45 protein-coding genes and 2 pseudogenes are annotated in these 57,671 nt (G+C 71.4%); 14 read left to right on the forward strand and 33 right to left on the reverse strand.

The features are described from left to right. On the forward strand, nt 1-301 hold a 301-nt coding region (locus tag ACFWXC_RS46360), incomplete at its 5' end, for a hypothetical protein (protein WP_384489141.1). 138 nt (nt 302-439) lie between these two features. On the opposite strand, the gene ACFWXC_RS46365 is transcribed toward ACFWXC_RS46360, so the two are convergent. After that, complete coding sequence (locus ACFWXC_RS46365; RefSeq protein ID WP_384489143.1) at nt 440-1,447, reverse strand: stage II sporulation protein M; 1,008 nt, start codon at nt 1,445-1,447, stop codon at nt 440-442. A 130-nt stretch (nt 1,448-1,577) separates the two neighbouring features. On the opposite strand from ACFWXC_RS46365, the gene ACFWXC_RS46370 reads away from it, so the two are divergent. Beyond that, complete coding sequence (locus ACFWXC_RS46370) at nt 1,578-2,684, forward strand: RDD family protein (protein ID WP_384489145.1); 1,107 nt, start codon at nt 1,578-1,580, stop codon at nt 2,682-2,684. Between the two features lie 19 nt (nt 2,685-2,703). On the opposite strand, the gene ACFWXC_RS46375 is transcribed toward ACFWXC_RS46370, so the two are convergent. Then, nucleotides 2,704-3,321 (reverse strand): hypothetical protein, encoded by a 618-nt coding sequence (locus ACFWXC_RS46375; protein WP_384489147.1) that lies wholly within the window; start codon nt 3,319-3,321, stop codon nt 2,704-2,706. Between the two features lie 233 nt (nt 3,322-3,554). Continuing rightward, nucleotides 3,555-5,012, reverse strand: coding sequence for an adenosylhomocysteinase (gene ahcY, locus ACFWXC_RS46380; RefSeq protein WP_384489149.1), 1,458 nt, complete (start codon nt 5,010-5,012; stop codon nt 3,555-3,557). 468 nt (nt 5,013-5,480) lie between these two features. Here ahcY and ACFWXC_RS46385 point away from each other — a divergent pair, with 468 nt between their 5' ends. Beyond that, entirely contained in the window at nt 5,481-7,640 is a 2,160-nt protein-coding gene (locus tag ACFWXC_RS46385) for a fructose-specific PTS transporter subunit EIIC (protein ID WP_384489151.1), read from the forward strand. A gap of 71 nt (nt 7,641-7,711) precedes the next feature. Here the strand turns inward: ACFWXC_RS46385 and ACFWXC_RS46390 are convergent. Continuing rightward, a pseudogene (locus ACFWXC_RS46390) lies at nt 7,712-8,248 on the reverse strand (cation diffusion facilitator family transporter); the annotation flags it as partial. Between ACFWXC_RS46390 and ACFWXC_RS46395 the strand changes: the two are divergent. After that, a complete protein-coding gene (locus ACFWXC_RS46395; RefSeq protein WP_384489153.1) occupies nt 8,248-9,129 on the forward strand; it encodes an ABC transporter ATP-binding protein in 882 nt (293 codons plus the stop codon). The pseudogene ACFWXC_RS46390 and the gene ACFWXC_RS46395 overlap by 1 nt on opposite strands. Nucleotides 9,130-9,180: 51 nt before the next feature. Here ACFWXC_RS46395 and ACFWXC_RS46400 read toward each other — a convergent pair whose 3' ends face one another. Both ACFWXC_RS46400 and ACFWXC_RS46405 read right to left on the reverse strand, forming a co-directional pair. Continuing rightward, the gene (locus tag ACFWXC_RS46400) at nt 9,181-12,012 is read right to left on the reverse strand and encodes a hypothetical protein (protein WP_384489155.1); all 2,832 of its coding nucleotides are present in this window, start codon (nt 12,010-12,012) and stop codon (nt 9,181-9,183) included. A gap of 77 nt (nt 12,013-12,089) precedes the next feature. After that, nucleotides 12,090-15,329 (reverse strand): FtsX-like permease family protein, encoded by a 3,240-nt coding sequence (locus ACFWXC_RS46405; protein WP_384489157.1) that lies wholly within the window; start codon nt 15,327-15,329, stop codon nt 12,090-12,092. Nucleotides 15,330-15,734: 405 nt separating this feature from the next. On the opposite strand from ACFWXC_RS46405, the gene ACFWXC_RS46410 reads away from it, so the two are divergent. Beyond that, entirely contained in the window at nt 15,735-16,568 is an 834-nt protein-coding gene (locus tag ACFWXC_RS46410) for a PIG-L family deacetylase (RefSeq protein ID WP_384489159.1), read from the forward strand. An 89-nt stretch (nt 16,569-16,657) separates the two neighbouring features. On the opposite strand, the gene ACFWXC_RS46415 is transcribed toward ACFWXC_RS46410, so the two are convergent. Further along, nucleotides 16,658-20,011, reverse strand: a complete 3,354-nt coding sequence (locus tag ACFWXC_RS46415) for a CHAT domain-containing protein (RefSeq protein ID WP_384489161.1) — start codon at nt 20,009-20,011, stop codon at nt 16,658-16,660. A gap of 266 nt (nt 20,012-20,277) precedes the next feature. Beyond that, the gene (locus ACFWXC_RS46420; protein ID WP_384489163.1) at nt 20,278-24,450 is read right to left on the reverse strand and encodes a CHAT domain-containing protein; all 4,173 of its coding nucleotides are present in this window, start codon (nt 24,448-24,450) and stop codon (nt 20,278-20,280) included. 141 nt (nt 24,451-24,591) lie between these two features. Between ACFWXC_RS46420 and ACFWXC_RS46425 the strand changes: the two genes are divergently transcribed. The 4 genes from ACFWXC_RS46425 (at nt 24,592) to ACFWXC_RS46440 (ending at nt 28,601) form a co-directional block, all read left to right on the forward strand. Continuing rightward, nucleotides 24,592-24,969: a CATRA system-associated protein gene (locus ACFWXC_RS46425; RefSeq protein WP_384489165.1), complete on the forward strand. Its 378-nt coding sequence runs from the start codon at nt 24,592-24,594 to the stop codon at nt 24,967-24,969. Then, complete coding sequence (locus ACFWXC_RS46430) at nt 24,938-26,713, forward strand: CATRA conflict system CASPASE/TPR repeat-associated protein (protein WP_384489167.1); 1,776 nt, start codon at nt 24,938-24,940, stop codon at nt 26,711-26,713. Before ACFWXC_RS46425 ends, ACFWXC_RS46430 begins: the two co-directional genes overlap by 32 nt. Before the next feature lie 121 nt (nt 26,714-26,834). Next, nucleotides 26,835-27,332, forward strand: a complete 498-nt coding sequence (locus ACFWXC_RS46435) for a Pycsar system effector family protein (RefSeq protein ID WP_384489169.1) — start codon at nt 26,835-26,837, stop codon at nt 27,330-27,332. Between the two features lie 198 nt (nt 27,333-27,530). Then, the gene (locus tag ACFWXC_RS46440; protein ID WP_384489171.1) at nt 27,531-28,601 is read left to right on the forward strand and encodes a fatty acid desaturase family protein; all 1,071 of its coding nucleotides are present in this window, start codon (nt 27,531-27,533) and stop codon (nt 28,599-28,601) included. Between the two features lie 47 nt (nt 28,602-28,648). Here ACFWXC_RS46440 and catC read toward each other — a convergent pair whose 3' ends face one another. The 25 genes from catC to ACFWXC_RS46565 all read right to left on the reverse strand — a co-directional run bounded on the left by catC (nt 28,649) and on the right by ACFWXC_RS46565 (nt 53,653). After that, a complete protein-coding gene (gene catC, locus ACFWXC_RS46445) occupies nt 28,649-28,927 on the reverse strand; it encodes a muconolactone Delta-isomerase (protein ID WP_384489173.1) in 279 nt (92 codons plus the stop codon). Between the two features lie 44 nt (nt 28,928-28,971). Then, a complete protein-coding gene (catA, locus tag ACFWXC_RS46450; protein WP_384489175.1) occupies nt 28,972-29,826 on the reverse strand; it encodes a catechol 1,2-dioxygenase in 855 nt (284 codons plus the stop codon). A 29-nt stretch (nt 29,827-29,855) separates the two neighbouring features. Next, nucleotides 29,856-30,959, reverse strand: coding sequence for a mandelate racemase/muconate lactonizing enzyme family protein (locus tag ACFWXC_RS46455; protein ID WP_384489177.1), 1,104 nt, complete (start codon nt 30,957-30,959; stop codon nt 29,856-29,858). Further along, nucleotides 30,956-32,140, reverse strand: a complete 1,185-nt coding sequence (locus ACFWXC_RS46460) for an amidase (protein ID WP_384489179.1) — start codon at nt 32,138-32,140, stop codon at nt 30,956-30,958. Before ACFWXC_RS46460 ends, ACFWXC_RS46455 begins: the two co-directional genes overlap by 4 nt. Next, the gene (locus tag ACFWXC_RS46465) at nt 32,137-32,652 is read right to left on the reverse strand and encodes a flavin reductase (protein ID WP_384489181.1); all 516 of its coding nucleotides are present in this window, start codon (nt 32,650-32,652) and stop codon (nt 32,137-32,139) included. The genes ACFWXC_RS46460 and ACFWXC_RS46465 overlap by 4 nt, the downstream gene beginning before the upstream one ends. An 86-nt stretch (nt 32,653-32,738) precedes the next feature. Further along, nucleotides 32,739-33,686: a PDR/VanB family oxidoreductase gene (locus tag ACFWXC_RS46470; RefSeq protein WP_384489183.1), complete on the reverse strand. Its 948-nt coding sequence runs from the start codon at nt 33,684-33,686 to the stop codon at nt 32,739-32,741. Between the two features lie 41 nt (nt 33,687-33,727). Next, nucleotides 33,728-34,489, reverse strand: a complete 762-nt coding sequence (locus ACFWXC_RS46475; RefSeq protein ID WP_384489185.1) for an SDR family NAD(P)-dependent oxidoreductase — start codon at nt 34,487-34,489, stop codon at nt 33,728-33,730. Next, nucleotides 34,486-35,001 (reverse strand): aromatic-ring-hydroxylating dioxygenase subunit beta, encoded by a 516-nt coding sequence (locus ACFWXC_RS46480; RefSeq protein ID WP_384489187.1) that lies wholly within the window; start codon nt 34,999-35,001, stop codon nt 34,486-34,488. The genes ACFWXC_RS46475 and ACFWXC_RS46480 overlap by 4 nt, the downstream gene beginning before the upstream one ends. After that, a complete protein-coding gene (locus ACFWXC_RS46485; RefSeq protein ID WP_384489189.1) occupies nt 34,991-36,244 on the reverse strand; it encodes a Rieske 2Fe-2S domain-containing protein in 1,254 nt (417 codons plus the stop codon). The genes ACFWXC_RS46480 and ACFWXC_RS46485 overlap by 11 nt, the downstream gene beginning before the upstream one ends. Then, a complete protein-coding gene (locus tag ACFWXC_RS46490; RefSeq protein ID WP_384489191.1) occupies nt 36,241-36,600 on the reverse strand; it encodes a hypothetical protein in 360 nt (119 codons plus the stop codon). The genes ACFWXC_RS46485 and ACFWXC_RS46490 overlap by 4 nt, the downstream gene beginning before the upstream one ends. Before the next feature lie 15 nt (nt 36,601-36,615). Continuing rightward, entirely contained in the window at nt 36,616-37,725 is a 1,110-nt protein-coding gene (locus ACFWXC_RS46495; RefSeq protein WP_384489193.1) for an acyl-CoA dehydrogenase family protein, read from the reverse strand. A gap of 114 nt (nt 37,726-37,839) precedes the next feature. Continuing rightward, the gene (locus tag ACFWXC_RS46500) at nt 37,840-39,066 is read right to left on the reverse strand and encodes an amidohydrolase family protein (RefSeq protein ID WP_384489195.1); all 1,227 of its coding nucleotides are present in this window, start codon (nt 39,064-39,066) and stop codon (nt 37,840-37,842) included. Next, a complete protein-coding gene (locus ACFWXC_RS46505) occupies nt 39,063-41,621 on the reverse strand; it encodes a family 78 glycoside hydrolase catalytic domain (protein ID WP_384489197.1) in 2,559 nt (852 codons plus the stop codon). The genes ACFWXC_RS46500 and ACFWXC_RS46505 overlap by 4 nt, the downstream gene beginning before the upstream one ends. After that, nucleotides 41,618-43,072: an ATP-binding protein gene (locus tag ACFWXC_RS46510; RefSeq protein ID WP_384489198.1), complete on the reverse strand. Its 1,455-nt coding sequence runs from the start codon at nt 43,070-43,072 to the stop codon at nt 41,618-41,620. Before ACFWXC_RS46510 ends, ACFWXC_RS46505 begins: the two co-directional genes overlap by 4 nt. Nucleotides 43,073-43,080: 8 nt before the next feature. Then, on the reverse strand, nt 43,081-43,683 hold the full coding sequence (locus tag ACFWXC_RS46515; protein ID WP_384489200.1) for a response regulator transcription factor: 603 nt from the start codon (nt 43,681-43,683) through the stop codon (nt 43,081-43,083). A gap of 1 nt (nt 43,684) precedes the next feature. Next, nucleotides 43,685-43,945, reverse strand: a complete 261-nt coding sequence (locus ACFWXC_RS46520; RefSeq protein ID WP_384489202.1) for a hypothetical protein — start codon at nt 43,943-43,945, stop codon at nt 43,685-43,687. Next, a complete protein-coding gene (locus ACFWXC_RS46525; protein WP_384489204.1) occupies nt 43,945-44,373 on the reverse strand; it encodes a nuclear transport factor 2 family protein in 429 nt (142 codons plus the stop codon). The genes ACFWXC_RS46520 and ACFWXC_RS46525 overlap by 1 nt, the downstream gene beginning before the upstream one ends. Further along, nucleotides 44,370-45,197 (reverse strand): ATP-binding cassette domain-containing protein, encoded by an 828-nt coding sequence (locus ACFWXC_RS46530; RefSeq protein ID WP_384489206.1) that lies wholly within the window; start codon nt 45,195-45,197, stop codon nt 44,370-44,372. The genes ACFWXC_RS46525 and ACFWXC_RS46530 overlap by 4 nt, the downstream gene beginning before the upstream one ends. Next, nucleotides 45,194-46,942 (reverse strand): ATP-binding cassette domain-containing protein, encoded by a 1,749-nt coding sequence (locus tag ACFWXC_RS46535; protein ID WP_384489208.1) that lies wholly within the window; start codon nt 46,940-46,942, stop codon nt 45,194-45,196. The genes ACFWXC_RS46530 and ACFWXC_RS46535 overlap by 4 nt, the downstream gene beginning before the upstream one ends. After that, nucleotides 46,939-47,880, reverse strand: coding sequence for an ABC transporter permease (locus ACFWXC_RS46540; protein ID WP_384489210.1), 942 nt, complete (start codon nt 47,878-47,880; stop codon nt 46,939-46,941). Before ACFWXC_RS46540 ends, ACFWXC_RS46535 begins: the two co-directional genes overlap by 4 nt. Nucleotides 47,881-47,919: 39 nt before the next feature. Then, nucleotides 47,920-49,425 carry an ABC transporter substrate-binding protein gene (locus tag ACFWXC_RS46545; protein WP_384489212.1) on the reverse strand — a complete coding sequence of 502 codons (1,506 nt, stop codon included), beginning with the start codon at nt 49,423-49,425 and terminating at the stop codon, nt 47,920-47,922. Nucleotides 49,426-49,533: 108 nt separating this feature from the next. After that, a complete protein-coding gene (locus tag ACFWXC_RS46550; protein ID WP_384489214.1) occupies nt 49,534-50,421 on the reverse strand; it encodes a sugar phosphate isomerase/epimerase family protein in 888 nt (295 codons plus the stop codon). Then, nucleotides 50,418-51,545, reverse strand: coding sequence for a Gfo/Idh/MocA family protein (locus ACFWXC_RS46555; RefSeq protein ID WP_384489216.1), 1,128 nt, complete (start codon nt 51,543-51,545; stop codon nt 50,418-50,420). Before ACFWXC_RS46555 ends, ACFWXC_RS46550 begins: the two co-directional genes overlap by 4 nt. A 39-nt stretch (nt 51,546-51,584) precedes the next feature. Further along, a complete protein-coding gene (locus tag ACFWXC_RS46560) occupies nt 51,585-52,505 on the reverse strand; it encodes a sugar phosphate isomerase/epimerase family protein (protein ID WP_384489218.1) in 921 nt (306 codons plus the stop codon). After that, nucleotides 52,502-53,653, reverse strand: coding sequence for a Gfo/Idh/MocA family protein (locus ACFWXC_RS46565; protein WP_384489220.1), 1,152 nt, complete (start codon nt 53,651-53,653; stop codon nt 52,502-52,504). The genes ACFWXC_RS46560 and ACFWXC_RS46565 overlap by 4 nt, the downstream gene beginning before the upstream one ends. A gap of 222 nt (nt 53,654-53,875) precedes the next feature. Here ACFWXC_RS46565 and ACFWXC_RS46570 point away from each other — a divergent pair, with 222 nt between their 5' ends. From ACFWXC_RS46570 to ACFWXC_RS46590, 5 genes and pseudogenes are all read left to right on the forward strand, one after another. Then, nucleotides 53,876-55,099 carry an ROK family protein gene (locus tag ACFWXC_RS46570; protein ID WP_384489222.1) on the forward strand — a complete coding sequence of 408 codons (1,224 nt, stop codon included), beginning with the start codon at nt 53,876-53,878 and terminating at the stop codon, nt 55,097-55,099. A 124-nt stretch (nt 55,100-55,223) separates the two neighbouring features. Then, nucleotides 55,224-55,328: pseudogene (locus tag ACFWXC_RS46575) on the forward strand (oxidoreductase); the annotation flags it as partial. Nucleotides 55,329-55,428: 100 nt separating this feature from the next. After that, complete coding sequence (locus tag ACFWXC_RS46580) at nt 55,429-55,830, forward strand: PPOX class F420-dependent oxidoreductase (protein WP_384489224.1); 402 nt, start codon at nt 55,429-55,431, stop codon at nt 55,828-55,830. A 384-nt stretch (nt 55,831-56,214) separates the two neighbouring features. Beyond that, nucleotides 56,215-56,973 (forward strand): hypothetical protein, encoded by a 759-nt coding sequence (locus ACFWXC_RS46585; RefSeq protein WP_384489228.1) that lies wholly within the window; start codon nt 56,215-56,217, stop codon nt 56,971-56,973. A 398-nt stretch (nt 56,974-57,371) separates the two neighbouring features. After that, nucleotides 57,372-57,635: an SH3 domain-containing protein gene (locus ACFWXC_RS46590; RefSeq protein ID WP_384489226.1), complete on the forward strand. Its 264-nt coding sequence runs from the start codon at nt 57,372-57,374 to the stop codon at nt 57,633-57,635. Nucleotides 57,636-57,671: the final 36 nt, after the last annotated feature.

The following is a 57,671-nucleotide window of genomic DNA, read 5'->3' on the forward strand; positions in this document are numbered from 1 at the left end:
GTTGACTTTTGGCACGCTGTTGAGTTCTCAAGGAACGGTCGCTTCCTTTGTACTCACCCTCTCGGGCTTTCCTCCGGGCTTCCCTTCGGTGTTTCCAACCTTACCAGATCCGTTTTCCGTTCCGTTCCCGGTCGGAATTCATTTCCAGTGGCCGTTGGAGGGCCTTTGCCTATTCGATTGCCTTCCGGCTCTCTTTCGGCGTTTCCAACTTTATCAGAAGTTCTTGGCCGGTCTGACCGGCCACTCATTTCTGAGTAAATCGGAGGTGGCTTCGATGTTCGGAGAGAAGTCTCCGTTATGAAGCAGATCGATTCTAACGATCAGCCCTGAACCTGTCCAGTTCTAGGCAACTGTTTGAATCTACCTCCCCGCCGGACCTGTGTCAACGGGTCTTCCGGGGCGAAGAGGAGACTAGCAGCTCACGAGGGGTCTCCGCACATCAGGCGGCCGTCGGGACGAAGGCGCTGCGCTCGGTCTCCTCAAGATCGCCCGTCTCGCCGGCGCGGGCGGCACGGCCGCCGAGGACGAAGACGTACGCGAGAAAGGCCAGCTCAGCGACGACTCCGATACCGATGCGGGCCCAGGTGGGCAGGCCGGACGGGGTGACGAAGCCTTCGATGGCGCCGGAGACGAAGAGGACCAGAGCCAACCCGATCGCCATACCCACGGCGGCGCGTCCCTCTTCTGCCAGGGCGATATGGCGACTGCGCGGGCCCGGGTCTATGAGGGTCCACCCGAGGCGGAGCCCGGTACCCGCGGCGACGAAGACCGCGGTGAGTTCGAGCAGCCCGTGCGGGAGGACCAGGCCCAGGAAGGCGTCTAGGCGGCCGGCCGAGGACATCAGTCCGAAGCCGACGCCCAGGTTGAGCATGTTCTCGAAGAGGATGTAGAGGACCGGGAGGCCGAGAAAGACCCCCAGGACCAGACACATCGCGGCGGCCTCCGCGTTGTTCGTCCACACCTGGGCGGCGAACGAGGCCGCGGGATGGCTGGAGTAGTAGGTCTCGTACTCGCCACCGGGACGGGTCAGCTCGCGGAGCTGGCTGGGGGCGGCGATGGTCGACTGCACGTCCGGGTGAGTGCCGATCCACCAGCCCAGAAGGATCGCGATGGCGGTGGATATGAGCGCGGTGGGGACCCACCAGTGACGGGACCGGTAGACGGCGGCCGGAAATCCCTGCCCCAGGAAACGGGCGGCATCGCGCCAGGAGGCACGGCGGGCCCCTGTCACAGCACTGCGCGCGCGTGCCACGAGTTGGCTGAGGCGTCCGACGAGCTGTGGGTCGGGTGCGCTGGACTGGATCAGGGAGAGGTGTGTGGCGGTGCGCTGGTAGAGGGCGACGAGTTCGTCGGCTTCGGCTCCGTTGAGGCGCCGCTGGCGGCGGAGGAGCGCGTCCAGGCGGTCCCACTCGGCTCGGTGTGCGGAGACGAAGACGTCGAGGTCCATCGGGTCTGCCTGCTCCTCGGCTGGTCGTCGACTGCCTGTCGTAGCTGTCAGCTTGTCGTACTGCGGCGCGATGCGCTCTCAGCTTGGCAGACTTGCGCTGTACGGGGCAGACCAGGGGAAGGTGGCAGGCGTGAGTGAGCTGGTGACAGGTGAGGCGGTGGCGCTCGAACTGCGTCCCGCGAGGCTGCCCAGCAGGGCGCTGGCCATACTGCTGGACCTGGTCGTGGCCATGACCGTGTACATCGGCGTGTCCATAGGCCTGGTCGCGGCCACGGCCTCGCTGGACGAGGCCGCACAGGTCGCACTGTCGATCGCGGCCTTCCTGTTGCTGCTGGTGGGCGGGCCGATCGCGGTGGAGACGCTGAGCCATGGGCGCTCTCTGGGGAAGATGGCGTGCGGACTGCGTGTGGTGCGCGATGACGGTGGGCCCATCCGGTTCCGGCATGCGTTGGTGCGGGGTGCTCTCGGCGTGATCGAGATTCTGATGACGTTCGGGGTCGTCGCCTGTATCGCTTCGTTGGTCTCGGCGCGCGGCCGGCGGCTGGGGGATGTGTTCGCGGGGACTCTGGTCGTACGTGAACGGGTGCCCGTCGGGCAGACCCGGTTCATTCCGCCGCCTCCGCCCTGGCTGGCGGGACGTTTCGCCGAGCTGGATCTGTCGGCGGTTCCGGACGGGCTGTGGCTTGCCGTCCGGCAGTACCTGACGCGGATGCAGCAGCTCGATCCGCAGGTCTCCTGGGCGATGGCCGAGCAGCTCGCGGCCGACCTCGCGGCCCGGACGGGCACTCCGGCGCCGCAGGGCATTCCGCCGGCGGCGTATCTGGCGGCGGTGGCACAGGAGCGGCAGGCGCGGGAGGCCCGGCGGGCCTTCGCCGGCCGGGCCCCCTCGGAGTCCGGTGCGCCGAACGCGTACGGCCCGCAGACACCGGGTGCTCCCTACGGGCCTGGCGCTCCCTATGGGTACGGCATCCCCCCGGCGCCGAGTGCGCCCCACGGATACGCCCCCTTGGCGCCCGGTGCGCCCGGCTACGCCCCTCCGGTGCCGAGTGCGCCGAACAGCTATGCCCCGCCGGTGCCTCAGGGACCCGCGCCTCTGTCGGCTCCGTACCGGCCCGGGCCGGCGGCGCCGGACGGTGCGTATCCGCCGCCCCCGCCGGTGGAACAGCCCCCGGCTGCCGCACCCGCCGCTTCCCCGGCGGCCGAACGGCCCTCCACCGGGTTCGTACCGCCGGCCTAGGCCCGGACCCGAAGCCCGGTCAGTCGGCGAAGACGGACGGCGGCGACCGCAGATCCTCCAGCTCGATTCCGGGTGCCGCCAGGACCACGTCGCCGGCGAGGTGCACGGCGTGCTGCTCTCCCGTGTCCAGGGCTGTGACCTGGTATTCGTCCACGGTCAGAGGGCCGTTGTCAGTGGCGTGTGCTTCGCTTTTCACCAAGGCCCAGGACTGGTCCACGGTGCGCGGGGCGAGGACCGGGTCCGTGAAGGCCACGAGGCGTACACGGGTCGCGGCGGCGGAAGGGGTGAGGCGCAGGAGACGGGCGGTGGCGACCAGAAACGCGGGGGACGTGCCGGTGAAGGCGTGGGCGCGCACATGGCCTTCGATGGCGTGAGCGCCGGTGGGATCCGTGCGGACCCAGGTGACGCCGTCGAGGGCGGCGCCGCGCACCCGCCAGCTCCCGGCGTGGAGTTCGAGGCGGATGGGACGTCCGAGGTCGTCGAGAGCGAGATCGACCGAGCCGACGTGGTCACCGGAGGGGGTGGTCACCTGGGAGACATAACGCCAGCCGGAGGGGCCGGGGGCGCACTGGAAGTGTTCTTCGCCGAGGGGGGTGTGATCGTGCGGATCGTGGAGCGAATAACGGCCGCGGGGCATGGGGGTCCTGGGTCTTAGCGGGCTGCCGGTCCGGTGCTCGGTACTGCGGTACGGCCGCCGGGTGGGCCGACGTGCCAAAGGGGCAGGCCCCCGACACGGGGGTGCGGGGGCCTGCCTCGATGGACCGGAGCGTCTGCCTCCGGGGGAGCGCGTCAGTGCACTGGCGTGCTCTCCCGGAGGGCGGGCCGCGGACTCAGCCGAGGTACCTCAAGCAGCACCTCGGCAGCGGTACCTCAGTAGCGGTAGTGGTCCGACTTGTACGGGCCCTCGACCTCGACACCGATGTACGAGGCCTGCTCGGGGCGCAGCGTCGTGAGCTTCACGCCGAGCGCGTCCAGGTGCAGGCGGGCGACCTTCTCGTCGAGGTGCTTGGGCAGCGTGTAGACGCCGACCGGGTACTCGTCGGGCTTGGTGAACAGCTCGATCTGGGCCAGGGTCTGGTCCGCGAAGGAGTTGGACATCACGAAGGACGGGTGGCCGGTGGCGTTGCCCAGGTTCAGCAGGCGGCCCTCGGAGAGGACGATGATCACCTTGCCGTCGGCGAACTTCCAGGTGTGGACCTGCGGCTTGACCTCGTCCTTGACGATGCCGGGGATCTTGGCGAGGCCGGCCATGTCGATCTCGTTGTCGAAGTGGCCGATGTTGCCGACGATGGCCTGGTGCTTCATCTTGGCCATGTCCGAGGCCATGATGATGTCCTTGTTGCCGGTCGTGGTGACGAAGATGTCGGCCTTGTCGACGACCTCGTCGAGGGTCGTGACCTGGAAGCCGTCCATCGCCGCCTGCAGCGCGCAGATCGGGTCGATCTCGGTGACGATCACGCGGGCGCCCTGCCCGCGCAGGGACTCCGCGCAGCCCTTGCCCACGTCGCCGTAGCCGAAGACGACCGCGGTCTTGCCGCCGATGAGGACGTCGGTGGCGCGGTTGATGCCGTCGATCAGGGAGTGGCGGCAGCCGTACTTGTTGTCGAACTTCGACTTGGTGACGGCGTCGTTGACGTTGATCGCCGGGAACAGGAGCTCGCCGTCACGCTGCATCTCGTACAGGCGGTGGACGCCGGTCGTGGTCTCCTCGGTGACGCCGCGGATCTCGGACGCCAGCTGGGTCCACTTCTGCGAGCCGTCCGTGATGGTGCGGTGCAGGAGATCGAGGATGACGCGGTGTTCGTCGGACTCGGCGGTGTCGACGGACGGCACCTTGCCGTCCTTCTCGTACTCGACACCCTTGTGGACGAGGAGGGTGGCGTCACCACCGTCGTCCAGGATCATGTTCGGGCCGCCGGTGGGGGTGTTCGGCCAGGTCAGCGCCTGCTCCGTGCACCACCAGTACTCCTCCAGCGTCTCGCCCTTCCAGGCGAAGACGGGAACGCCCTGCGGGTTGTCGGGCGTGCCGTTCGGGCCGACGGCGATAGCGGCGGCCGCGTGGTCCTGGGTGGAGAAGATGTTGCAGGACGCCCAGCGGACCTCGGCGCCGAGGGCGGCCAGGGTCTCGATGAGGACGGCGGTCTGCACGGTCATGTGCAGGGAGCCGGTGACGCGGGCGCCTGCCAGCGGCTGCGCGTCGGCGTACTCCTTGCGGATCGACATCAGGCCGGGCATCTCGTGCTCGGCGAGGGTGATCTCCTTGCGGCCGAACTCGGCCAGGGAGAGGTCGGCGACCTTGAAGTCCTGTCGGTTGTCGACAGTCGTCATTGCGGGCTGCTCCTCGGTATCGGGTCGAGGGTGGGTACGGCTGGTCTGCGCGGCGGCGGACACAGGGGTGCCCGACAAGAGGACACAGGCATGCCCGCGTACGCGCAGCGCAGTCCGTCGGAGGCCCTCTCTCCCTCGGCCGGCCCGCAGGGACCGCCCGACCGCCATCAGCAGCGACGTCTGGCTTCGTCCCAAGCTACACCGGTGGGGCGGGGCGTCCCCAGTCCGCCTCCGAACAGTTCACGCCGTTCGAGGGGGCGAGCGCGGTCGGCGGGGTGGGATGTGAAGAGGTGATGAGGGTCTCCGCGAGGGGGTGCACAGGAGCGAGCAGAAGCGGATCAACCAGGACTTTCGCGCCTTTGAGCCGGGGTGGGGGTGTTGCAGGATGCAGGGAGATCGGGAGTTCCGATCGAGCGCGCGGAGCGTCCGGGACGGCGTTTCGTGTGACGAAGGCGTTAGGAGATCGACGTGACCAGTCCGGCCGGCCCTCCCCCCACGGGCAGCCACGGTGACGAGCCGAAGACGTGGAAGCTGCTGGCGGTGACCGCGTGCCCGACGGGTATCGCGCACACCTACATGGCGGCCGAGAAGCTCGCACAGGCCGCTCAGAGCCGCGGTGTCGACATGAAGGTGGAGACGCAGGGTTCCATCGGGGCCGAGAATGTCATTGATGACAACGATGTCAGAACCGCGGACGGTGTCATCGTGGCCGCCGACAAGGACGTGGATCTGAGCCGCTTCGTCGGCAAGCGGGTGCTCAAGGTCGGGGTGGCCGAGGGCATCCGCCATCCCGAGCAGTTGATCGAACGGGTTCGGTCGGCCCCCGTGCACCAGCCCGGGGGCGCGGCCGCGGACTCAGCCGCGGACTCGGCAGCGAGCAGTGGCAAGGAGCGGAGCGTCGCGTACAAGGCGCTGATGAACGGCGTCAGTTACATGATCCCGTTCGTCGTGGTCGGCGGGTTGCTGATCGCGATCTCGCTCTCGCTGGGCGGGAATCCGGACCCCTCGGGCGGACTCGTCATCCCGAAGGACTCCTTCTGGATGGACGTGAACAACATCGGTGTCATCGGCTTCACGCTGATGGTGCCGATCCTCTCCGGGTACATCGCGTACGCCATCGGTGACCGGCCCGCGCTGGTGCCGGGCATGATCGGCGGCTGGATCGCCAACACCGGGTCGCTGTACGACTCGAAGGCGGGCGCGGGGTTCATCGGAGCGATCGTGACCGGGTTCCTGGCCGGATATCTGGTGCTGTGGATCAAGAAGGTGAAGGTCCCCAAGCTCGTCCAGCCGATCATGCCGATCATCGTGATCCCGATCGTGGCGACGACGGCGCTCGGGCTGTTCTTCATCTACGTGATCGGGAAGCCGATCGCCTGGGTCTTCGAGCATCTGACCAGCTGGCTGAGCGGGATGACGGGCACGAGCGCGATCCTGCTGGGCGCGATCCTGGGCCTGATGATCGCGTTCGACATGGGCGGACCGGTCAACAAGACGGCGTTCCTCTTCGGTGCCGGGCTGATCGCGACCGGCAACCAGACGGTGATGGGCATGTGCGCCGCCGCGATCCCGGTCATGCCGCTGGGCCAGGGGCTGGCCACGCTGATCCGGAAGCGGTGGTACGACGAGCAGGAGCGGGAGACCGGGCTGGCCTCCCTGTTCATGGGCTGCTTCGGTATCTCGGAGGGCGCGATCCCGTTCGCCGCGGCGCGGCCCGCGCAGGTCATCCCGGCCAACATGCTGGGCGGCGCGGTCGCCGGTGCGATCGCCGGGCTGGCCGGGGTGAAGGACGCGGTGCCGCACGGCGGACCGATCGTGGCGGTGCTGGGCGCGGTGAGCGGCGTACCGATGTTCTTCGTGGCCGTGGTGATCGGGGCGGTGGTGACGGCGGTGACGACCGTGGCGCTGATCGACCTGAGCATGCGGAAGAGGGGCGGCGAGCCGGCGGAGGGTGCAGGCGCGGGCGTACCGGTTGAGATGCCCGGGTCCGTGCTGGTCGGGGCGGTGGCCGGTGGGGGCGCGGTTCCGGTGGCAGTCGGTACCGGCGGTGCGATGGAAACGGGCGGTGCGCCCGATCGGACGGCGAGGACAGCTGGCACGGTGACGGAGACGGCAGAGACGGCGGAGACGGCGGCAGCAGGTGCGGCGGATGCACATGAACGCGGCGCGGCCGAGGTCCTCTCCGGGTATCTGACCGAGCAGACCGTCAAGGTCCGGCTGGACTCGGACGGCAAGGAGGAGGCGATCCGGGAGATGGCCGGGTTGCTGGCGGGCAGTGGCCGGGTCGCGGATGCCGAGGAACTGGTGGCCACCGCGCTGCGGCGCGAGGAGCAGGGGACGACCGGGCTCGGTGAGGAGATCGCGATCCCGCATGCCAAGACGGATGCGGTGACCGCGCCGGTCGTCGGGTTCGCGCGGTCGGCGGAGGGCGTCGAGTGGGGCTCGCTGGACGGTACGAAGGCACGGCTGGTCTTCATGATCGCCGTACCGGAGGCGGCCGCCGGTGACGAGCATCTGCGGATCCTCGCGCTGCTGTCCCGGAAGTTGATGGACGCCGGGTTCCGGGAGCGGCTGCTGGCGGCACCGGACGAGCGGGCGGTGCTGGGCGTGCTGAGCGAGGTCGGGTGACCGGATGACAGCGGGCCCGCTTCCCCGTCAGGCGGGGGAGGCGGGCCCGTCGCTGTGTCGGTCCGGGGAGGTCAGTGGCCGGCGGGGTGGGGTGTCGGGCCGCCCGGGGTGGCTTCGGGGTCGGGGCCCTTGGCGGCCTCGGCCTCGCTGTAGATGTCGGGTTCGAGGTAGATCACGCGGGCGATGGGGACCGCGGTGCGGATGCGGGCCTCGGCGGCGTTGATGGCCTTGGCGACCTCGGCGGCCGTGTCGTCGTGCTTGACGGCGATCTTGGCGGCGACGAGCAGTTCCTCGGGGCCGAGGTGGAGCGTGCGCATGTGGATGATGCCGGTGACCGTGTCGCCGTCGACGGTCGCGGCCTCGATCTTCTTGACCTCTTCGACGCCCGCGGCCTCGCCGAGGAGGAGGGACTTGGTCTCGGCGGCGAGGACGAGGGCGATGAGGACGAGCAGGACGCCGATGCAGACCGTGCCGATGCCGTCCCAGACGCCGTCGCCGGTGAGCAGGGCGATGCCGACGCCGCAGAGGGCGAGGACCAGGCCGATGAGGGCGCCGAAGTCCTCGAGGAGGACGACCGGCAGCTCGGGCGCCTTGGCACGGCGGATGAATGATCGCGGTGATCGGGGCCTCCGGTTCCGGCAAGTCCACCCTGCTGGGCATCCTCTCCGGCCAGGACGTGCCCACCGCGGGTGCCGCCGAGGTCGCCGGACACGACCTGCTGGCGATGAAGCGCCGCGAGCGGCTGGAGTACCGGCGTACCACCGTGGGCTTCGTCTGGCAGCAGACCTCCCGCAACCTGCTGCCCTACCTCTCGGCGGCCGAGAACGTGATGCTTCCGATGACGTACACCGGGGTCAAGCGCGCCCGGCGCCGGGCCCGGGCCGAGGAACTGCTCGACCTGCTGTCCGTCGGCCACTGCCGGGACCGCATGCCCGACACGCTCTCCGGCGGTGAGCAGCAGCGGGTCGCCGTCGCCGTGGCCAACGCCAACGAGCCCCGGGTGCTGTTCGCCGACGAACCCACCGGCGAACTCGACACCGCCACCAGCGACGAGGTCTTCGCCGCGCTGCGCCGGGCCAACGAGGAGCTGGGCGTCACCGTGATCGTGGTCACCCACGACGCGTTGGTGTCCGAGCAGGTCCAGCGCACCGTACGGATCCGCAACGGCCGCACCTCGACCGAGGTGCTGCGCCGGGTCGCCACCGGCGAGGACGGCATCGATGTGCTCACCGCCGAGGAGTACGCGGTACTGGACGCCAGCGGTCGGCTGCAGTTGCCGGGTGAGTTCACCGAGCGCCTGCACATGCGCAAGCGGGTGCGGCTGGCCCTGGAGAGCGACCACATCGGCGTATGGCCCGACGAGGCCGCGCGGCGGGCGAAGTCCGACGCGGAGAACGCCGACAACGGCGACAACGGCGAGAAGGCGGAGAACGCGGCGGGCGGCGGCCCGAACCCCGCAAGCGCCGAGAGCACCGAGAGCACGCGGTAGGCGGTTCGCCCGGTGGCCGCCAAGGGCAGCCGCCTTGGGCGCGGCGGCCGTTCACGTGAGGCGCAGGACGGCCCCCAGGCGGCGCCGGCGGGCGAGGACGGTCTCGGTGGCCGCGGCGGCCAGGATCAGCGCGGTCACGCCGACGACGAGGGCGATGGTCAGCGAGTAGTCGGTCCGCAGTGCCGGTTGGGCCGGGCCGCCGGTGAACTGCCGCAGGTCCAGTGTCGGCGCCATGAGACGCGGTTCGAGCAGCCCGAGCAGTGTGCCGCCCACCGCCGAGGCCACCGCCAGCGGCAGCAGTTGCAGGAAGTGCAGCGCTCCGGCTTCCTTGCCGCCGAGTCCGAGTGTGCGCAGGAACGAGGCGGTACGGCTGCGCTCGTGGGAGGTGAGGGTCAGCTCCAGGGCGAGCGCGAGCAGGCCGGACAGCGCGGCCAGGATCGAGGTGGTGGTGTAGATCGTGCCGAGTCCCCGCGTCAGGCCGTCCGCGCGCAGGGTGCCGAGCGTCTCGGAGCGGACGCGGATCCGGGCCAGCGGCCCGAGCGCCTTGGCCGCCGCCGCCCGCAGGGCCGCGGGCTCGGCGGTGGCGGGCCCCTGGGAAGCACCGCCCTTGAGGAGCAGGACGGTGCTTCCCGAGGACTGCTGGGGCATCAGATGTTCGGCGCCGGCGGTGGTGATCAGCATGGGCGTCCCGGTGGCGATCTGCGCTGTGACCGGCCCGAGGAGGGGGTCGCGCAGTTCCGCGGCGGTGAGGGTGCCGACCGGCTTGAGGTTCAGGTCCACCGGGGGCTGCCCCTGGGTCACCACCGTGGCGGTGAAGCCGCCGGTGCGCTCGCTCGCCCGCAGGTCGGGCGAGAGGAAGGACGGCAGCGGGGCACTCGCGCCGGCCCGGGTTCCGGGCGGGGTGGCCAGCCCGGACAGCAGGGCGCCGGCCAGCGGCGACTTCGGGGCGACGGCGGCCAGTTGCCGGGGGTCCACGGTGATCACGGCGACCCGGGGGATCACCGCGCCGTCGGCCTGTCCCACCAGGTCGAGGGTGTGCAGCCGCTGGAGGGCGGTCCGTATCCCGGTGTCTGCCGTGGGCGCGGAGGCTACGGTCCCGGCCACGGTCGCGCTCGCGTCGGCGCCGGCGGTCCAGGCCGCCCCCGTGGCCAGGCCGTCGCCGATCGTCCGTTGCACGAGCCCGCCGAACACGGCCGTGCCCAAGGTCAGGACCAGGACGAACAGGGCCAGTCCGGTCGCCGGGGCGTCGTGGGCGGCCCGGGCCGCCCCGATGAAGCCCACCGCTCCCCGGCCGCGCCGGGCCCGCCGCAGCACCACGCGCAGCACGAGCGGATAGATCCGCAGCAGGATCAGTACGACGGCCAGCGCCACCAGCACCGGCACCGCGCCGAGAATCCCGTCGGGGCCCTGCGAGCGCAGCGCGACCACGCCCGCGGCCGCCGCGAGCAGCACCGTCAGCTCCAGGACCACGCGCCGGCCGACGGCGGTCTTCCGGCGCGAGCGCCGCAGCCGGCCGGGCCTGCGCGGCTCGCGGACCGCGAGCCAGGTCATCAACGGCACCGTCAGCACCACCACCGCGGCGGCGAGGGCGGCGGGCACCGGTTGCGGTGATCCGGACGTGCCGGAGGGAGCGAGGGCCCGTCCGGCCGCCCAGCCGAGCGGGGCGGCGATCAACACCACCGGCCAGGCCACGGCGCAGCGCAGCAGCACCAGCCGCGCGGTGGACGCGCCCCGCGCGCGCTGCAACCGCAGGTGCGCCTGCCTTCGGCGCAGCAGCAGCCGGACCGCGACGGTGACGGTGGCCAGCGCGACCGCGGCCAGCGCGTCGACGGCGAACGTCGCGAGCGCCCTGGCCTGCTGGTCCTGAGCGGTGAACGCGGCGAGCAACGGTGTCAGGAAGTCGGTCACCAGCAGGGGCCCGGTGGCCTGGCTGCCGACCTGGCAGCTGATGTCGCCGGTGATCGGGTCGAGCCCCTGGCACAGGGTGGCGCTCAGGTCCGCGCTGTAGTGGGACAGCGGTCCGGTCAGTGCGCGGGCCCGGTCGAGTGCCGCCCCGGACAGGTCGGCGCGCAGCTGCCAGGTCACCCGCGGGCCGCCCACCCCGGCGCCGGCCAGCAGGTCGGCGGCGTCGAGACCGACGAGGCCGCGGACGGCGAGCACCGTGCCGGCGGAGCGCTCCGCCGGGTAGCGCGACGGCTGGTCCAGTGTCTCCCGGCCGGTCCAGAAGTCGTCGGCCGCGGCCGTGGTGCGGTAGACCCCGCTCACCAGCAGCCCCGCGCGGGGCGGTGCGTTCTGCACTCCGAGCGTCTTGGTGAAGTCAAGGGTGAGCCGGCTGCCGGCCCGGACGCCCAGCGCCTGCGCGGTGGCCTGCGACAACCCGATCTGGGGTGTGGTGCCGAGCGGCGTGTGGTCGGCCGGCGCACGGCCGCTGACGTAGTGCAGATGGGCCCGCGCGGACGGCAGATAACTGACCGTCAGCCGGGTGCTGGTGTTCGCCGGCCCCGGCGGCCGTGGGGAGATCAGGGTCGCCTGGTTGTAGTCGTAGCTGCCGCCGCCGGCGAAGGTCAGATGCCGTGCGGCGGAGCCGTCGAGGTGGTCGGTGAGGGTGCGGGCGGCGCCGAGCAGGGTGGCCATGTTCACGGCGGGCGGCGAGGTGTTGAAGACCTCCGGTGTGGTGCTCAGGCTGATCAGGGGCGCCTGAACCTGCGCGGCGTCGACGCGCTGCCGCAGTGCCCGGTCCTCCTGGCGGCCCGCGAAGGCGGGCGCCCAGGCGCACAGTGCCGTCAGCACCAGGAGCAGCACCGCCAGGCAGGCCAGCAGCGGCAGATCGCCGCGGGTCTCCTTGCGTATCAGGCGCCAGGTCACCGCCGCGCCCGTGCCCATGGGTCGGGGCACCGCCGCGCCCGTGCCCACGGGCCGCGTGCCCGTCCGCCCTTTCCGGTCGTGCCCGGCCGCCCGGCTCAACGGTCTTCCCCCGCTCGCAGTACACGTACCAGGTCCACCCGGGCCAGCAGCCGGGCCAGCGCCAGCACGACCGCGCTGATGGCCAGGGCGGTCGCCACCGCGGTCAGCGCCACGGTGCCCCAGGGTATGACCTGCGGCAGCGGCGGATAGGGGGCCTGTCCGCTGTCGTCCACGGTGACCAGCGGCAGTACCGCCGCTGCCAGGGCCATGCCCATCAGTGCCCCCGGGACCACCGCGAACAGCGCGAGACTCAGTTGCTCGGTACCCAGCAGCGCGGACAGGCTCTGGGAACGGACGCCGATCGCCCGCAGCAGGGCGAACTCCTTGCGGCGCTGCCGGGTGGAGACCACCGCGTGCACGGTGAAGGCGATGACGGCGAAACCGGGGGCCAGATACCGGACCAGTTCCAGCACCCGGCGCAGCCCGCTGCGGAACGGGTCGGCCTGCAGGGACGCGGTGGTGCGCGCCGTGGTGGTGACGCGGCCCAGGGCGGGCTGTGCCTCGGCGGCGGCGGCCGTACGCGCGCTGTCGGTGCTGCCGATCCACCAGAACGCGGGATCCTCCTGGTCGGCACCGGCCAGCGTCAGCGCGGTGGCGAGCCGGCGCTGGTCGGCGATCAGATGTCCCTGTCCGCGGCCCAGTCCGGGCAGCGCGTCGGCCCGGCCCACGATCGTGGCGGTGACCCGGCCGCCGCCCAGGTCCAGTGTGGTGGTGCTGCCCACGCTCAGGCGCGCGTCGCGCAGCGCCGTGGCGTCGGCGCGCACCGGCAGCGGCGCCGGATCGCCGGCCGGGCCGGCCAGGAGCCGCACCTGGGTGCCGGGCCGGGTGTCGTAGTCGCTGTCGGCCAGGCCGCCGAAGGCGTCGCTGATGGCCCGGGAGGGCCGGCTGCCGGTGCTGATGGTGGTGCGGAGCACCTCGGAGCCGCCGGGAAGGATCGAGCACACCCCGGGGGTGCCGGGGTCGTAGCGGCCGGCCAGTTTTCCTTCACAGGCCCCCGCGGTGGAGTCGGCGGCGTGGTCCGTGCCGTCGGCCCAGACCTGCCCGCCGGGCAGCCGGGGGACCCAGGTGTCCGCGGTGCCGCGCGCGCCCACCCGGAGCAGTTCCAGGTCCAGCCGCGCGGGCCGCATGTTCGGCTGCGGCAGGACGTCGACGGCGGTCACCGTCAGCGGATAGGTCCGCGGGTGGCCGCCGCTCAGCGCCACGTCGAGCGGGACCACGACGGTGTGCCTGGCCCCGTCGGCGGCGGGCAGGTGGGTCGCCACGGTGCTGACGAGGCCGGACGCGTCCTGCACGGTCAGTTCCAGGCTCGGTGCCGCGCGGCTGCCGTCGCTGCGCAGCCGCTCGTCCAGCAGCAGCGCGGTCGGACGCCCGGGGAGCGGTATCCCGAAGACGGCCGGTGACGGGGTGCGGGGAGCGGGTCCGCCGATCGTGCCGACCAGGCTTTCGGTGGCGCCGCCGGGCAGGTTCACCGTCGACTGGGTCACCGGGGTCACGGCGGTCACCGCCGGCAGCGCGCGATAGGCGGCGCCCAGTACGGAGGAGGGGTAGCCGTCGTCCGCGGACGGCGAGATCCGCACGTCCGCGCCGACGGTGAACGCGGCCTGCTCGGACGCCAGGCCGCCCAGGCAGGCCAGCGCGGTGGTGGCGAAGGCGCTCACCGACATGGCCAGGCACATCAGCACCACCGGGCCGGCGTTGCGCGCGGCCCGCCGGCTCAACTGCCAGCCGGCCAGGGCGAGGACCAGGCCCCGGCTACGACGGCCGAACGCGTCCAGCAGCAGGGAGGTCAGCGGCAGCAGCCGCAGCAGCAGGAGCGCGGCGGCGCCGGCCACCAGGGTCGGCACCAGGACCAGCACGGGGTCGGCGGACGCGCCGCCGGTGCCCACGTCGGCGATCAGCGAGTGGTGCCGCCGCAGCTCCAGATACCCCAGGGCCGCGACGGCGAGCAACGCCATGTCGGCGCCGAGCCGCTGCGCGGCGGCGGCCCGTGCACCGCGGGCCGGCCGCGACCGCGCCGTCGGCAGCACGGGCAGCAGCACCGCCGCGGCGTGCACCAGCAGGGTCAGACCCACCGCCGCCCACGCGCCGGTGCCCCGGCTGCCGGGGTGCAGCAGCCCGGCCAGGAAGGGCGCGACGACGGCGGCCGGGACGCCGGTGAGCGCCCACTCGGCCGCCGCGCCGCGCAGCAACCGCAGGGTGCCGGCGCCTCTGGCCTGCTGGAGGGCCAGCTCACCGCGCCGGCGCACGGTCAACTGGCGGGCGGCCAGCAGCAGGGTGGCCAGGGCGAGGACCGCCAGCAGCACGCTCGGCAGGTACAGCGAGGACCGGGCCGCCACCATCGGCACCGTCAGGTCGTCGATCGCGCCCGGCAGACCGGATACCACCGTCAGGTCCTCCAGCGACGGCTGCCGCCCGCCGAACACCGACACCCGGCTCTGGCTGCCGGAGAAGGCACGCAGCCGGTCGTGCAGCCCGGCGAGGCTGCCCGCGTCGAGACGGGAGAAGTCGGGCTGCACACTCCAGTGGACCGTCAGATGCCCGTTCAGGACGGCGCTGCCGTTGAGCGCCGACGCCGAGACCACCAGCAGGTCCTGGTCGGCGGTCTCTCCCTGGGTCAGCACGCCGGCCATCGCGGGCCAGAACCCGACGGCACCGGTCGCCCGGAAGACACCGGTGATCCGCAGGGTCATGGTGCGGTCGAAGGCGTCCTGCACCTGGAGGCCGGAACCGGGCTTGACGCCCAGGCGTCTGGCCAGCGCGTCGGGCACCGCCGCGTCGACCGGGGCGGCGGACCCGGTGGCGGCCCGGACCTCGGGCAGCGAGGTGAACGCGCCGGCCGGGGCGGCGGCCGTGCCGGCCGGCCATCGCCCGGCGACCAACTGCCCGAACCTGCCGCCGTCCTGCACCGCGACCGGGTGCAGCCCGCTGCCCCCGGGACCGCGCGGCGGGCCCGCGACCCCGTCGATCCCCGTCACCGAGACCGGCGACGTGCCCAGCAGCCCCACATAGGTCCGGTGCGGCACCCCGGCGAACACCCGGTCGCCGGCGGCCCGCACCTCTCGATCGGCGGCGGCCATTCCCCCGGCCCGGAAGGAGGCGTTGACGCTCACCTGCGCGTCGAGGTCGGCGGCCAGCCGCCGCACGGCCCCGGCCTGCACCGAACTCCCCGCCAGCGCCGCGAGCGCGGCCAGCGCCGTCGCGCACAGCAGCACGGTCACCGCGACAGCGGTCAGCACCAGTCCGTGCTGCGTGGCCCGCCTGGCGACGGCGGGAAGCCGCCGGGCCGGGCGCGGAGCACCCGGGCGTCGCCGCGGCGAAGTCGTGAAGGCCGTGGCGACCACATGAACCCCCGCGAAATCGAACATGTGACGGTGACGGCGCGCCACAGTCCTACCAGGGCATCCCCCAACGACGCAACAATCACTGATGTGTTGCGGCCCGGGGCACCGGAGCGGCCGAAGCGACCACCGCACTCCGCGTGGTCCACCAGCCCCTGCGCGCGGGGCGACGACGCCGGCGGGGTCCGGCGTGATCCGGTGCCCCGGGGTCCGCCGTACACCCGGTCATCTGCTATTGAGGGGTACCTGGCCACGTGCGCCCCGGACGCGGACCAGGCCCTTTTCACACAGGAGGACTCTTTTATGAACGACCGGCCCTTGACGCTCATGGCGGTACACGCCCACCCCGACGACGAGGCCACAGGAACGGGCGGCGTCCTCGCCCGGTACGCGGCGGAGGGCATTCGCACGGTGCTCGTGACGTGCACCGACGGCGGTTGCGGTGACGGACCGGGAGGTGTCAAACCGGGTGATCCCGGACACGATCCGGCGGCCGTCGCCTTGATCCGGCGCCAGGAACTCGAGGCGAGCTGCGAGATCCTGAAGATCAGCCACCTGGAGATGCTGGACTACGCCGACTCCGGAATGATGGGCTGGCCGACCAACGACGCCCCCGGATCCTTCTGGCACACACCCGTGGCGGAGGGCGCCGCCAAACTCGCGGAACTCCTGCGGCGCTACCGACCCGATGTGGTCGTCACCTATGACGAGAACGGCTTCTACGGCCACCCCGACCACATCCAGGCCAACCGCATCACGATGGCGGCGCTGGCGATGACCACGCCGGTACCGAAGGTGTACTGGACGACGGCGCCCCGCTCGATGATGCAGCGGTTCGGGGAGACCATGCGCGAGTTCGGTGCGGACGTACCGGAGCCGGATCCCGCCGAGGCCGCCGCGCTGGCGGAGATCGGACTGCCCGACGAGGAGATCACCACCTGGGTGGACACCACCGCGTTCGGCGGCCAGAAGTTCGACGCGCTGGCCGCGCACGCCAGCCAGGGCGAGAACATCTTCTTCCTCAGGATGGGCCGGGAGAGGTTCACCGAGTTGATGGGCGTCGAGACCTTCGTACGGGTCCAGGACACCACCGGCGCGGCCGTACCCGAGACGGACCTCTTCGCCGGCCTGCGCTGATCCAGCGGAGCAGTCGGAGAGACACCGGAGCGAGAGATGCCTTCGAACCCGCGCCGCAGGATCGACCAGAACCATGCCTTGTCGCCTGGTCAGGCCCCGGCGTGTACGAAGGCTGCCCACAGGAAGGGGACCCGCGGTGTCCGGTCGCGCAGCTTGCGCACCGCCCGGTGCAGGGCGAACGCGGCCCGGTCGCTGTCGAAGACCCCTTCTTCGTTCCGCATCTCCGTGTAGAAGCGGTCCGCGATCTGCACGGCTCTGGCGTCGCTGATCTCCCACTGGGTGCCGACGACATGCGGAAATCCAGCCAGCTGGAACGCGGACACCAGGTGGATCGCCTCGTCGGCGAGATCCAAGGAGCCGCCGAAAGCGGTCCGGCACGCCGACAGATAGGCCAGCTGAGCCCGATCGAGGCGTACGGGCGCGAGTCCGGCGACAGTGAACGGCGCCGTCTCGTGATCCAGGAGGAACAGCCGGCTGCTGGACGGGTCGTCGGCGCGGGCCTCGCCGTGGCAGGAGAAGTGCGCCACTGTGCAGCCGGGCAGGTGCGCCATCACGTTGTCCCTGGTCGGGAGACGGTCTCCGGCTCCGTTTCCGTTCCCCTTCGCGTCCGGGGAGAGCACGACCGGTCGCGGCAGATGGCTGCTGACCTTCTCGACCTCCTGGCGGACCTTGTGCAGCGGTGGTGCGCCCGGCGTGACCGGCATGGCGACGATCAGCGACCGATCGTCCTCCGCGGCCGTTCCCGCCCCGGCCGCCCTGACGGCCGTCGCCGATGCCTGTGCCCGCTGCGTCTCCCGCCGGCGCCGCGCGTGGCTCAGGGCCCGGATGGTAGGCGTGTGGGAGGAGACCACGCGGTCCATGACCGTGCGCCGTCCCCTGCCCGAGGCCCCGCCCGGCGAGTCGCCGTGATGACCGGCCGCGTGCACCGGCAGCATGCCCAGCACTCCGCCGGTCGCCCACCACACCCGGGGCCACGGCGTGCCGGGCGCTGGTTCGGCGGTGTGGCCCAGCGCTTCCAGGACCGGCCCGGTCGCACGGTCCCAGAGCCATTCAAGGACAGCCCGGAGTGTCTGCTGTGCCTCCTGGAGTTGCTGCCGGGACGCCTCCGCGTCTCCGGCGACCGCCAGGGCACGGTGGAAGACGCGGACCTGTTCCAGCAGGTCGGTCCAGGTGAGCCGGGGCAGCGGGAGGGCGGTGACGTCCGTGCCGTGGAGCAGCAGGGCGTCGCTGCGATAGCGGCTGACGGCGAAGGCGACGACCGCACCCTCCCGGGCCTCGTCGAGGAGGTCGGAGAGGGCGGGAGGACGGGCGAACGAGGCGAAGCCCTCCAGCTCACGGATACCGGCGAGGAGATCGGTGAGACCGGCCGTCCAGCGGCGGCGGTCGGCCGGGGCACCGGACTGCCCGTCCAGCAGGGCTCGCAGCCGGGTGAACCGGTCCGCCAGGTCCGCATGCCGCTCATGCAGTTCGGTGAGGTCTCCCCGCACGTCGAGGGCCTGGCTGAGGAGGACCGCCCGACCGGCCTCCAGCAACCGCAGCGCCTGCACGGCCCGTTCTCTCTCTTCCCCTGTACCGCCCCCGGCCCTGCCGTCCTCTCCGGCCCCTGTCCTGGTTTCCCCGTTCCTGGTTTCGCCGTCCGCGTCGGTGGGAGCCGACGCCCCGGGCGGGCTGGTGAGAGCGAGTGAGGCTGCCTCGCCCGCCAGCCCGGCGGTTCGGCCGAGTTCGTACTGCTGATCACCTCGCTCCTGCTGCCCGGGGGCCACTTGGGGAAGGAGCCGGACGGCGAGTTCCAGCAGACCGGCGGCGCGCCCGGGATCAGAGGGCACGGTCAGGTCGGCCGCGCTGCGAGCGGCGTAGATGCGCAGCGAGGGTGCGGCCGTCTCCGTCCGGGCGGCATCGGTGAAGACCGAGACGGCTTCACGGAGGTCCTCGTCCGCCGTTGTGCCGGCCGTGTCCGAAGGCCCCGTCCCCCTTTCCGTGCCGTCCGCCGGGCTGTCCCCGAAACCGCTGTCCTGCCTCGTCCTCAGATGGCGGAGACGGAGCGCGAGGCCGAGGTTGGAGGAGACGCCGGCCAGGTCGGGATGGTCCGGGGGCAGCAGGCCGGCGGCGTCCCGGCCCTTCTCGATGGCCTCGTCCAGGTCGCTGACATCGCCGCGCCCCTCGAACCGCTTGCGCAGCGCCAGACCGAGATTGGACGACCGGGCGGCCCGCTCGGCGTGATCGGAGGGCGTGCGGGACAGGGCTTCCCGGCTCGCCTCGATCGACTCGTCGATGTACTCCGCGCCGCGTTCCCGGCGATCTCCGTCCCCGTCCTCGGCCTCCTCGCGTCCTCCTTCCCGGTCCGCTTCCTGGAAGAGTTCGTACCGTGTCCGCAGCACGAGACCGAGGTTGGACAGGAACCCGGCACGTTCCGGGTCGTCCGCCGGGGTGATGCGAACCGCCTCTTTCGCGGCGTCGACAGCATCGTGCACATCCCTTTCCCTGGCGTCCGGCACCCCACGCCCGGCTCGTCGGCGAAGCGCGACGGCGAGGCCGTTGAGCATGGTGGCCCGGTCGGGGTGGTCGACGGGGGCACGGTCCACGGCCGCTCTGGCCGTGCGGACCGCATCGTCGAGATCCCCGGACATACCGTCCCTGCCGAACCGGACGGCCTGGGCAATGCCGAGGTTGGTGAGTACGGCGGGGCGGTCGGGGTGCCCCTCGGGGGTGCGGGCCACGGCCTCTTCAGCAGCCTGGATCGCGTCTTCCAGGTCGGCCGGCCGACCGCCGTGCTCATACCGTTTGCGGAGCGCCTGTCCGAGGTTGGAATGACGGCGGGCCAGAGCGGGATGGCCGGCCGGGGTGAGACGGACCGCCTCCCACGCCGCGTCGACGGCGTCGTCCAGATCGTCGGGGTCTGCCTGGGTGCCGAAGCGCTGCAGGAGGGCGGTCGCCAGGTTGGTCAGCATGACGTCCCGGTCGGGATGGTCGCCCGGGACCACGCCGAGGATGCGGCGCCACCGGCGGACGGCCTGATCGGGAAGGCCCGGGTCTGCGGAGCGCAGGACCTGCTCCAGCAGGGTCGTGGCGTCCACGACCGCCCGGTGGATCAGCAGCGGGCGGAGCGGGTCGGGAAGAGGGGTCACGCCGGCGAGCAGGCAGGGGGTGAACATGACCGCCGCGGCGTCGAGTTCCCGCTCCTCCGCGGGCCGGTCGTCGGGCAGGGCACGGTAGCGGTACCAGTGGAGCCAACCGAGGCGGTACCGGGCGGTGAGCGCGGCCTTCCTGTCCTCCTCGCCGCCGGCGCTGCCGCGCTCGTCCTCGTAGCCGTGCGCGTCCAGCAGGGCGGCCAGCCGGAGGGCCTCGTCCTGCGCGCCGGGCTCCAGGACGGGGGCGAGATCCCGATCCTGGGCCACTCTGCGCAGCCGTTCCGCCACCATCGCGCTCAGCTCGTCCCGTGTCACCGCGCCCCGCCCCTCGTCGCGAAGTCCCGTACGCAGTCCTCGCACGTGGCGCGCCGCGGACCCCCCTGTTCGCCCGGTACGAATACCCGGCCCGCGCCCCTCCCCAACCCCATGGCGGCCCGGACGTACCGGCCCTGCGGCCGGTGGCACCGGTGCTGAGGGACACGACCGTCACGGACCGTTCCGAAGGCCATGGGCCCTTCGGCCGGCTGCGTCGGGCTTGCCGCTGCTGTGCCGACGCGGGGCCGTGGGACAGGGGGCGGCGGTCAGCCCTCGCCGACCAGGACGAAGGCCGCCCAGTGCGAAGGCCGTTCGGTGTACGTGGCGCGGGCCCGGCGCAGGCCCACGGACGTGGCGAACCTGTTGAGTTCGGCTGTGTCGGCGTCACGCAGCCAGGCCTGAGCCCGGGCCAGTGCCACCGCGGGCGGCATCGGCGGCTCGTCCTGTTCCGGCGCGCCGAGCAGGTGGTAGGCGTAGAACCTGGCGATCAGCAACGCCGTGGAGCGGTCGTTGACCTCCCACAGGCTTCCGACGACGCCGGCTGCTCCGGACTGCACCAGACCGGCCGGCAGACCGATGCCCTCGTCGGGCAGTCGCGCCATGTCGGTCACCGCCGTCCGGCAGGCGGAGGCCACGACTAGCCGGATGCCGGCGAGGGCTTGGCCGTCCAGTAGTTCACGAAGAGTGAGCCGATCGCCGTCGGCGAGCTCCAGACAGGATGCGACCGGGTCGGCCGCATCGTAGGAGCCGTGCCCGGCGAAGTGCAGATGGGTCGCAGCCGGCAGTGCCCGAAGCAGGTTCTCCTTTGTGGCGTCGGCCCCGGTCAGGGCCTCACCGGGGTCGGTGAACAGCCCGCGCACCGCACCGAGTTCGGAGCCGGCCCAGGGAAGGGGTGGGTCGCACGGATGGGGCTCGGCGACTCCCAACAGCCGGGCGCTGCCGTGCGGAGGCTCCGTGCTCGTGGCCCGCGCGGCGACGAGCACGCGCGCGGAGGGCGTGTACGACACGGCGACGTCGTCGAACAGGCAGCGCGTCGTTCCTTCCACCGGTACGCGGGCGGCGTGGACGGGCAGGACACCGAGGATGCCGGTGGTCACCAGGACGGCACGGCTGACGTCCAGGGAGCGCAGCCGCCTCGCGAGGGGAGCCATCAGCCGGGCACCCAGCAGGTCGAGCAGCGGCAGGAGATCCTCGTCCTCCTCCAGCGACGGGTGTGCCCCGAGCGCGACCAGCAACTCCGGTTCGGACAGCGGTGCCTGTACGACGTCGATACGGATTCCGGGTTCCTCCGGCGAACCCTGGACGAGCAGGGCCACGCTGCCGTGTCGTGCCGTGATGAGGTAGACCAGCGGTGGTCCGTCCGTCACGGCCCGGCGCACGGCCGACATCGGTACCGATCGCAGGAAGTCGTGGAAGCCGGGCAGGGCCCGGACCGCTTCGGTGGCGGCGGTGAGTTGCGCCTGCGCGTCCGTCATCGCGGCGCGCAGGCGGCGCGGGGTGTCCGACTCCACCGCGTCCCGGCCGGCACGCTGACGGGCCTCCACGGTCCGGACGCGCTGCACGGCCGAACGGAAATCGGCCACGGCGTCGGGGTGTTCGCGGCCCAGGACGTCCAGTCCGACGCGGTCGCGCTGCAGCCTGTCGCCCAGGTCCCGGGCCCGGCTCTGCTCCAGGACGGCCACCGCGCGCTCCGGGCGGCCGGCGCGAACCAGGGCATGGGCGGCCTCCCTGGGAAGGTCGGCGGTCTGGACGAGTTCGGCCTCCTTGCCGCCGGGCAGCACGGTGATCCGGTAGAGGTTCTCAGCCGCCTCGAGAGCCTGCTCGTAGGCGTCGGCCGCCGCGGACCAGGCCCCGGACTCGGCGTGCGCGTCGCCCAGCAGTCCCCAGGCGCGCCGGGCGTGATCGGGGGCGGTCGCCGAGGGTACGACCGACACGACCTCGGTGAGGAGCCGCACCGCCTCGGCGACCCGGTCGGCCCTGTCCTCGGGGCTGAGTGACGTCAGCCAGGCCCTGGCCAACTCGGTGGCGGACTCGGCCCACTCCAGGGGCACCGTGTCCGGCGTGCGTGTCTCGAGGCTGCTTTCCAGCAGCCGGACGGCACGTTCGGAGTCGGGCCGGTCCCCGCGGCGCAGGGTGGCTGCCAGGTTGTACCGGGCGCGTGCCGCTTCGTGGCGGTCGCCGTGCGCTTCGTACGTCTCCAGCGCCGTCGTGTGCAGCTCGATCGCGGTGCCGAGGTCCTCGGCCGTGACCTCGCGGCGCTGGACGAGGGTGTTGGCCAGGTTGTCCGCGATGGCGGCGTGCAGGAGGGGGTCCTGGTCCGCGGGGGCCAGTTCGAGGCCGCGCCGATACCACGTCACCGCCTCGTCGAGGGCATCTGTGCCGCTCCGGACGGCGGTGTTGGCGAAGGCGTCGGCGATGGCGGTGGCGGCGTTCGCCATGTCGAGCGGGAGGCGCAACTCCTCGTAGAGCGCGAAAGCCTGCTGCGCGTGGTGCAGGGCCGTGCTCTGATTGGCATCGTGGTCGCCCTGGAGCCGCATCCGGTAGCAGCGGCTTAGGTTGACCAGCGCGTGGGCGCGGGCGCGACCTCGAAGTTCGGGCGCCTGCACCGCCTGTTCGAGGTGGCGTCGGCCGAGTTCCAGGGCGTCGGGGTCCGCGGCGAGCGCCGGTTCGGACAGGACTAGGCCGATGTTGCTCTGCGCGATGGCCCAACGGTCCGGGAAGTCCTCGCGGTTGAACACGGTCAGGGCTGCCAGATGGCGGTGCAGCGCCCGGCGCAGGTTACGGGTCCGGTCCTCCGGGCATTCCCAGTAGACGTTGGCCAGGTTGGCGATGGTTGCCGCCCACTCCACGGGGCTGGTGGATCGGCGGAAGTACATGAGGGCGGCGCGGAGGGCACGCTGTGCCTGGGCGACGTTCTCGGCCTTGTTCCCCCGCGGGCGGGAGCGCCAGGCCGATCCCAGGAAGGTCTGGACCGTCGCCCACTTGTCCCGGCTCTCCGGCCGGTTCAGCAGACGGGTCGCCTCCCCGGCGAGCCGGATCGAGTGATCGTGGCTCTCGGGATCGCCGCCGGTGCCGGTGGCGTACAGCTGGGCGAGTTCGGCGAGGAGGAGACCGTGCACTCCCGGATGGCGGTCGGCAGGGACGACTTCGAGCGCCTCGGCGAGCAGGGCGCCGCGCCGGTCGGGCCGGTCCGTGAGGAGCCTGAGCCGCAGCAGTGCGGACAGGTCGGGCGGCAGTCGGTCGGCGTTGTCCCCTGCGACTCTGCATACCTCCGCCCAGTCGATCCGGTGCCACTCGGCCAGCGCGCCGTCAGGAAGTGCCGCGAGGTGATCCAGGGCCGCGTCCAGTCCGCCTGCTCCTGTCCGCCCGCCCGGCGCGTCCGGAGCCGAACCGGCCGCGTCCCGCCGGTTGACGAGCATCTGCAACGCCAGTCCGCCGAGCAGCGAGGGATGACCGGCGACGGCCGCGTCCCGCTCCTCCTTCGTCGCGGCGGTGAGCAGAACGGCCAGCGCCTCCTCCGCCTCCAGGACGGCGTTGAACTCCTCCAGCTCGGGGGCGGGCGCACCGGTGGCGCGTGTCCTGTCCAGGGCTTGGTGTGCGGCGGCCCGGGCGGCGGGCGTGTCTCCGCGCCGCCGGTGCAGGCGTGCGGCGGTGTGCAGTGCCTCTGCCGCGTCGGGGGCGGCACCGTCGGCGTCGAACATCTCGACAGCGGCTTGGAGGGTGCGCAGTGCCTCCTCGTCCGACCCCGCCTCGGCCTGGGCCGCCGCGATCAGCCGCAGGGAGCGTGCCTCGTTCAGCCGGTCGCCCAGGTCGTGGAAGAGGCGCCGGGCCCGGGCCGAGTAGTCGGCCGCCTGGTCGGGATCGCCGAGCGCGTGCAGCAGCGGAGCCAGATCGCCCGACGTCCGCGCCTCGCCACGCGGATGGCGGGCGGTGCGGTAGGCCAGCGCCGCCTGCTGCAGCAGGGCCGCGGCCTGGGCCAGGTCACCACGCCGATGGTGAAGTTGCCCGAGGTGGGCCAGGGCCGAGGCCCGGACCGGCTGGTCGTCCAGGTCGGCGGCGAGGTCGGCGACCTCCTGGAACAGCCGCTCGGCGTCGGCGTCCCGTCCCTGATGCTGGAGCGCGACCCCCAGGCTCTGGAGCAGGTCCATGCGCACCTGGTCGGCTCCGAGCCGCGCTGCGCCCTCCAGGCCGAGACGAGCGGTGGTCTCCAGGGCAGCCCAGTCCTGTACGGCGATCAGGAAGTGCACCAGGTGCTGGGCCAGTGCGACGGTCCGTTCGTCGTCTCCCGCGCCGGCCGACGACTCCAGCCGCTCCGAGAGCGCCGCTCTGGCGGACGAGAACCAGGCGAGGGCGGCACCGCGCGCCTGTCCGTCCTGCGCGGCTGGGCCGTTCAGTCTGCCCGCCATCTCGGCGAGCAGGTCCGGCTCCCCCGTGTTCATGCCCATGCCCCTCCCCCGGGTCGGCGATCACCGTCGTTCCGTTGTTCGGATCCACGCGCGGGAACCGGAAGGGCTGCCCCGACGTATAGATCTGTGTCGTGACGGATACGCTAAGTGAAGCCTACGGGGTGGGGGGGATCGGTGACCGGTCGGCAGACGATCGACGACGAGACGCGGACCGACGTGGTGGAGGTCCTCGGCGATCTGCTCGAATGGAAGCTCTCACCCCAGCGTTGGGACCGCGTGCAGGCTCTTGTCGACGCGCTCGCCGACGCCGTGGCGGCCGGTGACGGCGACGGCGTACGCGACGTCACCGCCGAACTCGAGCTGTCCGGGCCGGTGCGGATCAGCAGGGTCGGTTCCGACCCGGTGATCCCGGCCCCCTCGCACACCCGGGACGTGGCGAATCATCTGGTCCACTCGCTCGGTGGCCCGCCGCCGCAGGATGCCGGGCCCGGTGTCGGCACAGTCACCGGGGGAGGCGGCGATGACGACGGACCCGACCAGATCTCCCCTTGATCAGGAGCTCGTCGTCCACCTCTACACGGCACTTGACGGACCACAGGCCACGCAGGGGTACGAACAGATCCGCCGCATCTGGGAGCGCTGCCGGGACGAGCTCGGCATGGATCAGCCGATCGCCGGCACGGGTCTGCCGACCACGCTACCGCCCGACCCCAAGACCCTCGTTCCGGGAAAGCCCTCGGCAGCCCAGGAGCACCCGACGGCGGACTTCCAGGCGGTCGTGCGGCGCGAGCACGACGTGCTCAACCTGTCCGTCGCGCTGGCCGCACCGCTCGGGGCCACCTCCAGGCGCCTGCGGATCGGCTCGGCGTCGCCTCCCGGCTGGGTGGAGTTCGACCGGTGGTGGGCCGGGCTGACCGCCGACGGCACCGAAGCGGTGCTGGGCGAGACGCGTGTGTACCAGGCGAAGTTCGCCGGTACGGACGTCCCGCCGCTCGACCTCGCGGCAGCCGAGGTCCGCCGGGCTCTTCCCGACGGCGACAACGCTCCGTACTGGTGGCAGCGGGGCTGGACCACCGAGCAGGGCTTCGCCCTGTGGGAGCTGTCACCGGACGACACCGGGCCCCGACGGCGCATCGTCGTACTGGCCTCACAGGACCAGGACGCACAGCTCAGCGCCTGGACGTGGAGCCAGGGGCAGCCCGACATGCCACCCCTGTGCCGCTACTCCATGCACGCGGCGAAGCTGCGCTACCAGGCCCGGGTGCGGGACGACGGAGACGTGATCGGCACCCTGATCCGGCAGGTCGTCGAACGCACCGATCAGCTGTCCGAGTCGTCCCGCCGGCGCCCGGCCGACACCCCGGCCGAACTCGGTGCACTGCGCGACGACGAGGCTCGTCTCGCTCTGGTCCACGCCAATGTGCGGGACATGCTGCAGACCGTGCGCATAGCTGTCGGCAACATGACCAAGGTCCAGTCCGCCTTCTTCCCCACCGACCGGGAACTCGCCGACTGGCTCCCCCACCAACTCGGCAACGACGCCGACTACCTGACGAGCGCCCGGCTGCGCGCCGAGGATCTGCGCCGCCTGCTCGGCCCCACAGCCGACGCGGCCGGCCCTCCGCCCGACGGCGGCACCCGACGGAAACCGTCTCAGCCGGGCGGCGGTTCCGCCCGCTCGTCCGCGACGCCGGACGAACCCCGCTCTGCCCGCCCCTCTGCCGGCGGCGGCTCGGAGCCCGTCAGGCTCCGCATGGGGTTCGCCGTGGACATCGAGGGATACAGCCGCCGCACCTCCCCGGAACAGAGCGACCTGCAGGTCCGGCTCGCCCTGCTCGTCCGGCAGGTCCTCGGAGGTCTGGACATCGCCCTGGAGGAGACCGACCACCAGGGGACGGGAGACGGGATGAACGTCTTCCTCCCGGCCGGGGCGGAACTGCACCGGGCGCTTCCCCACGTACTCCGTTCCTGGCAGGACCAGCTCGGTGCCGACAACCGCCGCTTCCGCGACCGGATGCGCCTGCGCCTCGCCACCGTCGTGGGACCGGTCGGGATCGCCGCCCTCGGCTACTCGGGCAGCACCATCGTCAAGGTCAGCCGCATGCTCGACAGCGCGGTGCTGCGCACCGCTCTCCGGGACAACTCGCAGGTCGACTACGCCGCCCTGGTCTCCGACCCGCTCCACGAGTACGTCGTCGGGGAGGGCTATCCGGGGCTGGACCCGGAGGAGTTCCGGCGGGTGCTGGTCGAGTTCAAGGAGTTCCAGGCACACGCGTGGCTGTGGCTTCCCGCCTGACGCCGGAAGCACCACCGAGGAACGAGAAGTATCGCCGAGGAACGAAGGGACCAGTATGGCGCCCGGACCACGACGTCGGCAGACGTCCCCGTCGCAGATACCGCCGCCGCAGGCGTCCGGCGTGGAGAACGCCTGGCGAACGCTCCAGACCGTCACCGACTGGATCAAGCACGCCGAAGCCAAGGCGGCGGTGACGCTCACCGCGGCAGGAGTCATCGGCGGCATCCTGTACAGCCTGGTCAGCACCGCGCCCCCGCACAACCTCCCTCTCGACCTCGCCGCATCCCTGTGCGCTCTGTTGACCGCAGGCTCGACGATGGCCACCGGCATGGTCCTGCGCCCGCGGAGGAAGAACCTCGGGCAACAACCCAACCTGCTGTTCTTCGAACACGTGGCCCGCGCCTACCGTTCCCCCGAGGACGGCTACCCCGAGGCGCTGGCACGCCTCTTGGCCGACGACAGGACACTGACCGCCGCCGTCGCCGAACAGATCTGGGCCAATGCGCACGTCGCCCGCCGAAAGTACTTCTGGAGCGGTGTCGGTACCGTCCTCCTGCTGCTCGCCTTCGCGGCCGTGGTTCTGACCGCAGCCCTCAGCCTGCTCGGCGACACAACGTGAGCTGCCGGAGGCGGGGGCCAGTCTGCCCTGCCCGCGTCTCATGCGGTGAGGCTGCGGTAGCGGCTGCGACGACGCCCGAAGCCGAGGTCAGCGGCGTAGGAGTGGTGGTAGCCCCCGGGGGGTCGGGAGGCAGTCCCCCTACAGATCCGGTGGCTGTCCCCGTGTCGGCGCGGTACGGCCCTGCCCAGACTCAGCGGTATGACGTTCTCCCTCGATGCTCCGGTCGCGACCGCAACGCCCGCCGCCCCTGCGCGGCCCTCCGGTCCCGGCAGCGATTTCGCCAGACTCTCCCAACGCATCGGCGAGGCGGGCCTGCTGGACCGGCGCCCGGGCTACTACACCGTGCGGCTCGGCCTGGTGATCGCGGCTCTGCTGGGTGGCGGGGCGGCCTTCCTCGCGCTCGGCGACACCTGGTGGCAGCTGGCTGTCGCCGCCGCCATGGCCCTCGTCTTCGGCCAAGTGGCGCTCGTGGCACACGATCTGGCGCACCGGCAGGTCTTCCGCCGGCGCCGCCCGAGCGAGGCGTGGGGCCGCCTCTTCGGCAACCTCGCCATCGGCATGAGCTACGGGTGGTGGATGAACAAGCACACCCGTCACCACGCCAACCCCAACCACGAGGAGCTCGACCCCGACGTCGCTCCGGACCTCGTGGTGTGGTCCACCGACCAGGCACGCAACAGCAGCGGCCTGGCCCGGGTCATCGGCGGCCACCTGGCGTTCCTGTTCTTCCCGCTGCTGACGCTGGAGGGTTTCAACCTGCATGTGTCGAGCCTGCGGGCGCTGCGCTCGCCGTCCATGAAGAACCGGGGGCTGGAGGGCACGCTGCTCCTCCTGCACCTGGCGGCCTACCTGTCCGCGCTGTTCCTGGTGCTCTCTCCCGGCAAGGCGGTGGCGTTCCTCGCCGTGCACCAGTGTCTCTTCGGTGTCTATCTCGGCTGTGTGTTCGCCCCGAACCACAAGGGCATGCCGACCTTCACCGGCGACGAGCGGCCCGACTTCCTGCGGCGTCAGGTGCTCACCTCCCGCAATGTGAGGGGCGGTCGGTTCACGGACATGATGCTCGGCGGGCTCAACTACCAGATCGAACACCACCTGTTCCCGAGCATGCCCACACCTCATCTGCGACGCGCCCAGGTGATCGTGCGGGAGTACTGCGCGGAGATCGGTGTGCCGTATCACGAGACCGGGCTGCTGCGGTCCTACCGCGAGGCCCTCGCGCACCTGCACCGGGTGGGAGAACCCATCAGGCGGCAGCGCAGGACGTCTTGACAGCACGTCCCGCGCCGCCCTCCAGTCGTGGGCAGGACCCACGCACGTCAGTCGATGGCGGAGGGATGCCGGGCCAGCGACGTCACGGTGATGTCCATGTAGGGGAAGAGCGGAAGACCCCACAGGATGTCGTTGAGCCGGTCGTTGCTGATGACATCGAAGATGCTGAGATTCGCGTACTGGCCGACGCTGCGCCACAAGTGCAGCCACTCGCCGGAGTGTTGGAGTTTCTGCGCGTACTCCTTCTCTGCGGTGAGGGTTGCGTCCCTGAGGTCGGCATCCAGGTCGGGCGGCAGGTTGACGGTCATCTGGACGGCGAAGAGCACGGTGGCCTCCTGACGGCGGTCGAGAAGAGGATGGCGTACTGCGGTCAGGAGCTGGGGTCGAGGACGAAGTCGTACGTGACCTCGTACGCGCCGCTACCGTTCGGCCGCGGATCGAGGACGAGTTCGGGCTTCACGGCGGAGGCCACGTCGTCCTGGAGGTGGGCGCCGCCCGTGAAGTAGAGCTGCGTGGTGAGCGGTTCGTGTCCGTGCGCCGAGACCTTCAGATGCAGGTGGGCGGGGCGCCAGGGGTGCCAGCCAGCCGCCGCGATGAGCCGGCCGCAGGAGCCGTCGGTGGGGATCTGGTAGGGGGCCGGCTGGATGGTGGTCACCGCGAACCGGCCGTCGTCGTCCGTGACGATGCTGCCTCGCAGGTTCCACTCCGGTATGCCGGGTGCGAACTGTGCGTACAGTCCGTCGTCGTCGGCCTGCCACATCTCCAGCAGGGCGCCGGCCAGCGGCTCGCCGTGGACGCCGGTGACCTGCCCCTGGAAGAGGAGCGGGGTGCCGGCCTCGGTGTCCCGCACGGGAAGGGAGCTGACGCTGGGCAGGGCGGGGGCGCCGGGCACGTAGTACGGACCCTCGATGGTGCCCTTGCTGCCCTGCCGGGCCGCGGTGGCGACCTCCTCGACGACGTGCTCGATCCACACGTCGAGGAAGAGGGGCCACTCACCGTCCTGGCCGACGGAGATCAGCCAGGACTTGAGGGCGTTGTACTCCTCGTACGTCGCCCGGTGGCTGCGGATGACGTCGTGGACGGCGGTGATCACCGCTGTGGCCAGGGTGTTGACGCGTGCGGTGTCGGCTTGCGGCCCGGACACTCCGGTCTTGTCGGTGAGGAAGCGTTCCGTGGCCGAGGCCCCGGATCCGGCGGCCGTGGCCTTGAGGGTGGTGTCGGACATGGTGTGCGGCTCCTTCGAAAGCGGGGTGGTCAGTGGTCCTGGCGGTAGCGGGCGAGCTTGGCGTCGTCGATCGCGACGCCCAGTCCGGGTCGGTCGCGGACGGCGAGCGTCCCGTCGGTGATCGTCAGTGGTTCGGTGAGCAGGTCGTCGCTCATGTCGAGGAAGTTGGAGAGTTCACCGGCCCGGCGGGACGATGCGGCATGGGCGGCGCCGAAGGCGACGGTGCACACCGTGCCCAGCTGGCTGTCGATCTGATTGCCCATCACGACCTCGGCCCCCAGCCCCTCGCACTGGAACAGCACGCGCTGGGAGTCGGTGAATCCGGTGCGGGCCGTCTTGATGCTGATCGCCGTGGCGGCGCCGTCGAGCAGGGAGCGGGTCACCTCGGCCGGCGTGGTGGCGGACTCGTCCGCGACGAAGGGGATGCGGCTCTGGCCGACGAGCCAACGGCGGCCGAGGACGTCGTCGGCCGGGCACAGCTCCTCGGCGAGCGTCATGCCGAGCTCGTCCAGTTCGCGCAGCGCGGCCGCGGCCTCCGAGGCGGTCCACCCTCGGTTGCCGTCGACGTACAACTCGGTCTCCTCACCGAGGGTTTCCCGCAGGGCCCGGCAGACGTCGAGGTCGAGGCGGGCGGGGCGGCGGCCGACCTTCACCTTGAAGACCGTGATGCCGTACGTGTCCCGGATCCGTACGGCCTCGTCGGCCATCCGCCGCGGCGCGTCGAAGCCGAGCATGTGACTGACCCGCAGCCGGTCGGTCCAGCCGCCCAGCAGTTGGGTGACGGGCCGGTCCAGGGCCTGGCCGGTGATGTCCCACAGCGCCATGTCGAGGGCCGACTTGGCGGCCGGATTGCCGACGGTGCGATGCAGCCGGGCGCGGATCTGCTCGCGGGCGAACACGTCCGCGCCGACCAGCTGCGGCGCGAAGATCTTCTCGATCACCCCGATCACGGACGCCTGTGTCTCGCCGTAGGTGAAGGGGCGGGGCGGCGCGTCGGCCACACCGGTCAGTCCCTCGTCGGTGTGCACGCGAACCAGGACATGTTCGGCGGTGTGCACCTCGCCGCTCGCGAACTTGAGCGGCGAGGTGTAGGGGATCGCGTACGGGACGGTCTCGATCCCGGTGATCTTCACCGTATGGTCCCCTCGACGTGCCGGGCGATGCCGAGCAGGCGGCCCACGCGCGCGGGGTGGCCGATGAGTTGCAGGCCCAGCGGCATGCCGTCCGGGTCCCGGTGACCGGGGACGGTCACGACGGGCAGGCCGAGCAGTTGCCAGGGGCGGCTGAGGACCGGTGTACCGGTGGCGCCCAGTCCGTGCGGGGCGGGGCCGGGGGCAGCCGGGCCGAGGATCACGTCGGCGTGGTCGAGGAGTTCGAGGATCCGGGTGCGGGCTTCGTGCCTGACGGCGAGCGCTGCCCGGTACTCGTCCGCCGGGGTGTCGCGCCCGCGTGCCAGGAGGTCGTTCAGGTGGCGGCTCAGGGATCCGGGATCCTCCGCTTCGGCCGCGAGCGAGCGGGCGGCCTCGTACGCCATGACGGTGGCGTGCGTCTCGGCGAGTTCCGGCGTACGGACCCGTCCCGCGAGTTCGTCCGTCGCCGCGCCGGCGGCGGCCAGGCCGCGCACCGTGCCCTGCAACGCGTCGAGCATCGCCGGGTGGACGTCGGCCAGCTCCGTGCCGGGCCACACCAGCACCCGTACCGCGGTGTCCGGGCCCTCGCACCGCGTGCCGTCGACGGCCTCCACGGCGGCGGCCAGATCGTCCACGTGCTCGGTGAGCAGTCCTGGTGCGTCCAGGGTCGGGCTGAGGCCGGTGATCCCGGTCGTCGGCCAGGCGCCGACCGGGGCGACATATCCGGCGACGCCGCAGAAGGAGGCGGGCCGGGTCAGTGAGCCCGCCGTCTGTGAGCCCAGGGCCAGGGGCACGACGCCGGCCGCGACGGCGGCGGCCGAGCCGCTGGACGAGCCGCCCGGCGTGTGGGCCACGTCGTGCGGGTTGCGGGTGGGGCCGGGCTGGAAGTACGCGAACTCGGTCGTCACCGTCTTGCCGAGGGGAACGGCGCCTGCCTTGCGCAGCCGGTCCACGAGCCAGGCGTCGTGCTCGGCGATCCTTCCGCGGCGCAGCGAGGAGCCGCACTCGGTGGGCAGCCCGGCGACATCGATGATGTCCTTGACCCCGAACGGGAGGCCCCTGAGCGGTCCGTCCGGTGCCCGCTCGGCAGCCGCGCGGGCACCCTCGGCGTCCACGCGGACCCAGGCGCGGATGTCCGGCTCGGTCCGCTCCAGACGTCGTAGCGCGTCCTCCACGGTGGTCATGAGCGGGCGCCTTCCGGTACGAGGGGGTCGGCGTCGAGCCGGTGGAAGGCGCGGTTGAAGTAGACGAGGCTCTGGCCTCCGGGGCGGGTGCGGATCTGCTCGATGTCGACGAACAGCACGCTGTGGGAACCCATGGGGACGGTGTGCTTGATCGTGCCGACCGCCGTGACCAGGGCTTCCTTGAGGACCGGTACGTCATGGGTGCGGTCCCAGACGTCCCAGGTGAAGCGCTCGGCCATGTCCACCTTGGTGGCTCCGGAGAAGTGCAGGGCGAGTTCCTGCTGCTCTCCGCCGAGGACGTTGAGACCCACGCGTCCGTTCGCCCGGAAGACGTCGTGCATGGCGCTGCCGCGGTTCACGCACACCAGGACGGTCGGCGGGTCGTCGGTCACCGAGCAGACGGCGCTGAGGGTGATGCCGCAGCGGCCGTTCGGCCCGTCCGTGGTCAGGATGTTGACGGCTGCCGGGAGGTGGGCCATCGCCTCGCGGAAGTCGGTCCGGCTGGGGGGCACGGCTTCGCCCTTCCTCTCGTTGTCGTCGTACCTCGGATTGGTCGAAGTGGTCGAAGTGGTCGGAGTGCTCGGAGTGCTCGGAGTGCTCACCACAGCTCGACCACCAGTCGCGCCGACTTGGCGCGGGACACGCAGGCGGCGATCTGGTCCCCGGCCGCCTTCTCCTTCGCGGTCAGGCAGTGGTCGCGGTGGTCGGGTTCGCCCTCGACCACCCGCAGGACGCAGGTCCCGCAGATGCCCTCGCGACAGGAGGTCTCCAGCGGGACGCCGTTGTCCTCCAGCACCTCGGCGATGCTCCTGCCGGACGGCACGGTGTAGATCTCACCGGTGTCGAGCTCGACCTCGAAGGCCCCGCCCGCGTCCGTGGGCTCACCCGCCTGGAACAGCTCCGAGTGGATCCGCTCCTCGGGCACGCTGCGCGCGGCGACCTCACGGACGTACGCCATGAAGTCCTGGGGCCCGCAGGTGTAGACGTGGGCGTCCGCCGGAAGACCGGTCAGGTGCGCGGTGAGCGCGGCACCGGCCGCCTGTCGGCCGAGCCCGAAGTGGCGGACCACACGCCCGGTGAAGGCGGACTCCTCCAGCAGTCCGGCGAAGGCCGCCTCCGCCCGGCTCCTCGCCACATAGTGCAGGGTGAACTCCGCTCCCCCGCCGTGCAGTTCGTACGCCATCGCCAGCAGCGGCGTGATACCGATGCCGGCCGCGACGAGATGGTGCTCGGCCGCGTCGGGGGCAAGACCGAACAGCTGCCGGGGCGCGCCGACGGTCAGCTCGGTGCCCGGCTCGGTCTTGTCGTACAGGGCGTGGGAACCGCCGCGGGAGTTCTCCTCGCGCTTGACGGAGATGGTGTACGCACCGGGGTCGTCCGGCGGCCCGCACAGCGAGTAGGGGCGGGTGATCCCGGTGGGGCCGGTGACGTCGATGTGCGCGCCGGGCTGGTACGGGGTGAGGGGTACGCCGTCGGGACGGACGAGTCGGAGGACCTTGACCGTGTCGGTCTCGTGGTGGGTGTCGGTGACGGTGACTGTGAACATCCGTCTGCCTTCGGGGGTCGGATCGGGAGCTGACGGCGCTGTCAGCGCATGTACAGGCCGCCGTTGGCGTCCCAGCAGGCTCCGGTGACCGCGTCCGCGTGCTCGGCCGCGAGCAGGACGGCCATGTCGGCGACGAAGCGCGGACGGCCGAGCCGGCCGACGGGAATGGACGCCTCGATCTGCGCGAGCCGCTCCGGCGCGACGGTCTCGCGGACCACCGGAAGGTCCTGCGGTCCCGGCGAGATGGCGTTCACCGTCACCCCGTGCGGGCCGAGTTCGCGGGCGAACACCTTCGTCAGGGTGGCCACTCCCCCCTTCGCCGCCGCGTAGTGCGCACCGGTCGCCGTCCCGCCGTTCTGGCCGGCCAGGGAGGCGATGTTGACGATGCGTCCGTAGCCGCGTTCGGCGAAGTAGGCGCCGAAGACCTGACAGCCGAAGAAGGTGCCGTTGAGGTTGGTGTCCACCACGGCGTCGAAGCTCTCCGGCGTGATCTCCATCAGGGATTCGACCTTGGAGTGTCCGGCGTTGTTGACCAGGACGTGGACGGCACCCCAGCGCTCGGTCAACCGGTCCCGGACCGTGACGAAGGCGTCCTTGTCGCGGACGTCGAGTGCGAGTCCGACGGCGTGGTCCCCGTCGGGGTCGAGCTCCGCCGCCGCCTTGGCCGCGGCCTCCTCGTCCAGGTCGGTGAGCGCGACGCAGTAGCCGTGGTCGTACAGCCGTCCCGCGATGCAGGCGCCCAGGCCCCCGGCCGCGCCCGTCACCACCGCGACGCGCCGCTCGCTCTCCTCGTGCGGGCTCACAGCAGGAACCCCGAAGCGGTCACGGCGTCCTCCGAGTTGACCAGCTGGACGATCTTCCGCGCGATGCGGGGACCGTCCGCGCCGAACACGATCCGGTGGGTGACGTCGGCGGCGAGGACGAAGGTCTCCTCGCGTTTGTAGCCGACGAGGATCTGCGCGGAGCAGATCTCGATCGCGTCGCTCGCGCGGCCGGTGACGACGAAGCGGGAGACCGAGCGGACCGTGCGGGCGGCCGCCGCGGCGGAGATGGACATCCCGCCGGTGAGCCGCTCGATCCGCATCCGGCGCATGCGGTCGTCGTCGTAGACGAGGTTGAGGCGGGAGGCGAAGTCCGTGACATCACGGTCGATCGGAATGACGTACTCGCCGCCCTCGCACCACAGCTCGTCCCACTCCGCGTAGCGGCGGGCGTCGAGCAGATGGGCCTCGTGCCAGATCAGGGAGACGGCGGCGAGCGCGCGGGGATCGTCCAGTGGCAGCTCAACAGCCGTGCTCGGGGCCTCAGTTGCCATCGGTCATCATCCTCTTCCACATGTCGTACGCCTCGCGCATCCCGGTCTCGTCGGTCGCGTGGGAGGTGGGCTGACCGAGGTCGTCGGGCTTCTCCCGGCCGAGGCCACGGTTGACCAGGATCGGCATGTCCACGCCGCCGGCCACACCGCGCTGGACGCGGTTCCAGGCCTCGGCGTCGTCCGGGCTGCCGAAGCCGAAGGGGCCCTGGAAGTGCTCGTGGATGCGCAGGCGTTCACGGTTGACGATCTCGGGGCCGCCGTCCAGGCCGAGGGCGACGTGCCGGATCTCCGTCTCCGTGACCGAGAGGGGGCGCAGGACGCGGAAGAACGCCATCGACATCGCCACGTTCGGGAACAGGTTGAGATTGAACCCGGCGCCGTGGAGGGAGCGGACGATGCGCCGCACCTTCTCCGGCGGGTGGTCCTTCGACAGTTCCTCGACGATGTGGCTGAAGCGGTCCTGGAGCTTCTCGGTGCCGTCGTCCACGTCCAGGTCGGCGTGTTCGGCGACGGAGACGGAGACGCTGTGGCCGTTGCCGAGGGCGTGGGTGACCGCGGTCTCGTCGGTCATGATCGACAGCATGCTCGCGGTCTCGGCGTCCACCGAGGACATCCAGGAGCGGTGCACGATCGGGAAGTGGTACCAGTCGGTGGTGTTCTCCAGCTGGATCTTCCAGTTGCCGTTGAAGCGGAACCTGTGCTCGCCCTGCACCTTGATCGGGTAGCCCGCGCCCTGCTTCATGAAGCGGTCGATCCACAGCCTGGCCCCGCCGAGGAAGTCCTCCAGCGGCTCGATGTCCTCGCTGAAGGTGGCGAAGACCATGCCCGCGTAGGTGGCCACCTTGAGCCGTTGGAGCGGAAGGTCCTTCTTCTCCAGCACGTCCTCGTAGCCCTCGGGGTACGGGATGCCGCGCAGAGTGCCGTCCAGCGCGTACGACCAGGCGTGGTAGGGGCAGGTGAAGCCGTTGCCGTTGCCCTTGGGGGTCTCGCAGACGCTGGCGCCGCGATGGCGGCAGCGGTTGAGCAGGACGTTGATGCCGCCGCGCCGGTCCCGGGTGACGATGACGGGACGGCGGCCCACCCAGGCCGTCTTGAAGTCGCCGGCCTTGGCGATCTCGCTCTCGTGGGCGACCCACACCCAGGTGCGGTGGAAGATGCGGTCCATCTCCCGTTCGAAGAGGGCCGGGTCGGTGTAGAGGGTGCCGGCGACGCGGTCGGCTTCGACGAGCGGCGAGTGCGTCATCGGGCCACCTCCGGCTCGGGGAGCGGGCGGCCGAGGCGGGCCTCGATCTTCATGTAGCGCCACAGGCCGTGCTCGCCGACCTGGACGGTGCGGAAGAGGTTGCAGGCGGCGGCGACAGCGGCCTGGTCGACGACGTCGGCGAGGACGTAACAGGTCCAGGGCCAGGAGTCGGACGGGCCGACCATGTGCAGGTCGTCGTCGATGGTGCCCAGGACGGTGACTCCGGGCAGTTCGTACAACTGGCCGAGCATGGTAGTAAAGCCGTCCCAGACGGTCTTGCCCTGTCCTGTGGGCAGGTCGAAGAAGTTCTGGTTGACGCCTATGCAGAACAGCACGCGCAGGGGTGCGTCGGACACGGGGTTCCTGCCTTTCTAGAGGTAGCCGGGGAAGGGCTGGACGCCCATGAGGACCGCGCCCGCGCCGTCGTACATGCCCTCCTGGAGGAAGGCGTGCTGCGGCACGACCGACGCGTCGCGCAGGTAGCGCTGGAGGGGGCTGCCGTCGGTGATGGCGCCGATGCCGCCGAGCTGGTAGGCGGCCCGGACGACCTCGAAGGAGGTCTTGGCGAGGTGCGCGGAGGCCAGCCTCAGCAGGCTCGCCTGCTCGGCCGTCGCGGGGTCCCCCGCCTCGACCGTGGCCCACACGTCCTCGGTGGTCTCGTAGAAGAAGGCGCGTGTGGAGCGGAGTTGGGCCTCGGCCTGCCCGACCGCGATGCGGTAGGTGGCGCGTTCGGCGGGCTTGGGAGCGCCCGTGAAGCCGGAGCGGCCGCCCTGGGCGATGACGTGGTCGAGGGCCGCGCGGGCGACGCCGAGGCCGACGACGGCCAGGACCTGGGCCGCGTAGGGGACGGTGGGATAGCGGTAGAGCGGTTCGTCGACGGTGGGTTCGCCACCGCGCACGAACGTCCACTCCTCCGGTACCTCCACGCCGTCGACCACCAGGTCATGGCTGCCGGTGCCTCGCATGCCGATGACGTCCCAGTTGTCGACGATCTCCACCTGCCCGGGCCGCAGGACGGCGGTCCGCGGCCGTCCGGCCCGGTCCTCACCCGCCTTGATTCCGACGCCGAGTACGTCGGCGCCCTTGCAGCCGCTGGCGAACTTCCAGCGCCCGGAGACGCGATAACCACCCGGGACGCGCTCGGCGGGCTGCACCGGGAACAGGCCGCCGGCGAAGGCCACGTCGGGCCCGTCCGCGTACAGCTCCGCCTGGGTCTCGGGCGGCAGTGCGGCCAGGTAGATCCCGGAGGAGCCGAAGCTCGCGACCCATCCGGCCGACCCGTCGACCACCGAGATCCGTTCGATGAGACGGAGAAACTCGGCGGGCGGCAGCGCATCGCCACCGAATCGCTTCGGAACGCCTGCCCGGTAGATTCCCGCGCGCTTGAAATCGGCGATCACATCCCGCGGCACATGCCGCTTCTCCTCGAATTCCGCCCGCCGGTCCGCCACGACCGTCAGCAGCTGATCGAAATGCGTCATGAGGGAATCTCCTTGCAGTGCCGGGCGGTACTCCCGCCCGCCGTGTCTTCACGCTATGCGCGGCAACCAGGCGCCCACCATGGGGACTTGGCCTCACCGCGTAGGGGATTTCCCTTATCCGGGCAGCCGTACGAGGTCCTTGTGGACCTCTCCCGACAGCGCGACCAGAACCACGTTCTCCGGCCGGCCCAGTACGGAGATGTCGCGTACCGGATCCCCGTCCACGACCACGAAGTCGGCCGTTTTCCCCGCTTCGAGGGAGCCCAGCCGGTCGTCGACGCCGAGGAGCCGGGCCGCGTTCAGGGTGCCGGCCGTGATCGCGTCGAGCGGTGCCATGCCCAGGTCGACGAGGTGGGACAGTTCGAGCAGGTTGCGGGCGTGCGGGACGACGCCCGAGTCCGTGCCCAGGGCGATCGGGACACCGCGGGCGATGGCGTGGGCGATGTTCTCCTTGCTGATGCCTGACCAGCGGCTCTTCTTGCGGTAGTGGTGGTCGGCCATGACGGCCGGGTCGAGCGGGGCGAAGACGGTGGACAGGGTGGGCACCAGGAACGTGCCCTGCTCCAGGGCCAGGTCGCACAGTTCGTCGGTCATGCCGTAGCCGTGCTCGATGCTGCTGACGCCGGCCCGCAGGGCGTTGCGGATGCCGGCGGTGCCCTGGGCGTGCACCGCCACGGGCCAGCCCCGGTGCCGGGCCGCCTCGTCGACCACGGCCGCCATCTCCTCCTGGGTCAGGCCCTCGTCGTCGGGATCGTCGTGCGGGCTGCCCATGCCTCCGGTCGCACACACCTTGACCACGTCCGCTCCGGCGCGCAGCACCCTGCGGGTGGCGAGCCGCACCTCATCCACCGTGTCGGCGAGCACGCCGAGGTGCGGGGCGGCGTCGATCCCGCCGGGCAGCGAGCAGTCGCCGTGTCCGCCGGTGTGGCTGATCACCTTCACGGCGACCTGGAGCCGGGGGCCCTCGATCAGCCCGCGCTCGACGGCCGTCCGATAGCCGGCGGGTGTCCCGCCGAGGTCGCGCAGGGTCGTCACCCCCGCGTGCAGGGTGTCCCGCAGTCGGCGCGCGATCTCGAACGTCTCCACCGTGGGGTCGGCGGCCAGGCCCGCGACCAGTCCGCGTTCGGGGGTCATGGACAGGTGCACGTGGCAGTCGATGAAGCCGGGCAGCAGGGTGCGCCCGCCGAGGTCGACGTCCGTCGCGTCGGGCGTCCGGGGTGCCGCGGAGGCGGGGCCCGCGTAGGCGATCTGCCCGTCGTCGTCCACGACGAGGACCGCGTCGGGGACGGGGGCCGCTCCGGTTCCGTCGACGAGGACGGCGTGCCGGTATCGGGTATTCATGACAGCTCCGTTCGGAACAGGTGGGTGCCGGAGGCGGCCTCGACGGGCGCCGCGCTACCCGGCAGGTCGATCAGTGCGGTGGTGCCGGGCGGGACCGTGACCGTGACGCGCAACGCGCTCCCGGTGCGGGACCAGGACACCTCCGCACAGCCGTAGGGCGTGTCGTGGACGGCGCGGGCGTGGGTCAGACCGCCGCCGGGGCGGGGGCGGACGAGCAGGCGCCGGTAGCCGGGGGCGGCGGGGGCCAGGCCGGCGACGGTGCGGTGCAGCCAGTCGGCGACGGCGCCGAGGGCGTAGTGGTTGAAGGACGTCATCTCGCCGGGATTGACCGTGCCGTCGGGCAGCATGCTGTCCCAGCGTTCCCAGACGGTGGTCGCGCCCATGGTGACGGGGTAGAGCCAGGACGGGCAGGTGCGTTGCAGCAGCAGCCGGTAGGCCGTGTCGTACTCGCCCGCCATGCACAGCGCGTCGCAGATCAGTGGTGTGCCGACGAAACCGGTGCCGATGTGGAAGTCGTCGGCGCGGACGAGTTCGGCCAACCGCCGTCCGGCGCGGGCGCGTTGCGCGTCCGTGGCGAGGAGCCCGAACCGCAGGGCGAGCGCGTACGCGGTCTGCGTGTCACTGGTGAGCAGGCCGTCGGGTGTGAGGTACTCCCGGCGGAACGCGTCCCGTACGGCTTCGGCCAGCTTCGTGTAGTGGGCGTGTTCGTCGTGGCGGCCGAGCAACTCGGCGGTCTGCGCGAGGAGTTGGGCCGAATGTGCGTAGTGGGCCGTGGCCACGAGGTGCGGGTCGGTGCGGGCGTCGCCCGGGCGGTCCGGCGGGGCGGACGGGTCGAGCCAGTCGCCGAGCTGCCGATCGCCGTCCCACACGTGCCGGTCGCCGGTGACCCGCGTGATGCCGTCCACCCAGGCCTTCATGCTGGCGTACTGGTCGGCGAGGATCCCCGGGTCTGCGTAGCGTTCGTACAGCACCCAGGGCACGATCACGGCGGCGTCGCCCCAGGCGGCGGCGCGCAGTTCGGGGAACGCGGTGGGGATGTGCGGTACGTACATCGGGACTCTGCCGTCCGGGTGCTGCTCGGCGGCGAGGTCCCTCAGCCAGGAGCGCAGCAGTCCCGCGCAGTCGTGCAGGAAGGTCGCGGTGGGCGCGAACACCTGGACGTCGCCGGTCCAGCCGAGGCGTTCGTCCCGCTGGGGACAGTCGGTGGGGATGTCGAGGAAGTTCCCGCGCATGCCCCACACCACGTTCTCGTGCAGGCGGTTCAGCAGCGGCTCGGAGCACTCGAACCATCCGGTGCGGCGCATGTCGGTGTGCAGGACGACGGCCTGGACGTCACCTGGTGCCAACTGTCGTGGCCAGTCAGTGACTTCGGCGTAGCGGAAACCGTGGAAGGTGAAGCGCGGCTCCCACTCCTCGCCGCCGGGCGTCCCCCGCAGCGTGTAGATGTCGGTGGCCCGTGCCTCGCGGAGCGGCCGGACGCACAGTTCGCCGTCCTCCAGTACCTCGGCATGGCGCAGCGTGACGGTGTGTCCGGTCTCCCCCTCGACGCGGATGCGTAGCCGGCCGACGAGGTTCTGGCCGAAGTCGAGGATCGTCCGGCCGGACGGTGAGGTGAGGACGGCGACGGGGTCCAGGGCGGCGGTACGGCGCACCGGCGGCCCGTCGGGCGCGACCAGCCGGGCCGGGTCGTACGGCACGAGCCGCACGGGGCCCCAGTCGGCGGGCTCCCGGCGGGCGTCGTACTCCTCGCCCTCGTAGATCCCGGAGGACAGGATCGGGCCGGGTGCGGCCTGCCAGTCGAGGCCGCTGCCGAAGGTCTCGGCGGTGCCGTCGGCGTACCGGACCTCGATCTGCACGAGGGCGGCGAGCCGGTCGCCGTAGATGTCGCGCGTTCCGCCGCCGAAGCCGAGCCGCCCGCGGAACCAGCCGTCGGCCAGCAGGACGCGGATCTCGTTGTCGCCGTCGCGCAGCAGGCCGGTGATGTCGTGCGTCTGGTAGCGCAGGCGTTCGGGGTAGTGGGTCCAGCCGGGGGCCAGCACCTGGTCATCGGTCCGTATGCCGTTGAGCTCCGCCTCGTACACGCCGTGGGCGGTGGCGTAGAGGCGGCCCGAGGTGACCGGGCCGCGCGGGCGGAAGGTGCCCCGCAGGACGGGCGGCGGGAGGTGGCGTCCGACGGGCTCCGGCCGGGCGGGCGAGACCATGTCGGCCGACCAGTCCGAGGGCTCCAGCAGTCCGGCCTCGACGGTGAGCGGATCCGACCACGGGGTCGGCCCGTCGCCGTCCGGCCCCCATACGCGCACCGCCACCTCGACCCGGCGGCGCGAGGTCAGCGGACCACCCGGCCAGGGGACGAACACCGACTCGGCGGACCGGCGGTGGGTCCGGCCCACCTCGCGGTGCTCCTCGGTGAGTCGTATCTCGTACGCCGTCTGGCACCAGCCGGGCCGGTCGGTGATCGTCCGCCAGGACAGCCGGGGGCGCCGCTCGCCGATGCCGAGCGGCTGCCGGTGGTGCTCGGCCCGTACGTCGGTGACACGCGGTCGGTGGTCGGTCATGTGCTCCCTGCTTCCGCTCGTGTCGGGGCCGTGGGCAGCGCGAACCAGAAGACCGCTCCGCGCGGCTCGTTCGCGTGGACGCCGATGGTGCCGCCGTGCCGGGTGACGATGCGGTGGCTCAGGGCGAGGCCGATGCCACTGCCGTTCTCCTTGGAGGTGAAGACCCCCTCGAAGATCCGCTCGTCCGTCGGCGGCCCGTGTCCCCGGTCGCGGACGGCGAGTTCGGGGCGGCCGTCGTCGCCGCGCCGGGTGACGATCCGCACGCCGCGTTCCGCCCGGGGCCAACGGGCCATCTCGTCGACCGCGTTGAAGGCGAGGTTCATCACGACCTGCCCGATGAGCACGTTCTCGCACAGGACCGGGAGCGGATCGGCGGCGAGGTCGAATTCGACGGCCACCGCGTGCTCCTGGGCCCGCAGCTCGACGAAGTACGCGCAGTCGCGCACGATCGCGTTGAGGTCGGTCAGCTGCTCGGACTGCTCAAGCCGGCCGACGTAACCGCGCAGGCTGCTCAGGATCCGGCGGGCCCGCTCGATCTGCCGTACGGCGTTGTCCAGCCCCCAGGCCACCGCCTCGTCGGCGGAGCCGGTGCCGGTGCCGAGCCGGCCGCGCGCTCCCTCGACGAAGTTGTACGCGGCCGCCAGCGGCTGGCTGACCTCGTGGGCGATCGCCATCGCCATGTCGCCCATGGCGTTGTAGCGGGCGAGGTGGTCGAGGTGCTGGGTGTCGCGCCGGTGCCGTTCCTCGGCGCGGACGCGGTCGGTGATGTCGTAGAAGAGGACCATCCGCCCGCGCAGGTCGCTCTCGATGTCGATGCGCTGGCAGGTCGCGGCGTACCAGCGGGGTGTGCCGCCCGGCGCGGCGAAGCGGTAGCGGCCCTCGTGCTCGGGGACGGGGCCGTCGCAGCAGTAGGCGGTGAAGTCCGCCCCGTCGAGGTCGCCGCCGAGCTCGCGGGACGCGGCCTCGCTGGCGTAGACGACCCGGTTCGCGTCGTCGAGGACGACGATCCCCTCGGCCAGGCCGCCGAGGAAGGCGTGCAGCCGGTTCTCGGTGCGGGACAGGTCGCGCCGGACCGCCTTCTCCTCGGCGATGTCGCGGAACTGGACCATCACCGCCGTCCGCGCCGCCAGTTCGACGCGGATCGCGATCGCCTCGGTGAGGATCTCCTCGCCGTTCTTGGAGCGGTAGCACCACTCGGTGGCGCTGATGCCGTGCTCGACGGCGTACCCGAGCCAGCGGTGGCCGAGTTCACGGCTGTACTGGCGGGCGTTCTTGCTCATGTCCGGCGCCTTGAGCGGCTTCAGCTCGTCGACGGTCCAGCCGAGCAGGTCGCAGGCGGCGTGGTTGGCCCAGAGGATGTCGAAGGTGCGGGCGTCGTGGAGGAGGACGCAGTACTTCAGCGCCTCGGTCAGCTCGTGGAAGTCGGTCGGGTCGAGGTCGTCCACGGGCATGCCCCTCCTCACCACGCGTCCAGCCGGAGCACGTCCAGGACCAGGGCCGGGACGCTCTCGGCGCCGGTCTTCTCCCGGATGCGGGCCCGGTGCACGTCCACGGTCTTGGCGCTGATGCCGAGCCGCCCCGCGATCTGTTTGTTGGACGCACCCTCGGCCGACAGCGCGAGCACTTCCCGCTCCCGCCCGGTCAGGGTGTCCAACTTGGCCCGGAGTCCGCTCTGTTGAGCCTCGCGGTCGAAGCGTTCGTGTGCGGTGCGCTGGGCGTTCTGCACGACGTCGAGGAGGTGCTGGGGGTCGTAGGGCTTCTCCAGGAAGTCGACGGCGCCGTTCTGCATGGCGCGCACGGACATCCGGATGTCGCCGTGCGCGGAGACGAAGACGACCGGCAGCGGGGAACCGGTCTCGTTCAGCAGTTCCTGGACACCGAAGCCGCTGAGTTCGGGCATGCGGACGTCCAGGACCAGACAGGCCGGCCGGGTGCGGTCGTAGGAGCGCAGAAAGGTCCGGGCGTCCCGGAAACGCTCCGAGCGGATACCGACCGACTCCAGGAGCCAGGCGAGCGACTCGCTGAGCTCCTCGTCGTCGTCGAGGATGTACACGAGGCACATCTCAGCCGTCCCAGGCGGCCTGGGCGGTCCAGTACTCGCTGCCGTCGGCGCTGATCCCGCGCCGCCACTCGGTCGTGCGGCGCAGGCCGGGCTCGACCCGGGCGGTCGCCGCGTCGGCCCCGGCGGGGCCGTCCTCGTCGACCGTCCAGTGGACCCAGTTGACCTCACGGCCGGTGTGGTCGTGGGTGAACAGGTCGACGTGGTGCCAGCCGTAGCGGTGGGTGTCGGCGTAGCAGGTCAGAAGCATGGTGCGGTCCTTCATCACTCCTCCGGCAGCGGTGCGCTGAAGAGTCGTTCGGTACGGAAGCCACAGATGCGAGGCCGGTCGCCGTCGAGCCGGAAGGTCACGTCGAGAAGCGCGACCATCACCTCGGCGCGGCCGGACTCGTACCGCGAAAGCTGCTGCATGGACCAACTGCCGTGCGCGGTGGCGTCCTTGAGGTCCACCGTCCCGGGAAACAGGAGGTGGACGTTGGTGCGGAAGTGCGGACTGGGCGGCAGGTACTCCGACAGCATCGCGACGATCGCCTCGCGGCCCTCGGTGCGGCCGAACTTCTCGGCGTACGCGCCGCCACCGCCCTCCCACACGGCGTCCTCGGTGAAGAGCTCCCCCAACTCGCCCTCCGCTCTTGCGGGTACGTCGCACAGGGCGAGGTAGCGGGTGAGGGTGGCCGTCACCTCGTCGGTCATGACGCGGCCGCCTTCTGCCGCTCCGCGCGGCGCTGCGCCTGCCGCTTCGGGTCCGGCACCGGGGCGGCGAGCAACAGCCGCTTGGTGTAAGGGTGTTCGGGGCGCTCGGTGATCTGGGCGGCGTCGCCGGTCTCGACGATCTCGCCGCGGTAGAGCACGGCCACGCGGTGGCTGATGTGCCGCACCACGGACAGGTCGTGGGTGACGAAGAGGTACGCCACTCCGGTCGCCTCCTGGATCTCGATGAACAGGTCGAGCACCCGGGCCTGGGTCGTCAGGTCGAGGGCGCTGACCGGTTCGTCGCAGACGATCAGCCGGGGGTCACGGCACAGGGCGCGGGCGATGGCGATGCGCTGCCGCTGGCCGCCGGAGAACTCCCGGGGCAGCCGGTCTGCCGCGTCGTGCGGGAGGTGGACACGGTCGAGCAGCTTCTGCACCCGCCCCTGCGCCTCGGCGCGGGCGACGCCGGCCACCAGCAGCGGTTCGGTGAGGATGTCCATGACCGTCATGGCCGGATTCAGCGAGGTGTAGGGGTCCTGGAAGACGACCTGGATGTCCTTGCTGAGGGACCGCCGTTCCCGCTTGCCCAGCCGGGAGACGGGCGTGCCCGCGTAGCGGATCTCGCCGCCGGTGACGGGCGCGAGGCCGAGGACGGCCCGGCCCAGCGTCGTCTTCCCGGAGCCGGACTCGCCGACCAGGCCGAGCGTCTCGCCGGGTGCGATGGACAGGGAGACGTCCTGCAGGACACGGAACGGCTTCCTGCCGCGGCCCTTCGCCGGGTATTCCACGACGACGTCGTCGAGTTCGAGCAGGGGGTCGGTCATGACGTCACCTCCTTGAGCGGCACGGTGGGGGTACGCAGGGCACCGCGCGCGGGTCCGCCTTCGAGCGTCGAGTCGAGCAGCATCCGGGTGTACGCGTGCTCGGGCGCCGCGAAGATCCGCCCGGCCGGCGCGGTCTCCACGATGCGCCCCTGCTGCATCACCGCGACCCGGTCGCAGATGTCGGCCACGACCCCGAAGTCGTGCGTGACGATGAGCATCCCCATCTCGCGCTCCTGCTGGAGCGAGCGCATCAGGTCGAGCACCTCGGCCTGGACGGTGACGTCGAGCGCGGTGGTCGGCTCGTCGGCGATCAGCAGGTGCGGGTCGCAGGAGACGGCGCCGGCGATGAGGACGCGCTGGGCCATGCCGCCGGAGATCTGGTGCGGGTAGGACCTGAACACCCGCTCGGGGTCCGGGATGCCGACCCGGGTGAGGAGGTCGAGCGCCTTGGTGCGGGCCTCGGCCCGGGACAGCTTCAAGTGCTTGCGCATGGGCTCCACGAGCTGGGAGCCGATCCGGAAGCAGGGGTCCAGGTTGGACATGGGTTCCTGGGGGATGTAGCCGATCCCGCGGCCGCGCAGGGCGTTGAGCGCCGCGAGATCCAGGCTGAGCAACTCCGTGCCGTCGAAGACGAGTTGATCGGCCACTACCTCCGCCTCGTACGGCAGCAGTCCGAGGACGGAGAACGCCGTCTGGCTCTTGCCGGAGCCGGACTCCCCCACCAGGCCGAGGACTTCGCCGCGGCTCACGGTGATGCTCACCCCGTCGACGACGGTCTTCTCGCCGTAGCCGACCCGCAGGTTCTCCACGGTGAGCAGCCGGTCGGCGGGCACCTCGGCGGCCGGGGCCGCGGCCGTGCGGGGAGCGGGCCTGCGGCGCTTGGTCACCCGGGGTTCGGCCGGGCCCAGGGCGTCCCGCACGGCGTTGCCGAGGAGGCTGGACGCCACGATGGTCACGCCCATGGCGAGGCCCGGCCACACCAGGAGCGCGGGGGCGTTGTAGACGTTGGTGAAGGCGTCGTTCAGCATCGCGCCCCAGCTGGCCTGGGACGCTTTGCCCAGGCCGAGGAAGGCGAGGCCCGCCTGGATGCCGATCGCCACGGCGAACACCTGGGTCGCCTGGATGACGGACGGGGCGATCACCACGGGCAGGATGTGCCGGCGCATGATCCGCGCGTCGCCGAGCCCGGAGACGCGGGCCGCGTCCACGTAGAGCTCCTCGCGGACCGCGAGCACCGAGGCGCGGATGAGGCGGAAGACCATCGGGACCATGATCACGCCGAGGACGATCATGGCGACGTTGAGGTCCTGCGAGATGGCCGCCATGACCACGAGCATCACGATGATCGCGGGTACGGCCATGATGACATTGGTGATCCACCCGGCCACGGCGTCGAACCAGCCCCGGTAGAAGCCGCTGATCAGGCCGAGCGGTGCGCCGACGGCGAAGGCGACAAGGACGGCGAGGGTGCCGCCCACCAGGCTGGTGCGGCCGCCGTACAGCAGCCGGGACAGGACGTCCCGGCCGACGCCGTCGCCGCCGAGGGGGTGGGCGCCCGACATGGGCGCGAGCGTGTCGCCGAGGACACTGCGGTCGGGGGCCTGGTCGGTGAGGAGCGGTGCCGCGAGACTCGCCGCGATCACCAGGCCGAGGACGACCAGGCAGACGACGGTCAGGGGGTCGCGCAGGGTCCGGCGCAGGAGGCGGTCGCGCCCGGGGGACGGAGCCGGGGCCACGTCGGTCATGAGACACGCACCTTGGGGTTGAGCCAGCCGTACGCGATGTCCAGCAGCAGGTTGACGGCGACGACGATCACGACGGTGACGACGACCGTGCCAAGGAGCACGGGCGCGTCACCGCGTACGGCGGCCGAGTTGGCGAGGGTGCCGATGCCCGGCAGGCCGAACACCTTCTCCACGACGACGGCGCCGCCGATCAGACCGATGAACTGCAGGGCGAGCACGGTCAGGGCGGGTGGCGCCGCGTTGCGCAGCGCGTGCCGGAACACGACGCTGCGGGTGTTCAGTCCCCGGCTGCGCAGAGTGCGGACGAAGTCGGCGCGCAGCACGTCGATCAGCGCGCCGCGCACCTGCATCGCGGTGGCCGCGGTAGCGGCGACGGCCAGGGACAGGGCGGGCAGGGTGATGGACTCGAGCCAGCCGGTGCCGGACTCGCCGAGGGTGACGTAGCCGGTGGCGGGCAGCCATCCGAGCTGTACCGCCAGGGTGACGGCGAGGATCAGGGCGATCAGGAAGCTCGGCACCGCGGTGCCGAGCACGGCGGCGAACTGGACGAGACGGTCCACCCAGCCGCCGCGCAGTGCCGCCGCGGCGCCCAGTGCCACACTGAGCACCGCCGCGACCAGCATTCCGGCGAGGACCACGGAGAGGGTGACCGGCAGCGTGTCCATCAGGGACTGGTTCACCGAGTCGCCGGTGAACCACGAAGAGCCCAGGTTGCCCTGCACCGCCTGTTCGATCCAGTGCCAGTACCGCTCCACCAGGGGCTGGTCCAGGCCGAGTTCATGGCTCTTCTGGGCCACCGCCGACCGCGAGGCCGTCTCGCCCAGGACATTGCGGGCGACATCGGTGCCCGTGAGGCTGAGCAGTAGGAACGTCGCGGTGGCCACGACGACCACCAGGACGGCGCCGGCGGCGATGCGCCGGAACAAGAAGACGAGCACGGTCAGTTCCTCCTTCCGCGTGCCGGAGAGGACCGGCGACTACTTCGCCGGCGCGTAGTTGTAGATCGGCGGGTACTGGGAGCCGGGCTGAGGTGTCACCTTGACGTCCTTCGCGGTCGCGTACGCGTTGGCGATGACGCTCCAGGGCGCGTTCCAGGCCTGGTCGACGACGTAGGTGTTGAGCTGCACGAAGAGCTTCTCCCGCGCGGCCCCGGTCGCCTTGCCGATGCGGGCGATGAGGTCGTCGGCCTTCGGGTCGTCGTACTTGAAGGGATTCCAGGTGGACTTGTTCGTCAGCTCCAGCTGAACCTTGTCCCAGGCGGTGGGCGCGCCCAGCTTGAAGTACGACATCGCGTACTTGCCGGACAGCATGGCGCTGAAGATCTGGTCGCTGGGCAGGCTGTCCAGCGTGACCTTGATGCCGATGTCCTTGAGGGACTGGGTGAGCGCGGCCTGCTCCTGCGGGAAGATCGCGGAGAAGTCGGGGATGGTGACGGCGAAGCCGTTCGGGTAGCCGGCCTCGGCCAGCAGCTCCTTGGCCTTCTTCGGATCGTAGGAGTACTTGTCGTCCAGCGCGGCCTGGTAGCCGTCCTCGCCCTTGGCGAAGACCTGCGTGGTCGGGGTACCCAGGCCGGTCTTCGTCGACTTGATGAGGGCCTGCTTGTCGAAGGCGTAGTTCAGCGCCTGCCGGACCTTCAGCTTGCCGAGGGCGGGCACCTTCTTGCCGGCGCGGTCCCAGATGTAGAGGCCCTCGACGTCGCCGGGCTGGTAGGTGACGACGTTCAGGCCCCGGCCCTTGACGGTCTTCACCCGGTTGAGGTTGAGGGTGGCGCCGTCGAGCTGGCCGGACAGCAGGGCGTTGGTGCGCGCCGTCGGGTCGGCCAGGTACTTGATGACGATCTTGCCGTAGGGGAAGGCCTTCGCGTTCCAGTAGTCCGGGTTACGGGTGTAGGTGTACGTCTGCCCGGCGGTGGTGGCGCTGGTGTCCAGCTTGTACGGGCCCGAGCCGACCGGGGTCTTGGTCCCATCGAGCGCCTTGGGGCTGGCGATCATGCCGGAGACCTGGCCCAGTGCGGGCAGGAACGCTGCCGTGGGGTGGCTCAGCCGGACGGCCACGGTGTGGGCGTCGACGACGTCCACACCGGAGATGTCCTGGATCTCGCCGGCCGCGGTTCCCGTTCCGCTCTTGGTGTGCAGCAGGTTCTCGCGCACCGCGTCCGCGTCGAGCGCGGTGCCGTCGGTGAACTTCACCCCGTCGCGCAGTTTCAGGGTCAGGGTCGTCTGGGCCTTGTCGTACGTCCACGAGGTGGCCAGGTTGGGGGTGGGCTCCCCCTTGGTGTTCAGCCGGATCAGGGTGTCGTACACCGGCTGGTAGTACTGGGCCTCGGGGCCCATGCTCGCCTTCGCCAGGTCCCACGGCGTCGCCGTGACCGACTCCGCGAGGGTCAGGGTCTTGTCCGAGCCGGCGGCCTGGGTGCCGCCGCCACAGGCCGTGACCGTCGCTGTCAGGATCCCGGCGCCGATGAACGCCACTGTCTTGCGCATGTTCTCTCCACCTGTCTCAATCCTCAGTCTCCTGGATGTCCCCCGGGTCGCCCCGCTGCCGGGGGTTCACTGCCGGTACCGCTGCCGCGCCGCGTAAGCAGGTCACGCCTACGCCTGCCGCGCGGCCCACTCGCCGCAGAGCCGCACGCTCTCGTCCGGCGTCGGCCGGGCGCCCCGGTCGACCTCGATGATCAGCCACCCGTCGAAGTCGTCGGGCAGGGCGCCGATGAAGCTTTCTATGTCGGCGTTTCCGTGGCCGGGTTCCGACCACAGCCCCGCCAGGACGGTCTTGCGGTAGTCCCAGCCGGCCTCTCGGGCCTGCGCGGCGAGGCCGAGGTCCAGGTCCTTGATGTGGACACTCGCCACGCGGTCCGCGTAGTCGCGCACGAGCTGCGCCGGGTCGGCGCCGGCCCATGCCAGGTGGCCCATGTCGGGGCCGAAGGCGAGGAGGGAGGAGTCGACGGTGTCGAGGATGAACCTGGTCTCCAGCTCGGTCTCGGCCCAGGTGCCCACATGCGGGTGGAAGGCCGGGGTGATCCCTTCCGCGCGGATGATCCCGGCGATCTCGGCGAGCAGGTCCCGTACCCGCTCCAGTCGTCCCTGCTCCGCCAGATACCCGACGGCGGGACGGGACACGCGCTCGGCGTCCTTCGCCATGCCCATGGCCAGGAAGACGGTGGGTACGCCGAGTTCCGCGTGCTGTGCGGCGACCCGCGCGGCCGTGTCACGGAAGGTCTGCCGCTCGGTCGCGTCGTCGGTCAGGCGGACCGGGATGTAGCCGGGCGCGAGGCTGATGCCGTAGTCGGCGAGCTTCTCGGCGTACGCCCGCGCGGTCAGGTCGCCGGGGACGGCGCTGTGCAGGGCGGTGATGCCGGCGTCGCGGATGACCGCGAGCTGCTGGTCGAGCGGCGGGGCGAGCGTGGGGTCGATCCAGCCGTCGGCGCTCGCGACCCATTGCAGGGGGTTGATGGCCAGACGGTCCTGCCTGATCTTCATGCGGTGCGGTCCTCTCGGTGGGCGGGGCGCGGCTCAGGGCGTTCACAGCTGCTGGCCGGAGTGACGAAACGGTTCTCCCGCTGGGAGATCTCGAAGCTCGTGAGAACCTCCAGGACGTGGAAGGCGAACTGGGCGTTCGCGCGGTGCGGCCCGCCGTCGATCGCGCCGGCGAGGTCGCGGACGCCGAGGCCTCGACGGTGCTGTTCGGCGGTGCCGACGGCGCCGAAGAGCTCGGTGACCGGGGTGAGCACCTGCCAGTCCGCGTCCCCGTGGCGCTTGAGGCGTACATCACCGTCGAAGAAGTTGGGGTTGGGCAGCGCGAGGGTGCCCTCGGTGCCGTAGATCTCGATGCGCGGCAGCTCGGTGTCCCAGACGTCGAAGCTCATGAGCGTGGTGCCGATGGCTCCGGAGGCGAAGGCCAGGGTGGCCGAGGCGTGGGTGGGGACGTCGACCGTGATCTCGTCGACCACCCGGTCGGGGCTGGTGACCTTGCGGGTCGGTGCTCCGATACGGGTCGCCGCCGACAGCTGCCTGACCGGGCCGAGGCAGTTGACGAGCGCGGCCAGGTAGTAGGGGCCCATGTCCAGGACCGGACCGCCGCCGGGGCCGTAGAAGGCGCGCGGGTCCGGGTGCCAGGTCTCCGAGCGGCTGGAGCGGACGAAGGCGGTGGCGCCCACCACCTCACCGATCCTGCCCGCGTCGACGGCGTGCCGGGCGGTCTGCACGGCGCTGCCGAGGAAGGTGTCAGGGGCCGACCCCAGCAGCGCCGTGCCCCGCCCGGCGGCGTCGAGGACCTCACGGGCCTCCTCGACCGTGGCCGCGAGCGGCTTCTCCACATAGACGTGCTTGCCGGCCTCCAGCGCGGCGATGACGGTCTTGGCGTGGAACTGCGGCGGGGTGATGTTGACGACGATCTCGACGGAGTCGTCGGCGAGGAGTTCGTCGCCGTCGCCCCAGGCCGCTATGCCGTACTCGTCCGCGGCCTGTCGGGCGCGGGCCGTGTCGACGTCGGCCACACGGACCACCTCGAGCTCCGGGAAGGTGCGCAGGCCCTCGACATAGCGGCCGAAGATGTTGCCGGCGCCCAGGATCCCGATGCGGTGCCGTGCGTGCTGCTGAGCCATGGATCTCCCGCAATTCATAAGGGGTTGAGGTGGTGGTGTTCAGGTGATGACGAGGGGGCGCAGGGTCTGGTGTGCGATCTCCAGGCCGGTCTTGACTCGTTCCTCGGTGCCGCTCCACACCGGGTCCTCGTGCTCGACGGAGAGGGTTCCGCTGAAGCCGTTCTCGTACAGCGCGTCCACGACGGCTTTCCAGTCGACCTGGCCGCGGCCCGGCACGCGGTAGCGCCACCAGCCGGTGTCCCAGGGGTCGTTGCGTTGTACCGCCTTGCCGAAGAAGCCGTAGCGGTCGACCTTGCCGGGCAGGATCTGGAGGTCCTTGGCCTGGGCGTGGACGATGCGGTCGGCGTACGGCGCGATGGTGGTGACGGGGTCGATGCCGATCCAGGTCAGGTGCGAGGGGTCCCAGTTGAGGTAGAGACCGAGGGAGAACATCCACTCCCACAGCTCGGGCGAGTAGGCGAGGTTGCCCGGGTAGCCGTCGGGGTGCCAGCCCTCCATCACACAGTTCTCGATGATGAGCTTCACCCCCTTCTCACCCGCGTACTCGACGAGTTCGGGGAAGACCGTCTCGGCCTCGGCCAGGTTGTGCGCCACCGGGCGGGTCCAGTCCCGCCCGACGAAAGTGCCGACGTACGGGACTTCGAGGGCCGCCGCCGTGTCCACGACCGCCTTCAGGTGGGCGTGGATCGCGGTCCGGCGCTCCGGGTCGGGATGGAGGTTGTTCTCGTAGTAGGCGAGGGCGGAGATGCCGAGGCTGTGTTTCTCCAGCAGGGCGCGTGTCGCGTCGGCCGCCCGGTCGTCGAAGCCGGCCACCGGGAGGTGGGCCGCCTCGAAGTCGCGGCCCCCGGTGTCCGGCCAGGCGGCGACTTCCAGGGCCTCGTAGCCGGCCTCGCTCGCCCAGGCGGCGATCTCGGCGAGGGAGAGCCGGGGCAGACAGGCGGTGAGCATGCCGAGTTTCATGCGGAGGCCTCCAGGGCTGCGGGTGCGGAAGCGATATCTGTCCAGGTGAGCGACGCTGCGGAGGCGAGCACGGCTTCGACGAGTCGGGCCGAGCGGACACCGTCCGCGCCGGTGGGCAGGCCCTCGGGCGTCGCTCCGCGGATCGCCGCGTAGGCATCGGCGACGAAGGCGGCGAAGCAGTCGCCGTAGCCCTGCGCGTGACCGGCGGGCAGGTGGGAGAGGCGACGCTGCTCGGCCGAACCGTGGCCGGGGTCGCGCATGAGGATGCGCGCTCCGTCGGGGGCGCCGAGCCACGCTGTCTCGGGGTTCTCCTGGTCGAAGACCGCGCTGCCCATGGAACCGTCGAGCTCGAACCACAGCCGGTTCTTGCGGCCGGCCGACACCTGGGACACCGTCAGCGAGCCGAGGACACCGTCGCCGGTGCGCAGCAGCACAGTCGCCACGTCCTCCGTGCGCACCTGGACCCGCGGTCCCCCGGCGGCGGTCGAGAAGCTCGCACTGGTGCCGGCGGGGCGGGTGGCGACCGTGGTGCCGAGCCTCGCGGTCACCTCGGTGAAGCGCACTCCGGCGACCCATTCGACCAGGTCGCACCAGTGCGAGCCGATGTCCGCGAACGCCCTCGACGGTCCGCCGTCCAGCGGGTCGACCCGCCAGGAGACGGCGTCGGCGGAGAGCATCCAGTCCTGCAGATAGCTGCCGTGCATCAGCTGCCACGCCCCGAACTCGCCGCGCAGCCGACGGTCGCGGATCTCCCGGACGAGCGGGTGGTAGCGGTAGACGAAGGGGACGGCGAGCAGCAGTCCCGCCTCCCGTGCCAGCCGCGTCAGCCGTTCGGCGTCGGCGGCGGACGTGGCGAGCGGCTTCTCGCAGATCACGTGCTTTCCGGCGCGCAGGGCCGCCTCCGCCTGCCGCACGTGCAGCGCGTTCGGGGTGCACACGTGGACGACCGTGACGCTGTCGTCGGCGAGCGCCGCCGGGAGGTCGGGATAGCGGGCGGGCACCGCCCACTCGTCGGCGACCCTCGCGCTGCGCTCGGGGGTCGAAGCGACCACTCCGACCACGGAGCCGCCCGCGGCACGGATGGCCCGGGTGTGGACGGCGCCGATCATTCCGGCGCCCACCACCACTGCCCGCATCGAGTCACTCACGGGTGCACCTCCGCCGTCGTCCAGCGACCGACCGCGGTCTGAACGCCGCGTTGCGCAACACCATCGTTTAGTTCGCCAACGCAGCACAAGAGAACCAATTTAATTTTCTTCAAGGCCTAAAAGACGTCGAAATTCGGGAAACATGTCCGCTTGATCCGGTCTCAACTCGCGCCGCTCGGACTCCGTTGACGGATACAAGGGAACGGCATTACGTTCACGTGAATGCATAAAGATGACGGCAACGCCGAAGACGAAGTCGGGTCCGCGTCCGTGCCGCTCGCACTGCGCCGCGTGCTGGGGCTCGTGGTCTCCGGCCAGGCGACCAACCGCGCCGAGATCGCCCGGCGCAGTGGCCTGGCCCGGTCGACCGTGGGTCAGCAGGTCGACCATCTCGTCGGCACCGGGATTCTGGAGGAGGTCGAGTCCAGACGGTCGGTGCGGGGCCGGCCGCCCCGCGTGCTGACGATCAGCCCGCAGGCGGGGACCGTGATCGTCGTGGACGTCGACACCGCGGAGTCGCAGATCGCCATCGCCGATCTGACCCGACGGGTGATCGCGCGGGAGACGGTGAACGTCCGGATCGACGCGGGACCACGAGCGGTACTGGATGCGGTGACCGACCAGCTGCACGGGCTGCTGGAGAAGCACCGGCGCGCTCCCGACCGCGTGCGCGAGGTGGTCGTCGGTCTGCCCGGGCCGGTGGACTTCGAGCAGGGGTGTGCGGTGCAGCCGACGGGCATGCCCGGCTGGGACGGCTTTCCCGTCGCCGAGTACCTCCGGGAGCGCTTCCACGCGCCCACCGTGGTGGACAACGACGTCAACCTGATGGCGCTGGGCGAGGCCGCGCAGGCCCGGCTGGAGACTCCGCTGCTGTGCGTCAAGATCGCGAGCGGCATCGGGGCCGGACTCATCACCACGACCAGTGACGTGTACCGCGGCGCCGACGGTGCCGCCGGCGACATCGGCCACATCCGGGCCGTGAGCGGTAGCAACGTCCTGTGCGCCTGCGGCAACGTCGGCTGTGTGGGAGCGCTGGCCTCCCACAAGGCGGTACTGCGCGGCCTCGGCATCGCCGAGTCGACCGCCGAGGATCCGCTGCACGGGGCCCGCGAACTCGCCCGGCGTATCGCTGCCGGTGACCCGACCGCCCTGCACGCCGTGCGTCAGGCCGCCACGGAGATCGGCGAGGTCGTGGCCATGCTGGTCCACATGTTCAACCCGCGCACCGTGGTGCTGGCCGGACCGCTCAGCGAACTGCGCGACGACCTCGTCTCCGCCGTACGGGCCGCCGTGTACCAGCGGGCCCTCCCGCTGGCCACCCGCAAACTCACCATCACCGCGACCCAGCTCAAGGGAGCCTCCGGCCTGCACGGCGGCATCGCCCTGGCCACCCAGGACGCCTTCAGCCCGGCGGGCATCGCACGGCTGCTGCGTGAGGGGCCGTGAACCGACGGGTCGGTTGACGGCCACATCGCCGTCCCCCAGGGACCCGGCCTCGCCTGCGTCGCTGTACGTCGCGGCCGCCAGGGCTCAACGCATCGGCATGTACGACCAGCAGACCAGGAACCTTTCGCTGGCCTGGACGGTGACCCGGCCCTCGCAGGTCAACATCGAGCTGCTCGTCGTCCGCCCGCGCGCCCAGGCCGCCCAGCACAAGGTGTACCGCGGACTCTGAGCCGCGGCCGGTGCGCGGTTCCCGGGGCTGGGCGAGGGCCGGTCCGCACGCGTGGCTACCGTGGGCCCGGCATCCACCGGCCCTACTCCTGGAGACCCCCATGCCCGTATCCCTCGGCGAGAACGTGGTGGCGATGCTGCGACGCCCCAGCACCTGCTACATCGCCACGACGATGCCCGACGGCTCGCCCCAGCTCACCCAGACATGGGTCGACACCGACGGTGAGCACGTCCTGATCAACAGCGTGGAGTCGCATCAGAAGACCCGGAACATCGCGCGCGACCCGCGGGTGGCCATAGCGGTCTCCGACCCCTCGGAACCGTCCTCCTACGTCCAGATCCGCGGCCGTGTGGTGCGGGTGACCACCGAGGGAGCGGTCGAGCACATCGAGGCGCTCGCGCAGAAGTACCTCGGCGGGCCCTACCCGTGGTTCGGCGGCCGCGACCAGGTCCGGGTGATCTACGTGATCCAGCCCGAACGGATCACCAGCCCCCGCGGCTGAGCTCGTGTCACGAGGCCGGGGTCCGCGGCGCGCCGGAGGACGGACCCCGCCGCGTCGCGCGGCCTCACACCTGGACCGGCTCCGCGTGGACCTGGAAGGCCGGCGCCCGGTCGATGTACTGCCGGGCCGGGACGCCGAGCCGCTGACCGCCTGGCTGCGCGGTCACCCTGAGATCGAGGTGATCTGCCGTGACCAGGTCGGCGCCTACGCCGAAGGTGCCCGGAGTGGGGCTCCGCTCCTCAAGCGCATGCTTCGGCCGGACCAACCTCGGGTGAGCGAGCGGCGGTTGTCATTTATGTTGATTGCGGGCTGGGGCCCGCCCCGGTAAGTTAGCGATCTTCGGGCGGCGCTGACTCCCGGAGTCCTCGAAGGCGAACGTCCATGATGAACCTCGACCGATCCCACGCCCGACTCCGCCTCGACGCCGCCATGGACGGCCTGGCAGTCACCTTCCGGGGGATGACCGCTCACCCCGACGAGCACAACTGCGAATGCCACTGGGGCAGCGCGGAAGATCTTGCCCAGCTCAAGGTGGCGGACACGGAGCTGGACCCCGACCTTCTGCGGCGCACATGGGAGGCCATCGACTGGAGCGATCACGCATCCGTCCTCCGCAGGATTCTGCCCCAGTTCGCCACGGCCCTCGTCAGCGGCCTCATCGAGCCTCTCTTCGGCATGGAAACGGTCGGGCGCTCGTTCGCCCTCGGCCACTGGCAGCAGTGGCCTGCTGAGCAGGCCGCGGCGGTCGAGGAATTCCTGCGTGCCTGGTGGGCGCATACGCTCACCGATCCGGATCCCGCCGTACCCGCGTACGAGGTCCTCATACTGAGCGCCGAGGCATCGGGCGCACTGAGCCCGTGGCTGCACACCTGGGAAGCACTGACCGGACCTGCGGCCGACCAGCACCTGGCCGAAGCGGCGACACAGTGGGAGTGCGACCTGCTCGGTGACCAACTGCCCTGGGATGCTTGGGAGAACGAGGAAGAGATGCGCGCCGAGCTGACTGCCTGGCTGGTCCGCCATGCTCCAACCCGGCTACGTGCCATCGGCGCATCCGAAGAACTGCTTCACCGGATACGGCTGCTCGGGGTCACCGGTCTTGACCGCTGGGAGGACCCGCACTGGCCCGGCCACCGCTACTGATCCACGGAACGCGCGATGCCGTCGGTCTGCGTGGTCAGAGCTGGTTCCCAGGTTGGGAACCACCTGGTGTGTGACTGAGCACCATGGCCTCTCTGGCCAACTATGTGCTCAAGGCGTCCTGGCGCGAGGCCCGGACCTATCCGTCTCATTCCCTTGGGAATCGGGGCTCGATCGCCGAGGTGACCAGTCTCCTCGCGCCCGGTGACGCCCGCTGATCGGGCGTCGCACCTGGCCTGATCTGCGCGAACGGATTGCCGAAGCGGTGCTTGAGCGTCCGGTTGCGCTGGTCATTCTCCTAGGGTCGCGGCACACGGGCGGACCGTTGCGGTCCTGCCTGTTCCGAAGCCCGCTGGTGCGGCGGGCCCGTGTTGCGCCGATGAAGGAAAAGCGAGGAAGAGATGAGTGCTGCACCTAGCCAGCCTTACGGGACTGTCGTGAGCGACTCGGGAGTGGTGGTAAGGGAGTTCCCCAGTACCGACTCCCACGAGATTGGCCGTCTCGCGCACGGCGAAAAAGTCAGCTTGCGGTCGAAGGTGAGGGCCCAGGTCATCGACGGTAACGACATTTGGTACCTGCTGCGCGACCGCCCCGGGTGGGTCGCGGCCCGGTACGTGGAGAACACCGGTCCCGTGAAGTGGGCCAAGGACACGATGGGGTACTGAACTTGAAAGCGTGATGTCGGTAACGATCACCCAGCC

It is taken from the genome of Streptomyces sp. NPDC058683 (assembly GCF_042716195.1).
Classification (GTDB): domain Bacteria; phylum Actinomycetota; class Actinomycetes; order Streptomycetales; family Streptomycetaceae; genus Streptomyces.

Coding starts and splice junctions, on each gene's coding strand:
- ACFWXC_RS46365 (WP_384489143.1), bottom strand. CDS start 1,447: ATGGACCTCGACGTCTTCGTCTCCGCACACCGAGCCGAGTGGGACCGC.
- ACFWXC_RS46375 (WP_384489147.1), bottom strand. CDS start 3,321: ATGCCCCGCGGCCGTTATTCGCTCCACGATCCGCACGATCACACCCCC.
- ahcY (WP_384489149.1), bottom strand. CDS start 5,012: ATGACGACTGTCGACAACCGACAGGACTTCAAGGTCGCCGACCTCTCC.
- ACFWXC_RS46395 (WP_384489153.1), top strand. CDS start 8,248: ATGATCGCGGTGATCGGGGCCTCCGGTTCCGGCAAGTCCACCCTGCTG.
- ACFWXC_RS46400 (WP_384489155.1), bottom strand. CDS start 12,012: ATGGGCACGGGCGCGGCGGTGACCTGGCGCCTGATACGCAAGGAGACC.
- ACFWXC_RS46410 (WP_384489159.1), top strand. CDS start 15,735: ATGAACGACCGGCCCTTGACGCTCATGGCGGTACACGCCCACCCCGAC.
- ACFWXC_RS46420 (WP_384489163.1), bottom strand. CDS start 24,450: ATGAACACGGGGGAGCCGGACCTGCTCGCCGAGATGGCGGGCAGACTG.
- ACFWXC_RS46430 (WP_384489167.1), top strand. CDS start 24,938: ATGACGACGGACCCGACCAGATCTCCCCTTGATCAGGAGCTCGTCGTC.
- ACFWXC_RS46440 (WP_384489171.1), top strand. CDS start 27,531: ATGACGTTCTCCCTCGATGCTCCGGTCGCGACCGCAACGCCCGCCGCC.
- catA (WP_384489175.1), bottom strand. CDS start 29,826: ATGTCCGACACCACCCTCAAGGCCACGGCCGCCGGATCCGGGGCCTCG.
- ACFWXC_RS46460 (WP_384489179.1), bottom strand. CDS start 32,140: ATGACCACCGTGGAGGACGCGCTACGACGTCTGGAGCGGACCGAGCCG.
- ACFWXC_RS46470 (WP_384489183.1), bottom strand. CDS start 33,686: ATGTTCACAGTCACCGTCACCGACACCCACCACGAGACCGACACGGTC.
- ACFWXC_RS46480 (WP_384489187.1), bottom strand. CDS start 35,001: ATGGCAACTGAGGCCCCGAGCACGGCTGTTGAGCTGCCACTGGACGAT.
- ACFWXC_RS46485 (WP_384489189.1), bottom strand. CDS start 36,244: ATGACGCACTCGCCGCTCGTCGAAGCCGACCGCGTCGCCGGCACCCTC.
- ACFWXC_RS46495 (WP_384489193.1), bottom strand. CDS start 37,725: ATGACGCATTTCGATCAGCTGCTGACGGTCGTGGCGGACCGGCGGGCG.
- ACFWXC_RS46500 (WP_384489195.1), bottom strand. CDS start 39,066: ATGAATACCCGATACCGGCACGCCGTCCTCGTCGACGGAACCGGAGCG.
- ACFWXC_RS46505 (WP_384489197.1), bottom strand. CDS start 41,621: ATGACCGACCACCGACCGCGTGTCACCGACGTACGGGCCGAGCACCAC.
- ACFWXC_RS46510 (WP_384489198.1), bottom strand. CDS start 43,072: ATGCCCGTGGACGACCTCGACCCGACCGACTTCCACGAGCTGACCGAG.
- ACFWXC_RS46515 (WP_384489200.1), bottom strand. CDS start 43,683: ATGTGCCTCGTGTACATCCTCGACGACGACGAGGAGCTCAGCGAGTCG.
- ACFWXC_RS46520 (WP_384489202.1), bottom strand. CDS start 43,945: ATGAAGGACCGCACCATGCTTCTGACCTGCTACGCCGACACCCACCGC.
- ACFWXC_RS46525 (WP_384489204.1), bottom strand. CDS start 44,373: ATGACCGACGAGGTGACGGCCACCCTCACCCGCTACCTCGCCCTGTGC.
- ACFWXC_RS46530 (WP_384489206.1), bottom strand. CDS start 45,197: ATGACCGACCCCCTGCTCGAACTCGACGACGTCGTCGTGGAATACCCG.
- ACFWXC_RS46535 (WP_384489208.1), bottom strand. CDS start 46,942: ATGACCGACGTGGCCCCGGCTCCGTCCCCCGGGCGCGACCGCCTCCTG.
- ACFWXC_RS46545 (WP_384489212.1), bottom strand. CDS start 49,425: ATGCGCAAGACAGTGGCGTTCATCGGCGCCGGGATCCTGACAGCGACG.
- ACFWXC_RS46550 (WP_384489214.1), bottom strand. CDS start 50,421: ATGAAGATCAGGCAGGACCGTCTGGCCATCAACCCCCTGCAATGGGTC.
- ACFWXC_RS46555 (WP_384489216.1), bottom strand. CDS start 51,545: ATGGCTCAGCAGCACGCACGGCACCGCATCGGGATCCTGGGCGCCGGC.
- ACFWXC_RS46560 (WP_384489218.1), bottom strand. CDS start 52,505: ATGAAACTCGGCATGCTCACCGCCTGTCTGCCCCGGCTCTCCCTCGCC.
- ACFWXC_RS46570 (WP_384489222.1), top strand. CDS start 53,876: ATGCATAAAGATGACGGCAACGCCGAAGACGAAGTCGGGTCCGCGTCC.
- ACFWXC_RS46580 (WP_384489224.1), top strand. CDS start 55,429: ATGCCCGTATCCCTCGGCGAGAACGTGGTGGCGATGCTGCGACGCCCC.
- ACFWXC_RS46585 (WP_384489228.1), top strand. CDS start 56,215: ATGAACCTCGACCGATCCCACGCCCGACTCCGCCTCGACGCCGCCATG.
- ACFWXC_RS46590 (WP_384489226.1), top strand. CDS start 57,372: ATGAGTGCTGCACCTAGCCAGCCTTACGGGACTGTCGTGAGCGACTCG.